Source organism: Methylobacterium sp. 22177, assembly GCF_052045615.1.
GTDB classification, from domain to species: Bacteria; Pseudomonadota; Alphaproteobacteria; order Rhizobiales; family Beijerinckiaceae; genus Methylobacterium; species Methylobacterium radiotolerans.
Genome location: NZ_JBQEPK010000033.1, coordinates 1 through 55,193, shown reverse-complemented (window position 1 = coordinate 55,193; position 55,193 = coordinate 1). Strand labels below are relative to the sequence as shown.

The window sequence follows — 55,193 nt, the reverse complement described above, 5'->3', positions numbered from 1 at the left end:
GAGCACCGGGTCCGTGTCCTGTCCGGTGTCGAACTCAACGCCCGCGCCGCCGCCCCCGACCACACGCAGATCGAGGCGGCGTCCCGCGAGGCGGCCGGCACCCTGCGGCTCGGCGGGCCGCTGGACAACGCGCCGTGGCTCGGCTCCCGCCCGTCGACGCCCGACGGGATGCCGGTGATCGGCCGCGCCCCGCGGCACGACGGCCTGCTCTTCGCCTTCGGCCACGGTCATATCGGCCTGTCCACCGGCCCGATCACCGGCGAGATCGTCGCCGACCTCGCCACCCGCCGGAACCCGGCGGTGCCGGTCGCGGCCTTCGCGCCGGAGCGGCTCCTGCGCTGGCCGCGGCTGCTCTGAGGGCGTCCGCGATCAGCGCCAGTCGTAGGGGTTGTAGGGCTCGAGCGCGGCCTCGACCTTCCGCAGGAAGTCCGGCTGGCGCTGCAGATCGGCCTCCCGGGCGAGCGCCCGGAGGAACGCCTGGGGCCCGTGCTCGAGGTCGCGCGTCAGACCGTCGTAGCGGTCGGCCGGCTCGACATGGGCGGGGTTGACCGCGACGCGGTAAGCGAGGCCGCAGGTCGGCGGATCGATCCCCAGGCGATAGCAGATCCGCACCCGGGCGAACGGCGCGTCCGGGCGATAATCGACCCGGTAGCCGCCGAGTCGGAAAGCGCCGCCGGTCGCGCGCTCGGCATAGGCCAGCGTGCGCGCCACGGTGGTGAAGCCGGCGGTGCGCCGGTCGCGCACGAGGTCGATCGCCGCCCGCTCCGTCGGCACGAAGGATTGGGCACAGGCGGGGCCGGACACCAGCGCGATCAGGAGTGCGGGGGCGGCGAATCTCATGGCTTCTTCATGCAGACCGCGACGGGCTGGGCATCCTTGGCGGCCTTGGCGGTCATGTCGAGGCAGCCGACCGTGGACACGCCGTCCGTGACGGTCACGGACGGCAGAACCGCCATGCCTCGGCAGTAGGCGCCAATCAATTCCTCGTCACGGCGGCAGGCCACGTCGAGACGCACCTGGTCGTTCAGGGACGGTCCGGGCGGACCGGCCGGCCCGGCCGGACCCGGGTCGCCCGCGGGACCGCGAGCCCCCGTCGCGCCGTTGACCCCGGCCGGCCCGGCCGGCCCCGGCGGTCCCCGATCACCCTTCGCACCGGGAGGCCCGGCCGGCCCCGGCTTGGGCGCGTCGCAGGCGGCGAGCGCGAGCGCCGTCCCGCCGACCACGAGCGCGATCAGAGGGGATCTCATGCGGTTCTCCGGCCACGCCTGCGCGCGTGGAAGTGGTGCGCACCGGCGGGGCGTCAACCGCGGATCGCCGACTACCGCGCTCGACACAACCAAAAGTAGCAGGAACTCGATAAGCCTGTTGTAGTCGATCGAATTAAGAGTTTTGCAAAATCTTGGCGTCACATCGAACGCGATGGCTATTTTCGACTGATCTGCTCGCTCATGAACCGTCGAGGACTTTCACACGCGCAGGTCAGAGTTACGTCGGGTTGTCTCCTGAGGCGCCTCGCGCGCGACAGCGGCGGCGCGGCCGCGGTGGAGTTCGCCCTCGTGGCCCTGCCGTTCCTGGCGCTGTGCGGCGCGATCCTCCAGATCATGTTTCAGATGTGGGCGACGCAAAATTTCGATCGCGCCCTCCAGAACGCGGTCCGGACGATCTTCACCGGCCAGTTCCAGCTCGACACCGCGGGTCAGACCAATCCCGCGACCGTGCTCGCGACCCTCAAGACACGGATGTGCGGACCGAGCAGCAGCCCCGTCCCCACCGTGTTCAACTGTCAGAACGTCAAGATCGACGTCTCGACCTCGAGCAGCTTCGCGAGCGCGACCGCGGCCAAGCCGATCGACACGGCCACAGGCACGTGGAGCACGAGTTTCGGCTCCAACTACAAATGCGCCTCGCCCGGGACGATCGTGATCGTCACGGCGGCGGTGCCGTTCCCGACCTTCTTCAACCTGATGGGCCTGAACACGAAGCAGTTCACCAGCGGGCCCGCGGAGGGATCGAGCCTGCTGACGTCCACCGCGGTGTTCCGCACCGAGCCCTATCAGATCGTCGGAGCGAGCCCGTGCCCGTCCTCGCCGTCCTGACCCGGCGGGCGGCCCGGCTCGGGCAGGATCGGCGGGGCGGCGCGGCGGTCGAGTTCGCCGTCATCCTGCCGATCCTGCTCGCGATCTGGGCCGGGATGACCGAGGTGGGGCACGCCATCGACGAGTGGCGCAAGCTGACCCAGCTCGGCCGGACCGTGGCGGACCTGACGGCGCAGGGCGACACGCAGAACCCGATCAGCCGCACCGTGATGAACGACATCCTCGCCTCCGCCACGGCGGTGATGCGCCCGTTCGACACGTCGAAGGTCAAGATCGTGGTCAGCGCCATGGGCATCGACGCGAAGAACCCGGTCGGTCCCCCGGTGGTCTGCTCCAGCGTCGCCAACGCGAACGGGACCGCGCGGAGCCTGGGATCCGCGGCCGGCCTGACCGTGCCGGACGGCTACCGGATGCCGGGCATGCGGTACGTCCTGGCGGAAGTCAGCATCAGCTACACCCCGATGATCGGGAGCGCCCTGGTGAAGCTCGCCAAGGGCGTGAGCAACACGATCACGTTCACCAGCAGCGCGCCGTGGCCGACCCGCGGCGGCCAGGCCTACGGCACCAGCACCTACACGGAAGTCGTCCTGCCGGACGACGAACACGCGAACTGCGATGGCACGAAGATCGACCGCTAGTCCTGACGACCGCCCCGAGCGGCGCCGCGGCCTCCTGCGCGACCGCGGCGGGAACGTCGCCCTGCTGTTCGCGTTCCTGAGCGTGCCGATGGTGATGATCGGCGGCGCGGCGATCGATTACGGCTTCGCTACGCGGCTGGAGACGAAGCTCCAGACCGCGACCGACGCCACGGCGCTGCTGCTCTGCCAGACGCCGCTGACGACGTCGGAGGCCGAACTCAACACCCTCGCCCAGACGACGATGACCGGCGCCATGGGTGCCGCGAACCTCGTGGTCGACCGGCTGGCGATCACCAGCAGCCCGCGCAAGATCACGCTGACCGCGCACAAGCAGTCCACGACCTTCTTCGGGGGGCTGACCGGCACCCAGCGCATCAACCCGGGCGCCGTCTCGCAATGCGCCACGCCGCTGCCCAAGACCTTCGAGATCGCGCTGGTCCTCGACAACACGGGCTCGATGGCCGCGTCGAGCGGGGGACAGTCGAAGCTTCGGGCCGTCCAGACGGCCGCGACCGATTTCGTCAACTACGTCTACACGAGCCCGGCCTTCTCCAGCGCGACCAAGGTCGCGATCGTTCCCTTCGCCGCCGCCGTGGCAGTCGACCCGTCCGCGTACCGCTACGCGAGTTGGATCGATCAGAACGGCCTCTCCAGCTACCACTGGACGAACATCGTCCAGTCGAATCCGGCACCGTTCAAGAACCGCTTCGAGGTCTTCGCGAAGCTGCAGGCGGCGAACCGGAACTGGGGCTGGGCCGGGTGCCTCGAGTCGCTTCCCTACCCGTTCAACGTCCAGGACGGCGCGCCCACGACCAAGGATTCCTTCTACGTGCCGCTGCTCGCGCCCGACGAGCCGGGCGACGGCACGTCGGGCGGCGCGTCCTTCCCGGTCGGCAACCAGAGGTCGACGGCCTACAGCTACAACAGCTATATCGACGACGAGACCGGCCCCGACTGCCGGAACAGCAACACCTACAACACCGCGCTCGGCCAAGCCTGCAAGTACGTGAATCCGAAGGATCCGGCGTCCGGCGCGCCCCTCGGGATCCCGAACGGTCCGAATTTCGGCTGCACCACCCAGCCGCTTCAGCGGCTGACCAACAACACGAACGCGCTGAAGACCCTGATCAACAACATGGCGCCTTCCGGATCGACCAACATCCACGAGGGATTCATGTGGGGCTGGCGCACCCTCTCACCGAACAGCGTCTTCGCGGACGGTCAACCCTACGCGTCCAGCGCGAACAGCTCGAACGCCACGAACATCAACAAGATCATCATCCTGATGACCGATGGCACGAACAGTTGGGGCACCAATTCGAGCGCGCCGACCGGCTCGCTCTACTTCGCGGCCGGCTATTTCCGGAACGCCAACGGCACGACGCCGAACCCGCGCCTGACGACGGCGTATCAGAACACCAACATCTCCGACGGCAACACCGCGCGGAAGGCGCTCGACGCGCTCACCGCCGAGGCGTGCGCCAACACGAAGGCGGTCAACATCTCGATCTACACGATCGGCTTCAGCGTCCCGACGGATCCGATCGATTCGGCGGGGCAGACGCTGCTGCGGAACTGCGCCTCGTCGCCCGACCAGTTCTACCTCGCCAACTCGTCCGACGACCTGATCAAGGCGTTCAAGTCGATCCAGGCGAGCATCGGCGCGCTGCGGCTCACGCAGTAGTCGCGCCGGGTCGGCCGCCGGATCCGGCACGCGGCCGGATCCGGATCAGTCGTCGCGGTAGACGCGCTCGCGGCGCTCGTGCCGCTCCTGGGCCTCGAGCGACAGGGTCGCGATCGGCCGCGCGTCGAGGCGGCGGAGGGAGATCGGCTCGCCGGTCTCCTCGCAGAACCCGTAGGACCCGTCCTCGATCCGGGCCAGCGCCGCGTCGATCTTGCCGGTCAGCTTGCGCTGGCGGTCCCGGGCCCGCAGCTCGATCGCCCGGTCCGTCTCTGACGACGCGCGGTCGGCGAGGTCGGGATGATTCTCGTTCTCGCTCTGCAGCGCCACCAGCGTATCCTGCGCCTCGCGCAGGATGTCGTTCTTCCAGCTCAGCAGCTTGCGCCGGAAATATTCGCGCTGCCGGTCATTCATGAAGGGCTCGTCGTCGGACGGGACGTAGCCGTCCTCCAGCTGCACCTTCGCCATGCGTCACCCTCGCTGGATGGTAAACCGCCCACCAGGGGATGGCCGGTGTGCGGCGATAACGTGAGGTGCCGTATAGTCGAGGTGCCTCAGCGCCACAACGCACACGGATGCAGGGGCTGTAACTGGCTGTCACTGCATCGCCGCGTGCGGCAAACAGGCCACGGTACAGATGTTTTACGCTGTCATCTGGTCCGCAACCGTACGATCGCCTCGGCGATCTCGGTTGTCAGACTTCGGGCGATCGGCAGCCTGTAGTGGGTCTGGTCGAAGAACTGGTCGGGATCGGCCGCCGCGGGACGGCCGTCGCGCCAGTCGACCACCGTGCTCAGGGCGTGAGTCGCCAGCACGGCGCGCACCTCGGCCCGGCAGGTCGCCTCGGCCCGCGCCCGGGGGCTGCCGGGCGGCGGCTCGCCGCGGGCGTAGACCGGCGGGAAGACCACCACGACCGGGGTCCCCGCCGGGATCCGGGTCAGCTCGGCGCGCAGGCGCGCCGCGATCGGGAACGGGCCGCCGTGACGCGCCTCCGGCTCGGGCCCGACCGGCTTCTCCAGGGCCGCCTTCTTGGCGGGATCGACGCCGAAGCCCTGGCTCAGGTAGTTGCGCTCGTAGTCCCACCAGCCGTCGGCCGCGGCGGTCTTGCGGCGCGGGTTCAGGAGCCAGCCGAGGCGGTTGACCGTCTCCTGGGCGGCCGAGAAGCGGATCAGCCCCCGCAGGTAGGCGGGCCAGTCCCCGACGAGCCAGTAGGGAAAGCCGTGCTCGCTCGGGAAGGCGGGGTCGTCGGCGCACCAGAACGCGTCGGCCGAGAGCACGATCGCGGCGGGGCGGGCATGGTGCTGCAGGTACCAGCCGAGCAGGGCGAACTGCTCGGAAGGGCCGGTGGCCGGCACGGAGAGCTGGAGGAAGGGGATGCCGGTGAGCCGCGTCAGGGCCGCCGGCTCGATGAGCTGGATGTGCGAGTTGCCGATCACCACGCCCGCGTAGGCCGGGTCGCGGCCGCGGACGGCCGAGGCGGTGCGGGGTCCCTGCGGCCGCACCGCGCCCCGGGACAGCAGCGTCGAGCGGCCGGTATCGTAGGGATCGATCAGCACGGCGAGCGCCACGTAGCCCGCGAACAGGGCGACCATCGACAGGAACAGGGTGCGGGCGAAGCCGCGCCAGTCCCGATCGGTCGTGGGGGGTGCGGGCGCCATCCTCAGAACTGGAAGTAGATGAACTCGTAGTTCGCATCGTCGCCGATCTTGAGCAGGACGAGCACGAACAGCAGCGCGAAGCCGAAGGCGAGGAGCCGCCGGGGCGGCAGGCGGTGCACCGCGTTCCACGCGGTGGGCCCGACCGTCGCGACCAGGGCGGCGATGGCGATGGTGCGCCACTTGAAGCCGGAGCCCCTGGGCGCCAGCCCGAACAGCCCCTTGAAGATCACGAGGGCCGCCTCGAAGCTCGTCGCCCGGAACAGCACCCAGGTCAGCACGACGAACAGGCTGGTCAGCGCCCAGCCGAGGGGCGCGGGCACCGCGATCCGGGCACGGCGCGCCAGGACCCCGGCGCCGAGGCCGATCCCGTGGAGCGCGCCCCAGGCGAGGAAGGTCAGGCCCGCCCCGTGCCAGAGGCCGCCGAGCGTCATCGTGGCGACGAGCGCCCCGACCTGCCGCGGCAGCCCGCGGCGGTTACCGCCCATCGGGACGTAGAGGTAGTCGCGCAGGAAGCGCGACAGGGTCATGTGCCAGCGCCGCCAGAAGTCGCGCAGGGAGGTGGCGCGGTACGGCACGTCGAAGTTCTGCGGCAGGACGAGACCGAACAGCAGCGCGATGCCCAGCGCCATGTCGGTGTAGCCGGAGAAGTCGAAGTAGATCTGGAAGGTGAAGCCGAGCGTCGCCTGCCACGCCTCCACCACCGTGACGGCCTTGCCGGCGGCGGCGGCCTGGAACACCGGGTTCACGTACTCGGCGAGCGGGTCGCCGAGGAACACCTTCTTGGCGAGGCCGACGGTGAGCAGCATCAGCCCGCGGGCGAAGCGCTCGGCGGCGTCGGGCCGCGCGTAGGGCGACTCGTCGAACTGGTGCATGATCTCGCTCCAGCGCACGAGCGGGCCGGCGAGAACCTGCGGGAAGAAGGCGATGTAGAGGGCGTATTTCACGAGCCCGAAGCCCGGCGCCCGGCCGGCCCGCAGGTCGGCGAGATACATGATGTGGTGGAAGGTGAAGAACGAGATGCCGAGCGGCAGGGCGAGGCCGAGGCGCTGCGCTTCCAGGCCGGGGATCAGGTTGGCGAGGTCGGCCGCGAAGTCGAGGTACTTGAACACGCCGAGCAGCGCGAGGTTGGCGGCGATCGCCGCCGGGATCAGCCAGCGGCCCGGCCAGAGGCGATAGGCCCGGGCCACGCACCAGTTCGCGAGGATCGACCCGGCCAGCAGCGGCACGAACCGGATGTCCCACCAGCCGTAGAACACGAAGGACAGGCCGACGAGGAGCGGCAACCGCCACGCGGGCGCTGCGCGCGCCACCAGCCCGTGCAGGATCAGCGCGGTCGGCAGGAAGGCGAGGAGGAAGACGAAGGAGTTGAACAGCATCGGGCGGGGCGGCGCGGAGGAGCCCGGATGGGCCGCCGTAGTCTCCGAGCGGGAGGGACGGCCTTGTCGGGGATCGGGGCCGGCCCGTCAATCGGCGCTCGGCGTGCGGGGCGCTTCCGCGGCGGCCCCGGAGGGCTCCGCGGCGCCCGCGACGAAGCGGGCGCGGGAACGCCCGACTGGCGGCGGGCTCAGGCCCCGCGCCGGACCGCCTCGATGGTCAGGCCCAGCCCGACCGAGCCGAACGTGTCGCCCTCCACCACCCGGGCGGCGGGCAGCGCGGCCGTCAGCGCGGCGCGCAGGTGCGGCAGGCCGGTAGAACCGCCGGTGAGGAACAGGGCGTCGACCCGGTCGGCCGTCAGTTCCGCCTGCGCGAGGCAGCGCGCGATCCGCGCCGCGACGGCGCGGGCGAGGTCGCCGGTCTGGGCGGACAGGGTCGCGCGATCCACCGGCACCGCGAGCCCCGGCTCCAGGAGGCCGAGATCGAGCACGGTCGCGTCCCGCTCGGAGGCCGCGATCTTGGCGCCCTCCACCGCCCCGGCCAGGGCGTGCCCGCGCTCGCCCTCCACGGCCTCGCGCAGCCGCGCGAGCAGGTCGGGCCGGGCGCCGTCGCGGATGACCTCGTCGATCTCGCGCAGGGTCTTCGGGTTGTAGAGGCGGTTGATCGCCGACCACGTAGCGAGATCGTGATAGTAGGCGTTCGGCACCGCGAGGTCGCCGCGACGCATCGGGCTTCCGAGGCCCAGGAGCGGCATCACCGTGCCGAGGCTGAGCTGGCGGTCGAAATCGGTGCCGCCGATCCGCACGCCGTCGTTGGCCAGGATGTCGCCGGCGCGGTCCGGCCGCCCCCGGCGCTCGGGCGCGAGGCGCACGATCGAGAAATCCGAGGTGCCGCCGCCGATATCGGCGACGAGGGCGATCTCCTCCGCGCGGACCTGCCGCTCGTAGTCGAGCGCCGCGGCGATCGGCTCGTACTGGAACGAGACCTCCCGGAAGCCGACGTCGCGGGCGATGTCGCGCAGCGTGTCCTCCGCGCGGCGGTCCGCCTCCGGGTCGCCGTCGACGAAGTGGACGGGGCGGCCGTGGACCACGCTGTCGAGGCTTTGCCCGCTGGCGGCCTCGGCCCGCGCCTTCACGGCGGTGAGGTAGCGGGCGATGACGTCGCGCAGGCGCAGCCGCTGGCGCCCGACCGGGGTCGCCTCCTCCATGAGCGGCGTGCCGAGGACCGACTTCAGCCCCCGCATCAGCCGGCCGGACCGGCCCTCGACGTAGGCCGCCGTGGCGGCCCGGCCGATGATCGGCTCCCGGCCGAGCTCGAAGAAGATCGCGCTCGGGATCGTCCGGTGCGCGCCCTCCAGGGGTAGCAGCGTCGGACCGTCCGGGCCGTCATGCCCGAGGGTGGTGTTCGACGTGCCGAAATCGAGGCCGCAGGCCGCCATCGTGTCGTGGGTCCGGGAGTTGGGGGAAGGGCCGTGGGCCTACAGGGCCGACAGGCCGGGGTCCAGGCCGGAGGAGCGGGGCCCGGGGAGCCCGGGCGGGGGTTGACGGCGCGACCGCGCAGCGGCGACGGCGCGGGGCGATGCGACAGTCCACCGCCCGGGCGTTCCCATGCGGGAAGCGTGGACAGCGCGCCGGCGGCACACCCGGACCCGCCGGGCCGTGCTATGAGGCGCCATGCGTTCCGACATCGATCTCGGCCTGACGGGCGAGCGCCCCGCGCTCCTCGACCTCACCGAACTGCTCGCCACGCGGCTCCTGGTCCAGGGCAATTCCGGGTCCGGCAAATCGCACCTGCTGCGGCGGCTGCTCGAGCAGAGCGCCGGCCTCGTGCAGCAGGCGATCATCGACCCGGAGGGCGACTTCGCCAGCCTCGCCGACCGCTACGGCCACGTCGTGGTCGAGGCCGACGGCGACGACGTCGCCCTGCAGCGCATCGCCGCAAGGGTGCGGACGCACCGGGTCTCGGTGGTGCTATCGCTGGAGAACCTCGACGCCGACGGCCAGATGCGGGCCGCCGCGGCCTTCCTGGGCGGGCTGTTCGACGCCGACCGCGACCACTGGTACCCGATGCTGGTGGCGGTGGACGAGGCGCAGCTCTTCGCGCCGGCTGCCGCCGGCGAGGTCTCGGACGAGGCCAGGCGCCTGTCGCTCGGCGCGATGACCAACCTCATGTGCCGCGGCCGCAAGCGCGGGCTCGCCGGCATCATCGCGACGCAGCGCCTCGCCAAGCTCGCCAAGAACGTCGCGGCCGAGGCCTCGAACTTCCTGATGGGCCGGACCTTCCTCGACATCGACATGGCGCGCGCCGCCGACCTCCTCGGGCTGGAGCGCCGGCAGGCCGAGACGTTCCGCGACCTGCCGCGCGGGCATTTCGTGGCCCTGGGGCCGGCCCTGTCCCGGCGCCCGCTCACCATCGCGGTCGGGCCGACCCAGACCGTGAGCCGGAGTTCCTCGCCGGTCCTCGTTCCGCTGCCCGACGCCCTGGAGGATGCCCGCGCGCTGATCCTCACGGCGAGCCCCGCGGAGACCGTCGCGCCGCTGGCGCCGCGGCCGAAGCCGCGCCCGACCCCGGCACCCGACGTGCTCGTCCAGCTCGCCAATTACCGCCCGCCGGCGCCGGCCGAGGAGCCGGAGGAGGAGCCGATGGACCCGGAGGCCCGCGAGGCGGCGCTCGCCGAGGTCCTGGCCTCCGTGCTGGCGGATGCCGACGCCGCCGCCTGCACCCCCGCGACGCTCTACCAGGACTTCACGGTCCGCTGCCGCATCCGGCGCCTGCGCGGCGACACGATGGGCCTGCCCGAGTTCAAGCGGCGGCTCGCGGTCGCGCGGGCCGAGGCCGGGGGCGCGGTCGCGGACAATTCCGGGTGGGAGCAGGCCCAGGCCATCGCGGCCGGCCTGCCGGACGACCTCGCCGGGCTCTTCCTCGTGGTCGCGCGGGCCGCCATCGAGGGCGCCCCCTGCCCGACCGACACCATGCTGGCCGAGGCCTACGGCACCAGCTCGGGCGGCCGGGCGCGGCGGATGCTGGCCTATCTCGAGGAGCGCGGCGCCATCGTCACCCGCAAGGACCTGCGCGGCGCGCCGATCATCGCGGTGCCGGATCTCGGCGTCGAGACCGGACCGGGCGAGCCGCAGATGCTGCCGACCGGGCCGAAGCGGCGGGTCGTGTAACCGGATCGGGCGCCGGTCCGTCCAGGCGCTGGGAATCGCCCAGGCTCGGTCGCGGCTGCCCGTCAGACGCGCCGGGCCATCTCCAGCTTGGCGAGCTCCACCGCGGCCCGCAGCTCGATCTCGGCCATCAGACCGTCGAGCCGCGGATCTCCCGAGAGGCCGGCGCGCTCGTTCAGGCGACCGGCGATGGCGCGCAGATCCTGCGGCGCGACGCGGCCGCCGAGCAGCGCCGCCTTCAGCCGGTCGAGGCCGTCGAGAAGGTCCTGGCCGCGCTGGGCGGAGCGCCGGCGCCGCTCCTGGGGCGTGTCGGCCTCGGCCTGGAGAAGCAGGACCGCGTCGAGCCCGGCGAGGGTCGCGGCGGCGGCCGGCGCGCCGGCCGACGTCGGCGACGACGGGGTCGCGCCGAGGCTGAAGGCTGCGCCGCCCTCGGGCTTCCGGGCGGACGCGACACCGCCGGCGCTCTGGATCGGCTGGCGAGTCTCGACACGCATGATCCGGTTCGCGTTGCTCCAAGCGCCCCCGCGCAGACCAAGAAATTCGGCCGCCAGGGTTAAGCGCGGGTAAACAAGCCGGCAGAAGCTGCCGGGTCGGCAGGTTCGGTGCCGGTGCCGCGGGACGCGGACGCGGAGTGGGCGGAAGAAAACCCCCTCTTTTTCAACGCCTTGCGCGAAGCCGGCGGCTGGCACGCCCCTGGCAGGATGGCGTCAGGTCCGTCACGGTCGAAAACACGGCATGCGCCCGCGTCACGCGTTCAGTCCTCTCCGGTCTCTCCTGGCGGCCCTCGCGGGCGCCCTGCTGCTCGCCGCCCTGTCCGTGCCGGCGCTCGCCCTGTCGCGCGTCAAGGATCTCGCTTCCATCGAGGGTGTCCGCCAGAACCAGCTCGTCGGCTACGGCATCGTGGTCGGCCTCAACGGCACCGGCGACACGCTGAACAACATCCCGTTCACCAAGCAGTCCCTCCAGGCCATGCTGGAGCGCCTCGGCGTCAACACCCGCGGCGCCACGATGCGCACGCAGAACCTCGCGGCCGTGATGGTGACCGCGAGCCTGCCGCCCTTCGCCGCGCAGGGCACCCGGATCGACGTCACGGTCTCGTCGCTGGGCGACGCCAAGTCCCTCCAGGGCGGCACCCTGCTGGTGACGCCGCTGCTGGGCGCCGACGGCGAGGTCTACGCCCTGGCACAGGGTTCGGTGGCGATCGCCGGCTTCGCCGCCGAGGGCGACGCCGCCAAGATCACCCGGGGCGTGCCGACCAACGGCCGGATCTCCAACGGCGCCAACATCGAGCGCGAGATCGCCTTCAAGCTGAACGACGCGCGCTCGCTCCGGCTGTCGCTGCGCAACCCGGACTTCACCACCTCGAAGCGGATCGCCGCCGCGATCAACGACTTCATGGGCGCCGACACCGCCGAGCCCACCGACCCGGCCACCGTCACGATCCAGATCCCGGCCCGCTACAACGGCAACATGATCCGCCTCATCACCGAGGTTGAGCAGCTGAAGGTGGAGCCCGACCAGACCGCCCGGGTCGTGGTCGACGAGCGCTCCGGCATCATCGTCATGGGCCGGGACGTGCGCGTGTCGACGGTGGCGATCGCGCAGGGCAACCTCACCGTGACCATCACCGAGCAGCCGCAGGTCAGCCAGCCGGCGCCGCTCTCCAACGGGCGCACCGTCGTGGTTCCGCGCACCGGGGTGAAGGTCGATACCGGCGACGGCAACAAGCTCGCCCTGGTGAAGGAGGGCGTCAGCCTGCGCGAGCTGGTCGACGGCCTCAACGCGCTGGGCGTCGGCCCGCGGGACCTCATCTCGATCCTCCAGGCGATCAAGGCCGCGGGCGCGCTCCAGGCCGATATCGAGCTGATGTGACCGAGCGGACGCGAAGGAACGATCCATGCTGCAACTCGCCAGTCTCGCGGCCAGCGCCGCCGCCAGCGTCGGGACCTCGGTGGCCGGGAGCGCCGTCGACGGGATCATCAAGACCGCCAACAAGGCCAAGGCCCTGAAGACGGCGACCGAGTTCGAATCGATGTTCCTGGAGAACAGCCTCGATCGGCTGACCCAGTCGGGGGGTACCGACGGACCGCTGGGCGAGAACGGCACCGGCGGCGGCGTCTACCGCTCGATGCTGACCAAGGAATACGCGAAGCAGATCGTGAAGAGCGGCGGCGTCGGCATCGCCGACTCGGTCTTCCGTGAGATCATGAAGATGCAGGGTGCGGCGAGCGATGGAGCGATCGATGCAAAGGGCTGAACCGCTGCGCGTCGGGGACCGGGTCACCGCCGAGGCGCTGGTGGCGGGCGTGCTCGGCAACATGGCCGCCCTGGAGGCCGTCCTCGCCGAGGAGGCGGCCTACGTCCGGGAAGGGCGGCTGCAGGAGGGCGTCGCCGCGGCCGAGCCGAAGGCCGCACTGGCGGCCGCCTACATGCAGGGGCTCGAGGTCGCGAAGGCGAACGCCGTCGCGCTGAAGCGCTTCCATCCCGAGGGAGTCGAGGCCCTGCGCACGGCGCACCGGCGGTTCACCGCGGCCGTGGAAGCGAACCAGACGGTGCTCGCCAGCGCCAGGACCGTCTCGGAGGGCTTGATCAAGACCCTGGCGGAGGAGATCGGCAAGGCGCAGCTCCCCTCCGGCTACGGGCGGCAGGCGCCGGCGCCCTCCCCGTACGGCCGCGGCGTGCGCAGCGGGCCGCTGGTCCTGTCGCGCAACCTCTAGGGCCCGCCCGGTCGGCGACCGGCGCCGATCCGGACGTAGGTGCGCACCTCGCCGAGATCGGTGTCGGCGCGGTTGTCGACCGCGATGCGTCCGGCGACGGCCGGCGCCGCCGCGACGCCGCGGCCCGCCGCGAGATCCGCCCCCGCGACGACGCGGCCCGAGACGCGGATGCAGCTGTCGCTCCCCGGCAGGCGCACGAAGCCCTGGCCCTTGGACGGGCACGGCACCGGCCCCGGGATCGCCGGCAGATCCCGCAGGTCGAGGGCCGCGACCGGTCCCGCGCAGGTCAGGATCGCCGCGAGGGCGGCGCAGCTCCGGAGCCGGCCGCGCATCTCAGGCGGCTCGGCGGGCGAGATCCCGGTGAAGGAGGTCGATGTAGAGCTCGACCTCGCCGATGAACCCGTCGAGATCGGGCTCGTGGATGCGCAGGCGGGCGAGGTCGCGCAGCAGGATGTCGAGGGCGATGGCCCGCTCGTCGGGATGCGCGTAGCCGGCGAGATAGGTGTCGACGGCCTGCTCCACCAGCACGATCGCGCCGATGCGCGGGGCAAGCCCCAGGCGGAGAACGAGTTCGATGGGTCCGGACAGCGCCATGCCGACCTCTCCTCAATCGAAGGACGGCGCGTGGGCGCGGCCGCAGGCTGCGCTTCATTCCCGGAAAGCGGCAAGACTATGGTGAACGAGACACGTCTCGTCATTTTTCGACCGTCAGGCGCTCGCTGGCCGGTCCCGGCGATCAACTCAGCTGATGTAGTTCACCAGGGAGAGCTTCGAGAGCGTCGCGGTGACCTGATAGCTGGCCTGGAGCCGGTTCTGCACGTCGAGGAGCTTGGTGATGACCTCCTCGGGGGAGATCTGCTCGATCCCGTCCAGGGTGTTCTGGACGGTGTTCTGCAGAGCCTTGTTGGTCGTGCCGGCATTCGAGAGCCGCGTCGACGCGATGGTCAGCTGCGTGACGGTGTCCTGGACGCTGGGTGTCTGGTTGGCGGAAGAGAGCAGGCTGCCGGCCTTCGTCGCCACCGTCTGGTAGGTGTTGTACGTGTTGGCGTCGTTCGTGGTGGGGAGGCCGAAGGCCATCGTCGCTAGGCCGGCGAGCACGTTCTGGACCGTGGGGTCGTTGGCGCGGGCGCCGGTACCGACGCTCCCGGTCGCGCTCACCTGGACGGACTGCGTGTCGATCGCCGGGGTCGGCTTCCCGGTCGCGGGATCGTAGCTGTTCTCGCCCTGGTACCACAGCACCGTGTTCTGGGCCGTTGCCGGCGTGTAGCCGATCGGGTTCTTGTTCCCGTCATACGCGATGCGCTGCGGCATCACGCCGGTCCCCGACGGACCACCATTCGCCGCGCCCGAGAAGAAGTTCGACGCGGTCGCCGCGGTGGCGTTCACCGCCAGCGTGCTGTTGGCCGCGCCGGTCAGCGCGTTGCTCAGCGTCGTCGACAGGTTCGCCATCGTCTGGGCGGGCGTCGAGCCGATGGCGAAGCTGGTGATCGATTTCGGGTCCGCGCTCGTCGCGGCCGTGAGGGTGATCGTCGTGGAGGTGCCGTCCGCCATCTTCAGCGCGAACGACACGGTGTCGCCGGCACTCGGCTGCGTCGTCATACTGAGGGTGAAGTTGCCCGGGCTCGTGGCCGTGCCCGCCGCGTAGGTCGCGCCGATCGCCGTGCCGGTCGTGGTCGGCGCGCCCGCCAGGGTGAAGCCGAACTTCCCGCGCGTCGCGTCGTTCGTCTCCTCGGTGATCTGCACGGACGTGGTCGGATTGGCCGGCGTCTGCGTCAGGCGGCCGTTGCCCCCTGCGCCCAGCTCGGCGGTCACCCGCTGCGAGATCAGGGTCGAGAGTCCGTCGAGCTTGTTGCCGCTCGCGTCGGTCGTGCCGTCGAGGATCTTGCTCGAGTCGACCACGGGCTGGGTCGTGGTGTTGCTGCCGCCGAACAGGTAGTTGCCCGCCGCCGATTCGTTGAGCGTGTCGAGCGCCGTCTGCAGGTTGGCCAGCGCCGTCGACCGGCCGGAGACCGAGTTCGCCGCCACGCTCTGCAGGCCGTTCTGCAGCATCGTCCCGGTGGAGGTCCCGAGGGTCGCCACCTGCGTCAGGCTCGTGACCGCGAGGTTGGTCCGGGTCTGCGCGGCGGTGATGCCGGCGGCGTAGCCGGTGAGCGCGCTCAGGGTGGCCTGCGCGGACAGGGCCGTCGACCGGCCGGAGCCGAGGCCGCCGTAGGTCTGCGAGACCTGACCGCTGGAGAGCTGGTTGGTCAGGTCGTTGAGCTGGCCCTTCAGCGCCTGGAGCTGCGAGGCGTTGCGGGTGGTCAGGTACGAGCCGGCCGCGAAGGGGGTGATCGTCGTCATGATCAGATCTGCAGCAGCTGGGTGAGCATGTCGCGGGCCGCGGTGAGCACCCGGGCGTTGGCGCCGTACGCGGTCTGCAGGGCGATCAGGTTCGACATCTCCTGGTCGATGTTGACGCCCGCCCCGGCGGAGAACCGGCTCTGCGCGGTGGAGAGCGCCGTCTGCTGCGTGGCGTCGAGCGCCGACGCGTTCGACGCGTTGGCGCCCTGCGTGGAGACGATGTCCTGCGCGAAGCCGATCACGGACGTGCTGTAGGGCGCCGAGACGCCGCCGATGCCGCTCGACGACGAGAAGGTCTGCGGGGTCGCGGTCAGCGCCGTGAACAGCTTCTGGGCGCGGGCGCCGGACGCGCTCGTGTCCGTGGCGCTCGTCGCCGTCAGCGCGGCGGTATTGCCCGACAGGGCGCCGTTGACCGTGATGCGCTGGGCGAAGCCGGTGAGCTGCGAGCCGCCGTCGAACGAGCCGGTGTAGAGCTTGTTGCCCGAGCCGTCGACGAACATCGCCAGCGACGGGTTGCCGGTGTTCAGGTCCGACGCCGAGACGGCCGAGACGCTGGCGCTCGCCGCGCCCGCGACCTTGCCGGCCGCACCCAGCGTCAGCGTCGCGCTGGTGCCGGTCGAGGAGACGGGGGTCGCCGACAGGGTCGGCAATTTGTAGGCGCTGCCGGACGCGTTGAACGTGTTGAACGCCGACTGGATCGCCGCCGCGTAGGTGCTGGGACCGCCGCTGGCGTTGAAGGTCAGGGTGAGGCCGCTCGAATCCGTGGTCTGCGCGGCGGGCACGATCGTGCCGCTGGAGGTCGCCGACGCCACGAGCGTCACGTTGCGCACCGCACCGGTGTTGTCGGTGACCGGGAAGGTGATGGTGTTGCCGGGCTTCATGGTCGACACGCTGATCTGCGTATCGGTCCCGCTATACGTCCCGGTGGTCGCGGTGTTCGTGAGCGCGGTCGAGAGGCCGGCCGCGAGGTCGTCGAGCTGGCGCTGCGCCTGCGGCAGGGTCTGGTCGCGCATCTCGATCTCGGCGGCCAGGCTGCCGGACCGCAGCACGCCGGGAGCTCCGAGGTCGATCTTGCCGCCGCCCGGCAGCGTCGCCGTGATGGTCCCGACCGTCCGCTGCGCCGGATCGGTCGAGTAGGTCGCGTTGGGGCCGAGCACGCCGCGGCCGTCGAAGCTCAGGGTCGCGGCGTTCCCGCGATCCACCAGCGTCACGCCCGACTGGGTCATGACCGAGACCGTCCCGTCGCGCTGCGGGACCGTCTGAACGTCCATGTAGCTCGACAGGCTGTTGATCGCCTGGTCGCGCTGGTCCTGAAGGTCGGTCAGCGCGGTGCTGTCGGTGGTGTTCTGGATCTTGCCGTTGAGCGTCGCGATGTTGGACAGGATCGTGCTGGCCGCGCTCGTGTCGGTGCCCAGCTGCGCCTCGAGGCCGGTGCGCAAGTTCTGAACCGTGCCGGCGGCGCTGTTGATGAGGCTCGCGACGGCCGAGGCATTGCCCAGCACCGTCGTGCGGGCGGCCGCCGAGGTCGGGTTGGCGGCGAGCTCCTGGAGAGATTCGGTGAAGGTGTTCAGCGTCCCGTCGAGGGACGTGGAACTTCCGGGCACGCCGTAGAGGGCGTCGAGCTGGGTGGCGATGCCGGACTTGGTGCTCGTGTAGGCGGCGCCCGAGGTCTCCAGCCGGAGCTGGTTCAGCGCCGCGGCGTCGAAGCTGCGGGTGATCTGCCCGATGGCGACACCGGAATTGTTCGGGCCGTTGGCGACCGTCGAGAGCGTGCGCTTGACGTAGCCGGCCGTGCCCGCATTGGCGACGTTCTGCGAGACGATGTTGATCGCCGCCTGCGTGGCGGCGAGGCCTGCGGCCGAGGTGGAGATCGCATTCAGCGACATGTCACGGCCTCCGCGGCTCGATTCGCACCCTCACTCAGCGGATCACGTTCAGCAGATCAGACATCATCGTCTGGGCCGTCGACATGACGCGCGTGTTCGCAGAGTAAGCCTGCTGGGTTACGATCATCTTAGAGAATTCCGACGCAATGTCGGTGTTCGATTGCTCGTTGCTGGCACCCGAGATCGTGCTGCCGTTGAGCCCCGAGAGCGGCGGCCCCGAATCGACGGTCTGAAGATAGTTCCCGTTCGTATCGGCCTTCAGCCCGTCCGCATTGGCGAACTGGACCACACCGACCGAGGCGAGTGCCACGACCGAACCGTTGGAGAAGGTGCCGTTGACCTTGCCGTCCGGACCGACGGCCACGCTCGTCAGCGTGCCGGAGCTGTTGCCGTTCTGCGTCAGCGCGTTGGTCGTCGCCGCGCCGGTGGTGTCGGCGTACTGCGTCAGGCCGGACGAGCCGAGATTCATGGTGAGGCTGGGGAACGTGTAGTCGCCCATGGTGACGGGCCCGAGCGCGATCGGGTTCGTCGAGGGCGAGGTGAGCTTGCCGGTCGAGTCGAAGGTGAAGGCCGTGCCCACGTTGTTCCAGTCGGACGTGCTGAGCGCGCTCGGATTGGTGGAGTAGTACAGGTTCCACACGGCCGGCTGAGCCGGCGTCGTCGTCGCGTCCTGGACCTTGGCCCAGCGGGTCGTCAGCGTGAGCGGCGCGCCGGTCGACGTATAGACCGGCAGCGACGGGCCGGCGATGCTGTTGCTCATGAAGGTCGAGACGGCGCCGGTCTGGGTCGAGTCGACCTTGACGCCGGTCTTCCCCGATCCGGAGGTCACGACGGCCGCGGTGTTCTGATTGTAGAGATCGGAGCCCGACGTCGCCGACGCCGACGTGCTCGGCGTCGAGGGCAGGTTGGCGGCGTACGTGATCGTCGTGGTGGCCTGCGCCGGCAGCGTCGCGTTGCCGATCTTGATCGGACCGATGCTGGTCGTCTGTCCGGTGATGGGATCGAGGTTGGAGCCGGTCAGGTATCCGCCTGCGCCGTTGACGAGGTAGCCGTCCTTGTCCTGGGCAAAATCGCCCCGGCGCGTGTACAGGTCCGTGCCGCCGAAGGTCGTGGCGCCGTTCGCGTCGCCGGTCTTCTGCACGACGGTGAAGAAACCCTGGCCGTTGATCGCCATGTTGGTGGGCACGCTCGACGAGACGATGTTGCCGGCCAGCGTGTTGGTGAGCTGCGACTTGGCCAACACCGAACCCGCGATTTCCCGGTCGGGCGTCTTCTCGGACATCAGGTCGACGAAGCTGGTGTCGATGCGCTTGTAGCCGGTCGTCTGCGAGTTCGCGATGTTCCCGGAGATGTTGCTGATGGCGTAGGACTGCGACTGGAGTCCGGAGACCGAGGTCTGCAGCGCGGAGAAAAGATCCATGGCGAACGATCCCGATGCGCGCCGCTTCGGCCCGCAGGCCGGGGCTGCCGCAACCGGCGTGCCAGGGCTAAGCCTTTGATAGATCGAGCGTGCGCTGCCGCCGGCCCGGCAGGGTTCGCCGGTCTCGACGGCGCGCCCGGCAGATCCTGCCGGGTCGCGTCCACACCCCGTGCGGTCCCGCCCGGCGGATCCGCCTGTCGCGTTTACGCGGCGTTATTCGACGCGCGCGATGATGCCGCCGGGCCGGGGCCACGCGCGGTGAGTCCTGTCCGGAAGCGCTGAACGGGTACGGATTTCGGATCTCGGGATCATGCGGGCGAAACGGACGAGCCTCGTCCACATCATCTACTTCTCGCGCCTGAACCTGTCGTCGGACGCGGCGAAGCGGTCCGAGCAGATCAGCGAGATCGGACGCACCGCCCAGAAGAAGAACGAGTTCGCGGTGATCACGAGCTTCCTGGTCATCGAGGGCAACTTCGCCTGCCAAGTGATCGAGGGCGAGCGCACGTCGGTGCACGAGACCTTCGATCGCGTGAGCGCCGACAGCCGCCACCGCGACGTCCAGATCAGCGAGTGGCGGGAGATCGCCAAGCGCGAGTTCGTCCACTCGTTCAAGAGCGCGCAGCGCACGGTCGGGAACGACACGCTGTTCGCCAAGGCCAACCTTCTCCCGATGCTCCAGCGCGGAACGCCGAAGGCGTCCGCGATCCACGGGCTGTGCCTGTCGCTCCAATCCGACGCGATGTCCCGTCAGGGCATCGACCACCTCTTCATCTGAGCCGCCGATGTCCGAGAGCGATACGCCCCCGATTCTCATCGTCGACGATCAGGAGAAGCTCCTGCGGCTGATCGTGATGCTGATGACCCGCATCGGCTTCCCGGATGTCGAGGGCGTCACCAGCGCCCCCGAGGCGCTGGAGCGGATGCGGCAGCGCCGCTACGCCCTGGTGATCTCCGATCTGGACATGGAGCCGATGGACGGGATCAGCCTGCTGCGCGAGATCCGCGCCGACGACACGCTGATGAACACGCCCTTCATGCTCACCGAGTCGTCCTTCGACTTCGAGGACATCAACCTCGCCCACCAGGCGGGCGCGGACGCCTTCATTCTCAAGCCGTTCGACATGGCGGTGCTGAAGACCAAGCTGAAGCAGGTGCTCAACCGCAAGCCGCGCAAGCGCGAGGCGCCGATCGCGTCCGAATCGACCCTGAGCGTCGAATTCCCGATGCTCGGGAAGTTCTGACGCCGCGCCGTCTCCGCGAGGGCCGCGAAGAGACCCAGGGCGGCGGGACGTCACCGAAGGTCGGGATCCCCGGATCGCTACGCGGCGCCCGCGAAGGCGAGCCGACGCCGCCGCAACGCGTCACCCCGCCCGCTTCTGGTAATCCTTCACGTCGGTGAAGCGCACGGCCGGGTAGCGCTCCTCCTCGTAGCGGAGCGAGAAGGCCGTGGTCGCCATGAAGACCGGGGCGCCGTCGAGGTCCTTGGCCATGGCCGAGCCGTGCGAGTCGATGAACTTGTCGAGCTCGGCCTCCGAATCGGACGACACCCAGCGGCAGACCGAGAAGCGCGAGGTCTCGTAATCGACCGGCAGGCCGTACTCGGCCTGGAGACGCTCCTTCAGCACGTCGAGCTGCAGAGCGCCGACAACGCCGACGATCGCCTGGCTGCCGTCCTGCGGCACGAAGACCTGGACGACGCCCTCCTCGCCCATCTGCTGGAGCGCCTCGCGCAGCTTCTTCGCCTTCATGGCGTCGGTGAGCTTGATCCGGCGCAGGATCTCCGGCGCGAAGCTCGGCACGCCGCGGAACACGATGTCCTCGCCCTCGGTGAGCGTGTCGCCGATGCGCAAGGTACCGTGGTTCGGGATGCCGACCACGTCGCCGGCATAGGCCTCGTCGGCGATGGCCCTGTCCTGCGCGAAGAAGAACTGCGGCGCCGAGAGCGAGATCGGCTTGCCGGTGCGCACCAGCCGGGCCTTCATGCCCCGGTTGAGCTTGCCCGAGCAGACCCGCATGAAGGCGATGCGGTCCCGGTGGTTCGGGTCCATGTTCGCCTGGATCTTGAACACGAAGCCGGTCATGCGCGGCTCGGTCGGCTCGACGAGCCGCTTGTCCGCGTCCTGGCCGCGGGGCGGCGGCGCAACCTTGGCGAGACCGTCGATCAGGTCGCGCACGCCGAAATTGCGCAGCGCCGAGCCGAAGAAGACCGGCGTCAGGTGGCCCTCGCGGAACGCGTCGAGGTCGAACGGCTTCAGCCCGCCCTCGGCGAGTTCCACCTCCCCGCGCCACGCGTCGGCCGCGCCGTCCTCGGTGAGCAGCTCGTCGAACAGCGTGTCGCCGGGGCCCGAGACCGGGACCATCCCGGCATCCTCGGCCGCGTCGAGCCGGCGCACGCGGTTGCCGCCGAGCTCGTAGGTCCCGGAGAAGTTGCGACCGGTACCGATCGGCCACGTGACCGGGGCGACGTCGAGCGCCAGCGTCTTCTCGATCTCGTCGAGCAGCTCGAACGGGTCGCGGGCCTCGCGGTCGAGCTTGTTGATGAAGGTGACGATCGGGATGTCGCGCAGGCGGCAGACCTCGAACAGTTTCCGCGTGCGCGCCTCGATGCCCTTCGCGGCGTCGATGACCATGACGGCCGAATCGACCGCCGTCAGCGTCCGGTAGGTGTCCTCCGAGAAGTCCTCGTGGCCGGGCGTGTCGAGCAGGTTGAAGACGCAGTCGCCGTACTCGAAGGTCATCACCGAGGTGACCACCGAGATGCCGCGCTCCTTCTCGATGCCCATCCAGTCGGAGCGGGTCGAGACTCGGTTGCGCTTGGCCTTCACCTCGCCGGCGAGCTGGATCGCGCCCCCGAACAGCAGCAGCTTCTCGGTGAGCGTGGTCTTTCCCGCGTCGGGGTGGGAGATGATCGCGAAGGTGCGCCGCCGCGACACCGGATCGGCCGGCCTCGCCTCGGTCTTGGTCTGCATCAGCATGGAGCGAACGCTCTGGGTCGGCGGAACGTGGTGGTGCGCGGCGCGGCACTCGCGCGGTCTCGGGATCGTGTAGCGGCAAGCCCCGATATTGGCAAAGACGCCGGCAGAATCGGGCGGCCTTTCAGGCACCGTACAGGGGGGCGGCACCACGCTTCCCCGGCCGATCCCCGCTCCGCGAGGCCCCGATGTCGCGCGCCGCACCACGCTGCTGTCTGGTCACCGCCCTGCTGCTCGCCTCCGCGGGCCCCGGGCTCCGCGCGGCCGAGGCGCCGCAGCGCGCCGCGGCCGACGCCGCCTTCCTGGATGCCCTGACCTGGGGCGCCACGCCGTCGGCCTTCGCGCGGCTCACCGCGGAGGGGCGGGCCCGCTGGCTCAACGCGCAGCTCCACCCGCCGGCCGAATCGCGCCTGCCGCCCGCCGCCCAGGCGCAGGTCGACGCGCTGACCCCGCCGGGGAGCCTGTTCGAGCGGGCCCAGGCCCTAAACGCGCAGGCCAAGGCCGCCAAGGACATCGCCGATCCCGAGGCCAGGAAGGCCGCGCAGCAGGCTTTCCAGGCGGCGCTCAACACGGCCGCGCGGAACGCCGCCTCCGTCTGGGTGCTGCGGGCGCTCTACAGCCCCGACCAGTTGCGCGAGCGGCTGACGTGGTTCTGGTTCAACCGGTTCAACGTTCACCAGGGGAAGTCGACCCTGCGTGCCGCCGTGGGCGACTACCTCGACACGGCGATCCGCCCGCACGTGCTCGGGCACTTCCGCGACCTGCTGATGGCGAGCCTGCGCCACCCGGCGATGCTCCGCTACCTCGACAACGACGCCAACGCGGCGGGCCGCCCGAACGAGAACTACGCCCGGGAGATCATGGAGCTGCACACGATGGGCGTGGGCTCCGGCTACGCGCAGGGCGACGTCGAGGCGCTGGCCCGGATCCTGAGCGGGGTCGGCATCGACATGAAGCCCGAGACCCCGAAGCTCCGCCCCGAGCACGCCGCCGATTTCCGCCGGGACGGCCTGTTCGCGTTCAACCCGGACCGGCACGATTACGGCGACAAGGTCTTCCTCGGAACGCGCATCCGGGGCCGCGGCTGGGCCGAGGTCGAGGAGGCGGTCGACCTGATCGCCCGCAACCCCGCCACCGCGACCAACGTCTCCCGGGCGCTGGCGACCTACTTCCTCGGTCAGCCGCCCGACGACGCGCTCGTCGCCCGGCTCGCCGCCGTCTTCACGCGGACCGACGGCGACATCGCCGCCGTGATGGAGGCGCTGGTGCGCGAGCCGGCCCTCGCGGCCGGGCGCGCCGGCGCCTTCAAGGACCCGGTCCGCTACGTCTTCTCGGCCCTGCGCATGGCCTACGACGAGCGCGTCATCCGCAACGCCGGCCCGGTGCTCGGCTGGCTGAACCGCCTCGGCGAGGGCCTGTTCAACCGCTCAACGCCGGACGGCTACCCCCTCGATGCGGCCGCCTGGACCGGGCCGGGACAGCTCGCGACGCGGTTCGAGGTCGCCCGGCAGATCGGGTCCGGCTCGGCCGGCCTGTTCAAGCCGGCGCTGCCCGATCAGCCCGAGGAGCCGGCCTTCCCGGTGCTCGCGAACGGGCTCTACTTCGCGGCGTTGTCCGGCACCCTGTCGGCGGCGACGCGGGCGGCCCTCGCACAGGCCGTCTCGCCGCAGGACTGGAACACCCTCTACCTCGCCTCGCCGGAGTTCATGCGATGACCCGTCGCGACCTGATCCGCGCCGCCGCGGCCCTCGGCCTGTCGACGGTGGCCGGCCGCGTCTGGGCCGCCCCGAAGGCCGACGCGCGCCTCCTCGTGGTGTTCCTGCGCGGCGCCTACGACGCCGCCAACGTGGTGATCCCGACCGGCAGCGACTTCTACTACCGGTCGCGGCCGAACCTCGCGATCGCCAAGCCCGATACCACTGACCCGAGGGCGGCGCTGGCGCTCGACGCCGACTGGAGCCTGCACCCGGCGCTGCGCGAGACGCTCCTGCCGCTCTACGCCAGGGGCCAGGCCGCCTTCGTGCCGTTCGCCGGCACCGACGACCTGACCCGGAGCCATTTCGAGACGCAGGACACGATCGAGATGGGCCAGACGGTCGGGGCCGCCCGCGACTACAATTCCGGCTTCATGGCCCGGCTCGCCGCGGAGCTGACGCGGGTCCGGCCGATCGCCTTCACCGACCAGATGCCGCTGATCTTCCGGGGCGGCGAGACGGTGCCCAACATCGCCATCAACGGCGTCGGCAAGCCCGGCATCGACGACCGGCAGGCCCGCCTGATCGCCGCCATGTACAGCGACACCAAGCTGGCCGCCGCCGTGACCGAGGGGTTCCGGGTGCGCGACGCGGTCTACCACACGATCTCGGACCATGCCGGCCAGGCCGACCGCGGGGCGGTCTCGCCCAAGGGCTTCGAGCTGTCGGCCCGGCGGATCGGCCGCCTGATGCGCGAGAATTTCAACCTCGGCTTCGTGGATGTCGGCGGCTGGGACACGCACGTGAACCAGGGCGCCGGCACCGGCTACCTCGCCGACCGGCTCGGCGAGCTGGGGCGCGGCCTCGCGGGCTTCGCCGAGGAGATCGGGCCGGGCTGGTCCGACACGGTGGTGGTCGTGCTGTCGGAGTTCGGGCGCACCTTCCGGGAGAACGGCAGCCGCGGCACCGACCACGGGCACGGCAGCGTCTACTGGATCCTCGGCGGCGGGGTGCGCGGCGGCCGGATCGCGGGGCCGCAGGTGCGGACCGACGAGGCGCACCTGTTCCAGAACCGGGACTATCCCGTACTCACCGACTATCGCGGGCTGCTGGGCGGCCTGATCCGGCGGCTCTACGGGCTCGACCCGGCGAGCCTGAGGCGGGTCTTCCCGAGCGCGGACCCGGCGGATCTGGCGCTGCTGTAGGGGGCGAACCGCGGCCTCGCGCGGTTCCATTCCTCTCGAGCCCGGGTTTCCGATCCCTCCGTCATCGCGAGCGCACGTCGCGCCAGCGTACTCACACCGCTGAGGGAAACCCGGCACCGGCGCGCGAAACACCTCCGGTGCGGCTCCGAACCGCTGTGTCCAGCGGCTCAGGCCGCCGCGGCCGCCAGCGCGCGCAGGTCGCCGACAAGCTCGTCGACCCGCTCGGGCCGGGCATCCCAGGCGAACATGAAGCGCGCGCCGCCGCCGATGAAGGTGTAGAATCGCCAGCCCCGGGCGCGCAGGCCCTCCATCGTGGCCGCGGGCATCGTCAGGAAGACCGCGTTCGCCTCGACGGGAAACAGCGCCCGCACGCCCGGCAGACCGGCGACCGCCTCGGCGAAGCGCCGGGCGCAGGCATTGCCGTGGGCCGCGTTCCTGAGCCACGCGCCGCTCTCCAGCATGCCGACCCAGGGCGCCGCGAGGAAGCGCATCTTCGACGCCAGCTGTCCGGCCTGCTTGCAGCGGTAGCCGAAATCCTCGGCGAGGGCGGCGTCGAAGAACACCACCGCCTCGCCGGCATGCATGCCGTTCTTGGTCCCGCCGAAGCACAGCACGTCGATGCCCGACCGCCACGTCATGTCGGCCGGGCTGCAGCCGAGACTCGCGCAGGCGTTGGCGAAGCGCGACCCGTCCATGTGCAGGGCGAGGCCCAGCTCCCGGCAGGTCGCCGACAGGGCCCGCAGCTCGGCGAGGCTGTAGACCTGCCCGGTCTCGGTGGGCTGCGTGATCGTCACCACGCGCGGCCGCGGGAAGTGGATGTCGCTGCGGTTCTGGGCGAGCCCGCGGATCGCCTCCGGCGTGAGCTTGCCGCCCTCCGTCCGGACGGTCAGCAGCTTCGAGCCGTTCGAGAAGAATTCCGGCGCGCCGCACTCGTCGGTCTCGACATGGGCCGAGTCGGCGCAGATCACGCTGTGGTAGGACTGGCACAACGCCGCCAGGGCCAGCGCGTTGGCGGCCGTGCCGTTGAAGGCGAAGAACACCTCGCACGGGGTCTCGAACAGGTCCCGGAACGCGTCGGCCGCCCGGGCAGTCCAGGCGTCCTCGCCGTAGGCCGGGGCGTGGCCGCGATTGGCCGCCTCCATCGCCGTCCAGGCCTCCGGGCAGATGCCGGAATAGTTGTCGCTGGCGAATTGCTGCGAGTCGTCGTGTCTCATCCGCGCAACCTAGCACGGCGCAGGCGCAGATGGATCGCGCGGACAGGTTGGAACTGGTGCGCGCTTGGTGTAATAGCCCCGTCAAGGCGTGAGCTCCACGCCGATTCGGAAACCGACGTTCCCGTCCCTCCCGGGTTCTCACCGGGCGAGGGACGTTGCCGGTTTCCAGATCGGCGGCGGGCCACGTGAACCCAGATATCCAGGTCCAGAGGATCAAGTCCGTTGCAGGTACTCGTTCGCGACAACAACGTCGATCAAGCGCTCCGCGTCCTCAAGAAGAAGATGCAGCGCGAGGGCATCTTCCGCGAGATGAAGCAGCGCAAGGCTTATGAGAAGCCGTCCGTGCGCAAGGCTCGCGAGAAGGCCGAGGCCGTCCGCCGCGCCCGCAAGCAGGCCCGCAAGACCGCGATCCGCGAGGGCCTGATCGCCGCGCCGAAGCCGAAGCCCCGCTTCCCCGCCGGCGGCCGCCGTCCCGGCTTCCCGTCGCCGTCCGCCGCGCAGGGCCAGGGTGGCAACGCCGCCGGCCAGACCCCGGTCAGCCCGGCCCCCGCCGCCTGAGCGACATCGCTCCGGTCACGAGAAAGCCCGGCCTGCGCGCGCAGGCCGGGCTTTTTCTTTGGGTTGCGTCTTCTTTGGGTTGCGTCGCGGCCGGATGGAGGCGCCCGGTCACGCGAGCCGCGTGTGGCGCGGGGTCCCCTCTCCCGCACGGGAGAGGGGGCATGGCGCGGCTGTCTCGAACCGGGTCACCCTTCCGACCCGCGGCGACACGAGCCGGAACAGCTCGAGGTCCCGGCGCCGCAGCCGAGCGGCGATCGGGTCGCAGCGCTCGCGATGACGTGAAGGGGGTCGGCCGGCACGCGCTCGGGCCGCCAGCTCAGGCCGCCTTGGCCGCCAGCTCAGGCCGCCTTGGCCGCCATGGTGGCGTGCTCGGCCTGGACCAGCACGTCGAGGGCCCGCCAGGGCTTCTGCATGTAGACCGCCTGGTCCGGGAGCCGCGCGTCCCGGCTCGCGCCGGAGGTGACGACCACGCGCACGTCCGGCCAGCGCCGCTTCACCGCCTGGGCGAGCGACACTCCGTCCATGGCACCGGGCAGGCGCACGTCGGCGAAGAGAAGCGCCACCGTCACGTCCGCGCGCTCCAGCACCGAGAGCGCCGCCTCCGCGCTCTCGCAGGCGATCACGCCGAGGTCGGTCTCCTCGAGCACCGCCGTCGCGAGATCGCGCACAGCCGCGTCGTCCTCCACGACGAGCGCCACGGGGGCGGAACTATCGGGCGTTGCGCGATCCATTAAAGTCTCCTGATGCCGGTGCCTTGCCCCGCGTCGGGCGGTCGCCTGTAGGGCGAACTTCTGATTCCCCGATTCGGCCATGCTGATCCTTCATGAGGCGGCTCACAAGAGTCGCCTCGCTCGGACGGCGAATGCCTGCCCTGCGGACAGACGGCCCCAATTTCATGCGGAACGCACGAAAATGGCGCAGTTTCCGGGCGGTTAAGAAACTGTTCACCGGAGTGGACCGACTGTTAACGTCCTGCGACCGAACGTCCCCACCCGCGCGGGGGCGTCTCGCCGGACCGAACGCGGCCCAGAGCTGAAGGATCATCGTCCGACATGTGCCGTTTCCTCGCCTACAGCGGTGAGCCGGTCTTCCTCTCCGACCTCGTCTGCGCGCCGACCCACTCGCTGGTGCACCAGTCGCTGCACGCCGACGAAGGGAAGACCGAGACCAACGGCGACGGCTTCGGCATCGGATGGTACGCGGAGCGGCCCGAGCCGGGTGTCTATCGCGATATCTCCCCGGCCTGGTCCGACGAGAACTTGGTGAACCTCTGCGGGCAGGTGCGGGCGCGGACCTTCTTCGCCCACGTGCGCGCCTCGACCGGGACGGCCACCGCCCGGGCCAACTGCCATCCCTTCGTGTACGGACGCCACCTGTTCATGCACAACGGCCAGATCGGCGGCTACCACCGGATCAAGCGGCGCCTCGAGGCGCTGATCCCGGATTCCTACTACGACCATCGCCGCGGCAGCACCGACTCGGAGGCGATCTTCCTCCTGGCCCTCGCCAACGGCCTGGAGGCGGATCCCGTCGGCGCGATGGCGCGGACGCTGAAGACCGTCCGTGAGCTGATGGAGGCGGCGAATGTCTGCGAGCCGCTGCGCTTCACTGCGCTGCTCACGGACGGCGAGACGCTGACCGCCTATCGCTGGGCCTGCGACGGCCGTCCGCCGAGCCTGTACTACCGCGAGGGGCCGGGCGGCATCGTGGTGGTCTCGGAGCCGATCGACGGCTGCCGCGAGGGCTGGCGGGTGGTCCCCAAGGGCGCGACCCTGCGCGCCCGCCACGGCACCGCGACCCTCGTCGAGGCGCCGGAGCCCGCCCGCGCCGCCGCCTGAATACAGTCGGCGCCAGCCATGCCGCCGCGGGGATTGCCGGGGCGCGCCACATCGCCACATTCCGCCTGCGGCCGATGGTGCGGCCGAGCGGGAATCGACCGATGTATCCGGATACCGAGCTTCACATCGCCGGGCGCTGGCGCGCGGGTGCCGACCGGGACACCCTGGGGGTCCTGAACCCCGCCACAGGCGAGACGATCGGCCAGTGCGCGGTCGCCACCACGGCGGATCTCGACGAGGCCCTGGCGGCGGCCGCACGCGCCTTCCCGGCCTGGCGCAAAGTCGCCCCCTTCGAGCGCGCCAAGGTGATGCGCAAGGCGGCCGACCTGCTGCGCGCCCGCGTCGACGAGATCGCCCGGATCATGACCCTGGAACAGGGCAAGCCCCTGGCCGAGTCGCGGATCGAGACCCTGGCCGCGGCCGACATCATCGACTGGTTCGCCGAGGAGGGTAAGCGCGCCTACGGCCGCGTCATCCCGGGCCGCGCCGACGGCGTGCTGCAGGCCGTGGTGCGCGAGGCGGTCGGCCCCGTGGCCTGCTTCACGCCCTGGAACTTCCCGATCAATCAGGCGGTCCGCAAGATCTCGGCGGCGCTCTGCACCGGGTGCACGGTGATCCTGAAGGGTCCCGAGGACACGCCGGCGAGCTGCGCTGCCCTGATCCGCGCCTTCCTGGATGCCGGCATTCCGGGCGACGCGCTCTCGCTGGTCTACGGGGATCCCGAGGCCATCTCGACCTACCTGATCCCGCACCCGGTGATCCGGAAGATCTCGTTCACCGGCTCGACGGTCGTCGGCAAGAAGCTCGCGGCGCTCGCGGGCGAGCACATGAAGCGCGCCACGATGGAGCTCGGCGGCCACGCCCCCGCGATCGTGTTCGGCGACGCCGATGTGGAGAAGGCGGTGGCCGTCCTGGCCCCCTCGAAGTTCCGCAATGCCGGCCAGGTCTGCGTCTCGCCGACCCGGTTCCTCGTGCACGACTCGGTCTTCGACCGCTTCGTCGAGGGCTTCACCACCTTCGCCAAGTCGGTGAAGGTCGGCGACGGGCTCGATCCCGAGACCAAGATGGGCCCGCTGGTCCACGGTCGGCGCCTCGACGCGGTCACGGCGCTGGCGGCGGACGCCGAGTCGAGCGGCGCGACGCTGCGCGCCGGCGGCAAGCGCATCGGCAACCAGGGCAACTTCTTCGAGCCGACGGTCTTCACCGAGGTGCCGCTGACCGCCCGGATCATGAACGAGGAGCCCTTCGGTCCCGTGGCGATGATCAACCGGTTCTCCGACGACGAGGAGGCGCTCACCGAGGCGAACCGCCTGCCCTACGGGCTCGCGGCCTACGCCTACACCCGGTCCGCCGAGCGGGCGGCGCGGGTGTCGAACGCGGTCGAGAGCGGCATGATCTCGATCAACCACCACGGCCTCGCCCTGCCGGAGACCCCGTTCGGCGGCGTCAAGGATTCGGGCTACGGCAGCGAGGGCGGCCCGGAGGCCCTCGACGCCTACCTGGTCACCAAGTTCGTCACGCAGGCGAACTTCTGACGTCTCGGCCGGTGCGCCGCGGCGCACCGGCCCCTCCCCTCAGTAGTGCGGCGGCGGCGGCTCCGGCCCCCGCGGCGCCGCCCGGGCAGCCGCCTCCTCCACCTGCTCCCGCAGCAGGTCCAGCTGCCGGACGAGCCGGTCGATCACGCGCCACTGCTCGGTCACGGTCCGGTTCAGATCCTCGATCGTCGCGTCCTGCTCGGTGAGGCGCATCTCCAGACGATCGATCCGTGTGGCCTCGTCCATGTCGGGTCTCCCGTCAGTGCCGTGCCGCGAATCGGCCTCGATCGCGTCGTGCCGCCGGCTCTCGGCCCCCTCCTAGCGCAGGCCGCGAGCCGGGCAACCGGGGCGGCAGCGCCCAGGCATGACCGGCCGCACAATCCCGGCCACGCGACAGAGAGCTGCAATATCCCGCGATCGACCGGGCACGATATATACGTCGACACGGATCGACGCCCGCGAAAATACATTTCTCTACAATCGATATAGGCTAGACAGACTTCCACGGTCGCGCGACCGCTCGCACCCCGGCGAGAACATGCCATTGACGGATTTTTAAGCGCGTCCCCCTATGATCGTCACCACTCTACAGATCAGGCGGGCACAGGCTCCGATGGCGATGTTTGGTTCACGCGACGACGCCCTGCTCGCGGCGATCGACCGGACGATGGCGCGGGTCGAGTTCGACCTCGACGGCACCGTCACCGACGCGAACGCGCTGTTCCTCGACCTTCTGGGCTACACGCTCGACGAGGTGCGCGGCCAGCACCACCGGGTGTTCGTTCCGGAGGACGACCGCGCGGGCCAGGACTACGCCGCGTTCTGGGACCGGCTGCGCGCCGGCCAGCACGAGGCCCGCGCCTTCCGCCGCGTCGCGAAGTCCGGCGAGGTCGTCTGGATCCAGGGCTCGTACAACCCGATCCTCGACCGGCGCGGCCGGCCGACCAAGGTCGTCAAGCTCGCCACCGACATCACCGAGGAGCGCGCCCGCAACGCCCGCCACGCCGGTCAGATCGCGGCGCTCGACCGCTCACAGGCGGTGATCACCTTCGCCCTCGACGGGACGATCACGGACGCCAACGCCAACTTCCTGTCCACCATGGGTTACACCCTCGAGGAGATCCGCGGGCGGCATCACCGGATGTTCCTGCCGCAGGCCGAGGCGGCGAGCGCCGGCTACGCGGCGTTCTGGGCCGCCCTCGGCAACGGCGAGTATCAGGCCGGCGAGTTCCGGCGGATCGGGAAGGGCGGCCGCACCGTCTGGATCTTCGGCGCCTACAACCCGATCCTCGACGCCGACGGCAGGCCCTGCGCCGTCGTCAAGTTCGCCACCGACGTCACCCGTCAGGTCGAGGATCGGCAGCGCCGGGCCGAGGGCCAGCGCGCCATCGACGCCGACATCGCGGCGATCCGCGACTCGATGAGCCGGGTTGTCAGGCAGGCCGACGACACCGCCGAGTCTTCGAGCCAGACCGCGCGGAACGTCGAGGCGGTCGCCGCCGGCTCCGAGGAATTCGCCGCCTCCATCGAGGAGCTGAGCCGCCACGCCCTGCAGGCGAAATCCTCGGTGGACCTCGTCGTCACCCGCGCCGAGGAGGCGGGGGCGATCGTCGTGGGCCTGACCGGTGCCGCCGACCGGATCGGGGCGGCGGTGAGCCTGATCCGCTCCATCGCCGACCAGACGAATCTCCTCGCGCTGAACGCCACCATCGAGGCGGCCCGCGCCGGGGTCGCCGGCAAGGGCTTCGCCGTCGTCGCCGCCGAGGTGAAGGCGCTCGCCGAGCAGACCGCCAAGGCGACCGGCGAGATCGGCACCCAGATCGCCGCCGTGCAGGCCGAGACCTCCCGGGCCGTGGCGGCGATCGACGGGATCGGCGCCACGATCGAGCAGCTCAGCGCGATCTCCCTGAGCGTGTCGTCCGCCGTCACCGAGCAGGCCGCGGTGACCCGCGACATGACCGAGAACATGCAGTCCGCCGCGCAGAGCGTCGCCGCCGTCCACGCCGCCATGGCGGAGATCGCGGCCTCGGCGGGCGTGGTCGACGCCTCGGTCCGCAAGGTCTCGGAAGCCGCCCGCGCCCTCGCGTGAGCGGCCCGCGCCCGCCTCAGGCGGCGCGGGTCGCGGCGGGCTCCGCCACGGCGACCCGGTCGCGCCCGCCGTTCTTGGCGACGTAGAGGGCGGTGTCGGCCCGCCGCATCAGCGCGTCGAACGCGATGCCGGCGCGGGCCTGCGCGATCCCGATGCTGACGCTGACGCGCAGAGCCGGAAGCTCGGGGATGCTGAGCTGCGCGAAGGTCTGGCGCAGCTCCTCGGCCCGGGCCAGGGCCTCGGCGGGCGACACGTCCGGCAGCAGGCAGGCGAATTCCTCCCCGCCCAGGCGGCCCAGCAGAGCCTCGCGGGGCAGCAGGGTCATCGCCATGGTGCAGAAGCCGACGAGGACCGCGTCGCCGACCCCGTGACCGAAGCGGTCGTTGACGGCCTTGAACCGGTCGAGATCGAACAGCAGCAGGGCGGCGTCGCCGTGCCGCGCGATCGCGGCCTCGGCGGCCTGCGCGAAGGCCCGGCGGTTGCGCACGCCCGTGAGCGCGTCCGTGGAGGCGGCGATGCGCTGCTCGCGCTCGGCCCGCTCCTTGACCAGCGCCATGAAGGTGAAGGCCGAGGCGATCGAGAACATCAGGGTGACGAAGCACAGGATCGCCACCCAGGGCGACGCGAGCGGGCTGAGACCCGGCTGCGGCGGCGCCAGCAGCGTCGCGGGGATCCGCACGACGTAGAAGGTGCCGTGCAGCCCCAGGATGGCGGCGGCGGCGAACCGGGAGGCGAGCCGCTCGGCGCGACCGCGCCAGATCTCCGCGGTCGCCGCGCAGCAGTAGAGCGCCGCCACAGCCGAGGCGTAGATGATGCGGGCCTCGATCGACGCGTAGAAGGTCGGGATCAGGCACAGGACGCACCAGCCCAGGGCGCCGGCCGTCGCGATGCCCAGCCGCGGTTCGCGGTGCTCGAACGAGCGGACGCCGCTCCAGATGAGACCGTAGGCGGCGAGCACCACGGCGTTGGCCAAGCCCACGGAGATCAGGTCGGGGATCTGATTGCGCAGCGCGAGGCCGGCCGATCCGGCCGCGCCCACGAGATGCGCCGCACCCCAGTAGGCGAGCACGCGCGACTCGGGCGCCTGCCGCCACGAGGCCATGAACAGCGTGCCGACCAGGAAGGTCGTCGCCGCGCTGACGACCAGCAGGGTGGCGGGATCAAGCTGCACGGACGACTGTCAATCCTCGACCCGGACGTCGGCGCCGTCCCCGCCCCGCATCGCAGTCTGGCCGAGCAACGATCCGGGCCTCGGCACGATAACACTCTATCTAAGAGGAAGCCACAATAAGCTAGATTAGAATTCCAACACGGGACAAAGGTGCTAGTACACCGGCATATTCGTCCCAGAGTCTAGCGGGGCTCTTGCGCAGATTTCGGCGACGCCGCCCGGCTCTGACCTTGGCCTGCCCCCTCCCCGCACGGTCCTGAGACGCCGGGGTCGGACAGGCCATCACCGTGCCGGCGTCTCCCGCAGATCGAGCCGCGGCGCTCCGACACGCCGCCAGCGAGCCGGAACCTTAGACGTGTTCCGTCGGTCAGGCGCGGTGGACCACCGGGACCGCGGGCGCGCCCTCCCACTCGGTGTTGGCGGGGATCGACTCGCCCTTCATGACGATGGTGAGCGGCCGCAGGCGGGCGTAATCCCCGACCTTCGTGTCGTACAGCACGGTCGAGAACGCGCCGACCGAGACGCCGCGCCCGACGACGACGCGGCCGATCTTCATGATCCGGTCCTCGTAGAGGTGGGTCTGCAGCGCGGAGACGCGGTTGATCGTGGCGTAGTCGCCGATGGTGACGCAGTCGAACTCGGTGATGTCGGTCGTGAGCATGCACACGCCCTTGCCGACCTTCACGCCGAACAGCCGCAGCACCCAGGGAAGGAAGGGCGTGCCCTGGAGGTGTTCGAGCAGCACCTTGCCGGCGAGGCCCCAGTAGGCCACCGCGATCGCCTCGGTGCGCATCGCCCACCACGACCACATCGGCTGCATGCCGGGCTTGTAGACGCCCATCAGCAGCCACTTCATGGCGATGACCGCCGAGGACTGGATCAGCGCGATGGCGACGCTCGCCCCGACGAAGCTGTAGGCCAGCCCCCACCAGTCCTGCTCCAGGATGGCCGGGTAGAAATACCAGTCGATCGCCGTGATCGCGAGGGTGATGTAGAGCATCGGCGAGAACGAGGTCGCGAAGGCCTCGAAGACGCCGCGCCGGATCTTCGGCCACGCGCCGGGCTCGTAGGTCTGGGCAGTCGAGCCGAGATCGACCTTCTGGCGGGCCGGCAGCCGGATCGGCGGCGAGCCGAACCACGTCTCGCCCGGGCTCATCGCGGCGTTCTCGGGCGGCTTCGACTTGATCCCGATGAGCACGTCGTCGGGGATGACGGCGCCCGGCGGCACCACCGCGTCGTTGCCGACGAAGACCCGCGCCCCGGTACGGGTCGGCTCCAGGTGCATCCAGCCGCGCCGGATCTCCTCCTCGCCGTACACCACCTCGTCGGCGACGAAGTTCTTCGCGCCGACCTCGGCGAGGTCGTAGCGGCCCGCGAGGTTGGTCGAGATCTCGGCACCGTGGCCCATATTGGCGCCCATCAGCCGGTACCACGCCCGCATGTAGACGGTCGCGAACAGCGACGAGAGCGTCTCCAGCGTCACCTCGACCGCGAGGGCCAGCGACCATTTCCGCAGGTAGAACAGCGAGTGGACCGAGTAGGTGCCGGACCGCGTCCGCGGCAGCACGATCCAGCGGATGCCGGCGATCAGCAGCACCGTGCCGGCGGTCATCAGCATGGCGGTGGGCCACGTGAGGATCGGCAGGTACCAGTGGTAGTCGACGTCGGTGATGTCGGAGAGCGAGTCCGAGATCTGGTCGAAGATGAAGAAGGCCGGGAAGATCGGCAGCAGGCCGACCGCCGGGATGGCGCCGAGCAGCACGACGTAGGCCGCCAGGAAGGCCGCGCGGCGCGCGAAAGACGCCTCGGCGGGCGCGGGCAGGTCCGACGGCTCGGCCATGCCGACCTTGCGGCCGGGCGAGCCGTCCCAGCGCTCGGCCGCGCCGACCCGCGAGCCCGCCGGGATCGTGGTCAGGTCGGCGATCTCCGCCTGCGGGCCGATCACCGTGTCGTGGCTGATCACGCAGGAGGTCCCGACCGCCGCGTCCGCGCCGATCTCGGCCGTGCCGATGACCAGCTCGTTGCCGACGATCTCGGCGTTGGCGATGACGAGGCGGCCGCCCAGGGACGCGCCGTCGCCGATGGTCAGGAGGTCGGGCGCGCCGATCTCGATGTCGGAGATCAGGGTGTCGCGGCCGACCTTGGCGCCCATGAGCCGCAGGTAGATCGCGATGGCCGGCGAGCCCTGCAGCCACTTCACGTGGACGAGGGGCGCCAGCCGCTGCGCGAGCCACCAGCGGTAGTAGTAGGTGCCCCAGAGCGGGTAACGGCCCGGCTTGGTCCGGCCGAGGATCAGCCACTTGCCGGCCACCGCCGCCACCGCTGTCACGCCGTTGATCGCCACGTAGACGAGGAGGAGCACCCCGAGCTCGGCGAAGAAGCTCAATCCCCCGCCGGTGAGCAGCAGGTAGGTCACGAACATGCCGAGCCACTGCGCGGTGGCCAGCGCGATCACGAAGGGCAGCGCGACGAGCTGCGCGAGGCCGCAGAGCGCCCGGCGCAGCAGCGGCGGCGGCTCGAAACTCAGGTCGCGCGTCGCGGCCCCGGCCCCCATCCCGCCCGTGCGGGCGATGAGCGCGTCGGCCATCGCCCGCACGGTGCGCAGGGCGTAGACGTCGGGCAGGGTGATGCCGGCGAGCGGCGGGTTCTCGCGCACCGCCGAGACGAAGCGGGCGGCCAGGAGCGAGTGGCCGCCGAGATCGGAGAAGAAGTCGCCCTCGAGAGCGATCGGCTGGTTGCCGAAGATCTGCTTGGCGGCCGCGACGAGGGCCACCTCGGTCTCGTTGGCGGGCGGCTCCTGCTCGCCGTCGGCGGCGACCACGGTGAGCGGGGCGATCTTCAGCGCCTTGCGGTCGACCTTGCCGGAGGTCAGGCGCGGGAGCGTCTCGGCCACCTCGAAATGGCCGGGCACCATGTAGGGCGGCATCTGCCCGGCGAGCGTCCGGCGCAGGGCGGCGGCGTCGATGGACCGGCCCCGCTCCGGGATCAGGAAGGCCACGAGGCGGTCGACGCCGTCGTCCTGCCGGAGCACGACGGCGGCCTGGTTGATGTCGGGCACCGCGCGGATCCGGGACTCGATCTCGCCCAGCTCCACGCGGAAGCCGCGGATCTTCACCTGGTCGTCGATCCGGCCGTGGAACACGATCCGGCCCGCGGCATCGAGGGAGACCGCGTCGCCCGAACGGTACAGGACGGGGTCGGTCCCGTCCGACGCGAAGGGGTTGGCGATGAACTTCTCCGCCGTCAGCTCGGGACGGGCGAGGTAGCCCCGCGCGACGCCGGGACCGCCGATCAGCAGCTCGCCCTGCTGGTCGCGGCCGAGCAGGGAAAGGTCCTCGCCGGCGACGTAGACGGAGTAGTTCGGGATCGGGCCGCCGATCGTCACCGGCTCGCCGGGGCGCATCTCGGCCGCGGTCGCCACCACGGTGGCCTCCGTGGGCCCGTAGGTGTTGAACAGCTGGCGCCCGCCCGTCGCCCAGCGGGCGATCAGCGGCTCGGGCAGCGCCTCGCCGCCGAGCAGGACGAGGCGGACCCGCGGCAGGTCGCCGGAGATCATCGCCAGCAGCGTCGGGACGGTGTCGAGCACCGTGATGCCCTCGGCCTCCAGGATGCCGGGGAGCGACTCCAGGTCGCCCATCATGGCGGGGCTCGCGACGAACAGGGTCGCGCCCACGAGGTACGGGACCCAGATCTCCTCCATCGAGAGGTCGAACGCCACCGAGGCGCCCTGGAAGACCACGTCGTCCGCGCGCATCCCGTAGAGGGCGTTCCCCGACCTCAGGAAGTGGCAGATGTTGGCGTGGCTGATGACGATGCCCTTGGGCACGCCGGTCGAGCCGGAGGTGTAGATCAGGTAGGCGGGGTGCTCGGGCGTCAGCCCGGCCGCGCGCGGGTCCGGCACCGGCGCGTCGGCGGGCGTTCCGGCGTCGAGGTCGGCGGGCGTCAACGCGGGCGCGGCGTCCGGCGCCGCGGCGGCGAGCGCCGGGGAGACGAGCAGCGCCTTCGCGCCCGCGTCGGTGAGGCAAACGCCCACCCGGTCGGCCGGCGCCTCGGCATCGAAGGGCAGCCACGCCGCCCCCGACATCGTGATGCCGATCTGCGCCACGAGGAGGTCCGGGCCGCGGGCCATCCACAGGCCGACGACGTCGCCGGGACCGATGCCGCGATGGGCGAGGCCGGCGGCGGTCCGGCCGGCCCGGGCGGCGACGTCCGCGTAGGTCAGGTGCGGGTGGACGCCCCCAGCCTCGACCCGGGCGCCGTCGACGAGGCAGGGATGGCCGGGCCGGGTCGCGGCCGAGTGCAGGAAGATCTCGGCCAGGACTTCGTCGCGGATCAGGTCGGGCCGGTGGTCGCCGCGCAGGATCGCCGCCGCGTTCCCGAGAGGCGCGGGCTCCCCGGCCGCCGGGCCGGGCCGGGTCTTCTCGGCGACGTCGCTCATCCGCTGCTCCGCTGGCCGGCCGCTCGAGCCGGCGCCTGTCCTGGCCGCCGCCCTATAGCCTGCCGATCATGCCGTTATCGAGGCGGCTTTGCACTGCGCCGGCGCACAGGATCAAGCCCAGCGCCAGCCACCGGGCTCGAGGACAAGGACCTCGCCCTGGCGGATGCCGAGGCGGGGCGCGGCGTAGATGTCGAGGTGGCCGAGGGCCACCAGGGCGGCCCGCGCGACGCCGCCATGGGCGACGATCACCGTGTCCCGCTCCAGGGCCGCGATCATCGGGCCGACGCGCTCGACGAGGCCGGCGTAGCTCTCGGCGCCGAGGCCGGGCGGGCGGTAGTGCCAGCGGTCGCGGTCGCGGCCGGCCGCCCCGGCCGGGTCGCGGCGCCGGATCTCCGCCCAGGTTGAGCCCTCCCAGCTGCCGAAGCCGATCTCCCGCAAGCGCGGATCGGTGCGGTACGCCTCCGGCGCCAGGCCGAGGGTCGCCCTGAGGATCTCCATGGTGCGCCGGGTGCGCTTGAGCGGGCTCGCGACGAACTCGGCCGCCGCCAGCGCCGGACCCGCCGCGGCGGCGAGGCGCTCCGCCACGGCGGCGGCCTGCGCCTCGCCCTGGGCGTTGAGGTCGGTGTCGCGCCCACCCTGGAGGCGTCCCTCGGCGTTCCAGGCGGTCTGGCCGTGCCGGATGAAGTAGATCGTACCCAACCTCGCAACCCCGTCCTGCACAGGCGTTCGGAACAGCCTGGATTACCGGCCGTTCTCGCCGTCGGTCGGCAATATCCGGAAACAGGTCCTGCCCCATGTCCAAGAAGCACGGCAAGCATCATCGCGGCCACAAACGCGATGACGGCATGACAGGTGAGGCCGATCTGCATGGCCCCACCGTGGATCACCGCCCGTCGACGGCCCGCTGGGCCGGCAGCGTCGACGCCGTGGCCGAGTCCGTCCCGGCGGCGCTCGGCCAGCACGGGCCGGTGCCGATCCGCCCCGCGCCGGGCATCGTGGCGGTGGAGCCGGGCGCGCCCGTCGATCTCGGCACGGTCGATCCCGACGATGTCGGCGGCCTCGACAAGGACTGGGCCAAGGACGCCCTCGCCACGGAGCGCGAGCGCATCGTCGCCCTCCAGGAACGCCTCTACGCCGAGCGCGCCCGGAGCCTGCTGCTGGTTTTCCAGGCGATCGACACCGGCGGCAAGGACGGCACGATCCGGTCGGTGCTCAAGGGGGTGAACCCGCAGGGCTGCGCCGTGGCCTCGTTCAAGGTGCCCTCGAGCGAGGAACTCGATCACGATTTCCTGTGGCGCTACCACGCCCGCGTGCCGGGGCGCGGCATGATCGGGGTGTTCAACCGCAGCCACTACGAGGACGTGCTCGTGGTGCGGGTGAAGGGCCTCGTGCCGGACGCCGTCTGGCAGAGCCGCTACGGCCGGATCAACGATTTCGAGCGCCTGCTCGTCGAATCGGGGACGACGGTCCTCAAGTTCTTCCTGCACATCTCCAAGGCGGAGCAGAAGAAGCGCCTGGAGGCCCGGATCGCCGACCCCGAGAAGCACTGGAAGTTCGACCCAGCCGACCTGGTCGAGCGGAAGTCCTGGGACGCCTACCAGCAGGCCTTCGCGGACGCCCTCGGCCGCTGCTCGACGGCCCGGGCGCCGTGGCTGGTGGTGCCGGCCAACCACAAGTGGTTCCGCAACTACGTGATTGCCCGGACCGTGGCGGATACGCTGGAGGCCATGGACCCGCGATTCCCCGAGGCCGCCAAGGGCATCGCGGATCTGACGGTTCCGGACTGAGGCGGGAGAGCCCGGGATGCTGGTGGTTCGGGAGGTCGCGGTCTCGGGCTACCGCTCGCTGCGGCGGATCAGCGTCCCGGTCGACGCGCTGTCGGTCTTCGTCGGGGGCAACGGCACCGGCAAGACCAACCTCTACCGGGCCCTGGAGCTTCTGCAGGCCGCCGCCCGGGGAACCCTGACCCGCGACCTCGCCGCCGAGGGCGGCATGGATTCGGCCCTCTGGGCCGGCCGCCGGCGGCAGGGCGAGGCCGCGCGGATCTGCCTGTCGGCGACCCTCCGCCACGACACGATCGCGCAGGATTTCGTCTACGCGGTCGAGATCGGGCTGGTGCAGCAGGTCGGCGGAACCACCTTCGGCGCCGCCTTCCGGAAGGAGCCGCAGGTCAAGACCGAGCGCCTGACGGTCCGCACCCGCGGCCGCACGGCCGTGATCCTCGATCGCGACGGGCGAAGCGGGTTCGTCCGCGACGCGGAGGGCCGGAAGCGCGCCCTCGGCGGGGACCTGCTGCCCACCGAGACCGCCCTCGGGAGCCTCCTAGACGCCACCGGCCATCCGGAGATCGCCGCGGTCCGCCTCACCCTGACGGGGTGGCGCTTCCACCACGATTTCCGGACGGATGCCGAGTCGCCCCTGCGTCGCCCCTGCCTCGCGGTGACGACGCCGACGCTCGCGTCCGACGGCGCGGACCTCGCCGCCGTCTTCGCCACCCTGGCGCATATCCGGCAGGACACGACCGAGATCGACGCGGCCGTCGACGGAGCCTTCCCGGGCGCGGCGCTCGTCCTCCCGGAGCCCGGCCGTCACGCGAGCTTCGGCCTGCGCTTCCCCGACTTCCCCGCCCGGACCTTCGATCCGCCGGAACTGTCGGACGGCACCCTGCGCTACCTCGCCCTGACCGGAGCGCTGCTCGGCTACCGGCTGCCGCCGTTCATCGCGCTGAACGAGCCCGAGACCAGCCTGCATCCCGATCTCATGGATCCCCTGGCGCGGCTGATCGCGCGGGCCGCGGAGCGGACGCAGGTCTGGCTCGTGACGCATTCGCAGCGGCTGGCGGCGGGGATCGCGCAGCACGGCAACGTCCGGCCGCGCACCGTCATCAAGCGCGACGGCGAGACCTGGATCGACGGCCTCAAGCTCTCGGGGGAGTTCGACGAGGCGGACGAGGCGTGACGATGGTCAGCCTGGTTGCGCCGCCTTCCCCACGGGCGCGGCCGAGAGACCCGGGCGGAGGCGCCACGCAGGCCGTCGCGCCGTCGCAGATCACGGCGCCCCGGACGACCGAGGCCTCAATCCTTGTCGAGGGTGAGGTCCGGCGCCTCGGGGTTCTTCATGCCGACCACGTGGTAGCCGGCATCCACGTGGAGGATCTCGCCGGTCATCCCGGCCGCCATGTCGGAGACGAGGTAGGACGCGGTCTCGCCGACCTCGCCGATCGTCACGGTCCGGCGCAGGGGCGCGTTGTACTCGTTCCACTTCAGGATGTAGCGGAAATCGCCGATGCCCGAGGCGGCGAGGGTCTTGATCGGGCCGGCCGAGATCGCGTTGACCCGGATGTTCTTCGGTCCGAGATCGGCCGCGAGGTAGCGCACCGACGCCTCCAGCGCCGCCTTGGCGACGCCCATGACGTTGTAGTGCGGCATCCACTTCTCGGCGCCGTAATAGGTCAGCGTCACCAGTGAGCCGCCCGGGCGCATGATCTTCTCGGCGCGCTGGGCCACCGCGGTGAACGAGTAGCACGAGACCAGGAGCGACTTGGTAAAGTTGTCCTCGGAGGTCTCGATGTAGCGGCCCGTCAGCTCGTCCTTGTCGGAGAAGGCGACGCAGTGAACGACGAAGTCGATGCCGTCGGGGAAGACCTTCGCGGCCTCCGCGAAGACCGCGTCGATCGTGGCCGACTCGGTGACGTCGCAGTGCCCGATCACGTGGGCGTCGAGTTCCTTGGCGAGGGGCTCCACGCGCCTGCGCAGGGCGTCGCCCTGGTAGGTGAAGGCCAGTTCGGCCCCGTGGGCGCGGGCGCTGCGGGCGATGCCCCAGGCGATCGAGCGGTTGTTGGCGACCCCGAGGACGATGCCCCGCTTGCCCGCCAGAAGGCCCTGCCCGTGTTCCGCCATGATCGATCCCGAAGCCGCGCGACCCCTCTCGGGGCCGGGGGGCCTCCTTAGCGGAGGCGGCCCGGCGACGGAAGTCCGGGACGCCACCGAGCGCGGTCAGGCGCGCCCCGAAGACTGTTCCCGCCCGTCAGGCCGCGTTGGTGGCCCGGCGGCCGCGGGCGAATTCGGTCAGGGCCGCGTCCTCGCCCTCCGGCAGGACGATCGCCGTGGTGGCGAACAGGTCCCCGCGGGTGCCGTCCTTCTTCGGCAGCCCCTTGCCGCGGAGGCGGAAGGTCCGGCCGGAACTCGTCATTGCCGGAATCTTCATCTCGACGGCGCCGGTGAGCGTCGGCACGCGGATCGTGCCGCCGAGCACGGCATCCTCCAGCGGGACGTCGACGCCGGTGCGCAGGTCGGCCCCCTCGACGGTGAATCGCGGGTGCGGCCGGATCCGGATGGTCAGCAGGGCGTCGCCCGGTTCGGCCCGGGGCCCGCCGCTCTGGCCGAGGCCGCGCAGCCGGATGGTCTGGCCGTCGACCACGCCGCGGGGAATGACGACGTCGACCTCACGGCCCGTGGGCAGAGCGAGACGCAGCTTCTCCTCGCTGGCGACCTGCTCCAGCGTCACCAGCAGCTCCGCGGCGACGTCCTCGCCCTTGGCCGCCTGGCGCTGGCCGCCCGGACCGGCGCCGCCGGCGCGGAACGCCTCGCCGAAGATGTGCGAGAAGATGTCCTCGCCCATGCCGCCGCCCATGCCGCCGCCGCGCTGGGCGCGCGCCATGTTCTCGAAGTCGAAATTGCCCCCGCGCCCGCCGCCGAAGCCTCCGAATCCCTCGAAGCCGGTCGCGCGCGGCTTACCCTCGGCGTCGATCTCGCCGCGGTCGAACTGCTTGCGCTTCTCGGCGTCGCCCAGGATCTCGTAGGCCGAGTTCGCCTCGGCGAACCGGTCCTTGGCCTTCGCGTCGTTCTTGTTGCGGTCGGGGTGGAAGTCCTTGGCGAGCTTGCGATAGGCCTTCTTGATCTCGGCCTCGCTCGCCCCCTTGGCCACGCCCAGCACGTCGTAGGGATTGCGCATGGATCTCTTGGCTGTGCGGTTGGCTGTGCGATGTGGGTTCGCCACCGGGATGTGGGATGGATGTTGCATCCCTGCAACGGTCCTGGCGGCGAAAGTCTGCGGGTTCGTGCCGAACGTCAAGCGGCCGGTCTCGCCGCGGCTCCGCGCCGGCCCTATCGTCGGACCCGGCGCGCAGCGGCGCCTCCGGCGCGACGGCACCGGGGGCCGCACCCGCCCATGTCATCCGGGGCCGGAGAGCCGATGCACTACGCCTGCGACCACCTCCACCTGCGCAGCCGCGATGCCGTCGCGGCCGCTTCCTTCTACGTCGAGACGTTCGGGGCCCGGGAGGTGAAGCGCGTCGGCGCGGACCCCGTGCAGCGGGTCGTGCTCGACCTCGGCGGCCTCGCCGTCTTCATCGAGCAGGCCCCGGATGAGATCGCGCCGGCGACCGCCACGCCCTGTCTCGGGATCGAGCATGTCGGGCTGCGCGTCGCCGACATCGAGGCCGCGATGGCCGATCTCATCGCCCGGGGCGTGACGGTGCGGACCGGCATCACGGCGCGCGGTCCCGACCTGCGGATCGCTTTCGTGGAGGGACCCGACGGCGCGCTGATCGAGATCCTGGAGCGGAAGCCCGCCTGATGGCGCCGAGAGCCGGCCGCCGCCGCGCCCTGGCCGCGGCGCTGATCGCGTTGCTGGCGGCGTCCGGCGGGGCGGCGGCGCGCCCGTTCACGGACGCGGCCGGCCGCACGGTCGAGCTCCCCGAGCGGGTCGGGCGGGTGCTCGCCGCGGGACCGCCCGCCGCGGTGCTGCTCTACACCCTGGCGCCCGACCTGATGGCCGGATGGGTGAGCGCCCCGCATCCCGCGGCGATGCCCTTCCTCGAGCCCCGGACCCGCGCGCTCCCCGCCTACGGCCGCCTCACCGGGCGCGGCGGGACCGCGAATGTCGAGGCGGTGCTCGCCGCCAAGCCCGACCTGATCGTGGATTCGGGCAGCCTCGGGCCGACCTACGCGTCGCTCGCCGACCGGGTCCAGGCCCAGACCGGGATCCCCTACATCCTGCTGGACGGCAGCCTCGCGAAGACCCCGGAAGCCTATCGGCAGCTCGGCGCGGCCCTGGGCCGTCAGTCCGACGCGGACGCCCTGGCGGCGGAGGCCCAGCGTCTCGCCGACACGGTGGAGCGCGCCGTCGCGGCGGTCCCGGAGGAGAAGCGGCCCCGGGTCTACTACGCGCGCGGGCCGCGCGGGCTGGAGACGGGGTTCGCCGGATCGATCAACACCGAGCTGGTCGAGGTCGCCGGCGGCCGCAACGTCGCGCAGGACGGTGGCGGCCGCCTCGGCAACGTCTCGCCCGAGCAGGTTCTCGCCTGGAATCCGGACGTGATCGTCACCCTCGATCCGGCCTTCGCGGCCGGGCTGAGCGCCGACCCGCTGTGGCGGGACGTCCGGGCCGTACGGAGCGGGCGGGTCTACGTGGCGCCGCTCCAGCCGTTCCCGTGGTTCGACGCGCCGCCGGGGGTCAACCGGCTGATCGGCCTGCGCTGGCTCGCGGCCCGGCTCCGTCCGGACCTGTTCCCGCAGCCGATGCCCGACGTGGCGCGCGCCTTCTACAGTCGCTTCTACCACGTCGACCTTGATGCCGGTCAGGTCGCCGCTCTCCTCGCCCCGACGCCGGGCGCTCGGCCGAGCTCGACACCGGGCTCGTCCCCGGGCCCGGCCCGGTGAGCCGCGTCCCGGCCGCCGCCGTGATGATCCGGGCGCTCGCCCGACGCCGCCTGCCCGCTGCGCTGTTGTCCGGGCTCGCCCTGCTGGCGCTGACCGCCCTCGCGCTGGCTGTCGGCAAGTACCCGGTCGCGCCCGCGGACCTCGCCGCCATCCTCGGGAACCGGCTGCTCGGGCTGCCGGCCCGGGCCCCGGCGACGGCGGAGACGGTCGTGATGCAGGTGCGCCTGCCGCGGGTGATCGCCGCGCTGGTCGTGGGCGCGGCCCTCTCGGCGGCGGGGGCGACCTACCAGGGCCTGTTCCGCAACCCGCTGGTCTCGCCCGACATCCTCGGCGTCTCGGCCGGCGCCGGGCTCGGGGCCGTGCTCGGGATCTATCTCGGCCTGCCGGTGGCCCCGATCCAGGCCCTGGCCTTCCTGGGCGGGCTCGGCGCCGTCGCGGCGGTCTACGGCGTCGGCCTCGCCGTGCGGCGGCACGATCCGGTCCTGACCCTGGTCCTGGCCGGGGTCGCGGTGGGGGCGGTGCTCGGAGCTGGCATCTCGCTCCTCAAGGTCCTGGCCGATCCCTACAACCAGCTGCCGGCGATCACGTTCTGGCTCCTCGGCAGCCTGTCCTCGGTCACCCTCGGCGACGTCGCCGCCACCCTGCCGATGATGCTGCTCGGCCTCGTGCCCCTGGTGCTCCTGCGCTGGCGCATGAACCTGATGAGTCTCGGCGACGCGGAGGCGCGGGCCCTCGGTGTGGAAACTCGGTTGCTCCGTCCCGTCCTGATCGCCGGCGCGACCCTGATCACGGCGGCGGCCGTGGCGATGACCGGGGTCATCGGCTGGATCGGGCTGATCGTGCCGCACGTCGCTCGGCTCCTGGTCGGGCCGGATTACCGCCGCCTGCTGCCGGCCTCGCTGGTGCTCGGCGCGGGCTACCTGGTGCTGGTCGACCTGATCGCGCGGAATCTGGGCACCGTCGAGGTGCCCCTCGGCATCCTGACGGCGCTCGTGGGGGCGCCGTTCTTCCTCTGGCTGCTGGCGTCCGGGCGCCGGGGCTTCAGCTGATGCTGCTCCAGGTCCGGGACCTCGCCGTCGGGTACGGCGGCCGCACGGCCGGCCGCACCGTCGCCCAGGGCGTGTCTTTCGACCTCACCGCGGGCGAGGTGATGTGCCTCGTCGGGCCGAACGGCGGCGGCAAGACCACGCTGTTCCAGACGCTGCTCGGCCTGCTGCCGGCCCGCGCCGGGCGGGTGATCCTCGACGGCGCCGATCTGTCGCGGCTGTCGCGGGTCGCCGTGGCCCGCGCGATCGCCGCCGTGCCCCAGGCGCACGCGGCGTTCTTCCCGTTCACGGTGCGCGAGGTCGTCGTGATGGGCCGGGCGAGCCGGCTCGGCCCGTTCGCCGCCCCCGGTCGCGCCGACGTCGCGGCCGCCGAGCGGGCTCTGGCCGCCCTGGGAATCGGGCACCTCGCCGATCAGGTCTACACCGAGATCAGCGGTGGCGAGCGGCAGCTCGCGCTGATCGCGCGGGCTCTCAGCGGCGAGCCGCGGCTCCTCGTCATGGACGAGCCGACCGCCAGCCTCGATTTCGGCAATCAGGCCCGCGTCCTCGGGCAGATCCGCCGCCTCGCCGAGGCCGGCATCGCCGTGCTGTTCTCGACGCACGATCCCGGCCACGCCCTGCTCTGCGCCGATCGACTCATCGCCCTGCACGCGGGCCGCCTAGTCGCCGACGGGCCCGCCGCCGCGACGGTCACGCCGGACCTGCTGCGCCTGATCTACGGGATCGACGTGGTGGTGGCGCCGGTGCCGGGTCTCGCGGCGCCGGTCTGCGTGCCGGTCGTCGACTGACCGCGCGCCGGTCCCTCACCGGAGTCGCGAGAGCGTCTCGGCCGGCTCGGTCCGGCGGTTCGTGTCGGCCCCGTAGGCCGCGCCGAGCACCGCCTCGCACTGGATCCGCACGCGGGCGTGGCACTCGCAGGCGGCGTACGAGACCGCCCGGCGGTCGAGGATCGTGATGCGCCCGCGGCCGACCCGGACGAGGCCCTGCTCCTGCAGCACCCGCAGGATCCGGGTGAGGTAGGTGCGCTGGACCCCGAGCATGGAGGCCAGCAACTCGTGGGTGATCGGGAGGGTGTCGCCGCCGGTCCGGTCCTGCAGCGACAGCAGCCAGCGGAGGCAGCGCTGCTCGATCGGGTGCAGGGCGTTGCAGGCCGCGATCTGGAACAGCTGGGCCAGGAAGCAGTCGGCGTAGCGCGCGAACAGGTCGCGGAGCGTCTCGGATCCGAGCGCAGCCTGCCGGAGACGCTCCGCGTCGAGGCGCAGCGCAGCCCCGCCGACCTGCACCAACCCGCTGACCGCGGCCGGCAGCCGGCCCTCTCCGATGATCCCGCCGATCGCACCCTCGTGCCCGACGCTCGCGATCTCGGCCGTCCTGCCGTCCCGCGTGGCGACGATCAGCGCCACGACAGTCTGGACGTGGGGGAAGATCACGTGGCTCGCCGCGACGCCCGCCGAGAGCGCCGTGTCGCCCTTGGCGAAGGTCACCGGCTCCAGATGGGGCGCGATCAGAGCCCGGTCCGAACCAGACAGCGCGTCGAGGAGCAGGTTGCCGGTGGAGGCGGCAGAGTCGATCGGCATGGGGGACGGAGAGGTGCGGGAGGAGAGTTTCCCGTCAGGATCCTCTCGAGGCTCGCCCGCCGGTGCGCGGGCCCGTCAGCCATACCCCGCGCTCTGCGCCCCTGAACTAACCTAGGTTTTGCCGAAGGCTTTCATCTACTTATCCGTGCAGAGACCCTGCTCCGAGAGCCGCTTGTGCTCGCGCGGGTCGCAGTCGGTGGCCAGGAACGAGGCCCACTCGGACGGCGTGCCGTAGAAGGCGTTGCGGTCGACGTCGCCGCGCACGCCCGGGACCCGGCCCGTGGAGGTGAACTGCCACAGCATCCACTTGCGGTTGACGAAGCGCTGCTCGGGCTCGGCCGCGGTGGAGCGCAGCCAGTGCGGGTAGTCGGGGAGCTCGCCCTCCAGGACGTCCTTGTGGAAGGTGATGTCGGTGTAGATGATCGGGCGCTTGCCGGTGTAGCGCTCCATCTCCTCGAGCATCTCGGTGACCATCGCCAGGGCCTGGGCCTTGGGCAGCTTCTTCGGGCAGGTCTGCGAGTGGCCGTTCCACTCGACGTCGAGGACCGGCGGGAGCGCGGTGGGGTCGTTCGGGACGTTCTTCTTGAACCAGTCCATCTGCTCCCTGGCGGAGCGGCACCAGAACACGAAGTGGTAGGCCCCGCGCGGCACGCCGGCCCGGGCGGCGGCGTCCCAGTTGGTCCGGAAGCGCTCGTCGACGTGGTCGCCGCCCTCGGTGGCCTTGATGAAGGCGAACTGGGTGCCGGCGGCCCGGACCGAGGCCCAGTCGACGTTGCCCTGCCACTTCGAGATGTCGATGCCCTGGATCGGGTGAAGCTTGGCCTTGGCCACGCCCGGATGGGGCTTCACGTCGCCCTTGGTCGGGTAGAAGTCGTTGTTCGACGCGCAGGCCGCGAGCCCGGCCAGGATGGCGGCGGCGGCGAACCGGCCGGCGAGGCGACGGGCCGGCCTCAGGCGTTCGCTCAAGTTCCGAGCGACTTCCCCGAACGGCGACCGCGAAAGCTCTAAAATCCGCGACATCAGTGTTTAGCCCGCCACCGAAGAAGCGCCACAGACAGGCGTATTCGATGGCCCCGGCGCGGTTAACGGAGCTTTGCGATCATTGCGGCGGAATTCCGGGACGCGTTGCATCCCCGCGACATACGGCGCCGATCCCCGGCTGGTTCACAGGCCCGCATCTGGCTAAGTCGCGGTTCCGCAACGCGAGTCCGGACGGGACACCGTGAGTAAGCAACTCTTTACCATAGGCTACGAAGGCCTCGACCCGGAGCGCCTCGTCGGCGTCCTGCGCTCGGCCGGCGTCGCGGTGCTGGCGGATGTCCGGGCAGTGGCGAATTCGCGCAAGCGCGGCTTCTCGAAGGGCGCGCTCGGCACGTCCCTGCACGAGGCCGGGCTCGGCTACGCGCATCTGCGCAGCCTCGGCACCCCGAAGTCCGGCCGGCAGGCGGCGCGGGCCGGGGACGCGGGGCTGATGCGCCGGATCTACTGCGAGGAGGTGCTGGATACCGCCGCCGGGATCGCGGCGCTGGACGAGCTCGCCGCGCTCGCCGAGGCGTCGCCGATCTGCCTGCTCTGCTTCGAGCGCGATCCGGCCGGCTGCCACCGGCGCTTGCTGGCCGAGCGCCTCGCGCCGCGCGGCTTCGTGGTCGGCGATCTCTACGGCTGAGCGGGCCTCACCGCCCGGACAGGGGCTGCTGCGCGCGCATGCCGAGCGCGCCGGCGAGGCGCCGGACGGGCCCGAGGGCGGCGGTCAGTCCCCGCGGCGCGGCCCTGCGCGGCGCGCGCGGCCGGCGCCGGTCGGCGTCCGGGACCGGCTCGACCGGCAGGTAGAGCGTGTCGAAGAAGGACATCTCTAGGAGAACGGCGCCGTCGTCGTCGGTGATCACCATCGCGGCCTCCATGAGGCGCGGGTCGCCGCCGTGCTGACGCATCAGCCCCTGCACGATCGTGCGCGCGGTCGACCGGGCGGCCTCGGCATCCTCGACCCACTGGGCCGCCGAGGCCGGGAGCGAGGCGTTGCCGAGGCGGATGGTGAAATGGGCGCGGACCATGGAGCGCTCCTCGGAGGGGCCGGCGGGACACCGCCGGCAACGGGTGTCAGGCGGCCTGAGCGTCGTCCAGCGGATCGCCGGCGGTATCGGCGGCGGGCTCGGACCTGTCGGCCGCGGATTTCGGATCGAAGGCGTCCGCGAGCAGGCCGAGGCGCCGCGCCATGTCCCGCACCTCGTTGAGGGCGATCGACTTCTGGCCTTCCTTCACCGCCCGCGTGATGTCGCTGACCTGTGTGGTGGCGATCCGCTTCAGTTCGTCGGCGAGCTGCTGGCTGGTCATCATCGCATCCGGACTCGGCTTGTCGGGCTGAGCTGGGACCGTGAGGCGGCGGGGCTTACCAAGGCGTTTCCCCGAGCACCCGGGCCTGTGGACAAGCTTGGGGATCCGCGGCCACCGCAACCCTGCCGACCGGTTCGCGAGCGGGCTCAATCCTGCAGGTGCCGCGCCGCGATGATCGAGGCGGCCGTGCGGTTCTCCACACCGAGCTTCGCGTAGATGCCCTCGAGGTGCTTCGTCACGGTCCGGTGGCTGAGCCCGAGGATCTCGCCGATGTCGCGGCTCGACTTGCCCCGGGACAGCCAGAGGAGAACCTCCGCCTCGCGCCCGGTGACCGGCAGGCGCGCCCGCAGCCGCTCGACCCCCGCCGACAGCGCGTCGCGTGACAGGCGGAGCAGGATCTCGTCCGGGGTGCGGCCGATGAAGCTCAGGGCGTAGGCGACGCCGTCGCGATCGGTCAGCGCGAGCGGCTGGGCGGCGCCGGCGAGGCAGCCACGCAGCCAGTCGCGGGCGCCGGCGGGCAGCGCGCGGGCGCCGGACGGATCCGCGCCGAGTCCGGCGAGCAGACGCCCGGCCTGCGGCGTCGACCACAGGACCGTGCCGTCCTCGGCGACCGCGAACAGCGTCCTCCCGGCGGTGTCGAGGGCGGCCCGGGCGCTCTGCGCGGCGCGGGCGCTCGCCAGATGCACGCGGATCCGGGCCAGGATCTCGTCCGGGGCGATGGGCTTCGTGACGTAGTCGACCCCGCCGGCGGAGAGTCCCTTCACGATGTGCTCGGTCTCGCTCAGCCCGGTCATGAAGATCACCGGCACGCCGGCGAGCTGCGGCTTGGCCTTGAGCCGCCGGCAGGTCTCGAATCCGTCGAGGCCCGGCATCACCGCGTCGAGCAGGATCACGTCCGGCGTGATCTCGTCCACCAGGGTCAGGGCGAGATCGCCGCCGACCGCGACCAGCACGGTGGCGCCGGACCGCTCGATCGCCTCGGTGAGGAAGCTCAGCGTGTCGGGCGAATCGTCGATCACAAGGACGATGTCCCGGTGCGGCTGAACCGTCGGCGCCTCAGCCATGGCGGGCGAGCTCCTGCAGGACCGAGAGGTAGCGGCGCAGGTCGTACCCCTCGACCAGTCCGCGCATGCGGGCGACGAAGGCGGGCGGCACGGTCGCATCCGCCTCCATCTGAGTCAGCTTGGCCTCGATGGCGCGGATGTGCCCGATCCGGCCGAGGCGCAGGAGTTCGCCGACATGTTCGGGCCCCGGTCCCGGGAGGTCCGCGGCGGCCGGGACGGGCTCGGGCCGCGCCGGCGCGGCGCCCTCGGTCCACTCGAGGTGCAGGAGCTTGCCGATCCGCTCCATCACGTCGCGCAGGTCGAAGGGCTTCGCGAAGATCGCGTCGTGGGGGGCGTCGTCGCCGCGGGTCGGGCTGATCTCGTGGACGTTGGCGGACATCATGGCGATCGGGCCGGTATGACCGGCCTGCCGCAACGCCGCCGCCGCCGCCCAGCCGCTCATCCCGGGCATCGCGATATCGAGGAGGACGAGGTCGACGCCACCCTGCGCGACCATCGCGAGGCACTCGGCTCCCGACCCGGCCTCCCGCACGGCGATGCCCTGCGGCTCGAGAATCGCGCGCATCAGCGCGCGGTGGGCGCTGTCGTCGTCGGCGACCAGGACGGTCCGGCGCGCCCCCGCGTAGGCCCGCTCCGGGGACGCCGTCGGCGCGGGCGGGGCGATCGGCGCGGGCTGGGCCACGGAGGCCAGCATCAGGCGCAGCCGCGCCTGCGTGCCGCCGCCCGGGGCGGCCGTCACGGTGATCTCGCCGCCCAGCAGCTGCGCCAGCAGGTTGGCGATGGTCAGCCCGAGCCCGGTCCCCGGCGTGCTCCGGGCGGCCGGGGTCGAGCCGCGCTCGAAGGGCTCGAAGATCCGCGCGAGATCGGCCTCCGGGATGCCCGGGCCGGTGTCGCGGATCGTGAAGACGGCGATCTGGCTCCGGTAGCTCAGGTCCAGCGAGACGGTGCCGGCTTCGGTGAACTTGATGGCGTTCGACAGGAGGTTGAGCAGCACCTGCCGCAGGCGCTTCTCGTCGGTGGCGACCACCGCCGGCAGGATCTCGGGCCTCGAGAACCGGAACTCCAGTCCGGCCTCCCGCGCCTGGAGACGGACCATGTCGACGAGCTGGTCGAGGAAGTCGGTCAGCCGGACCTCGTCCCGGTGGATCTGGAGGCGTCCCGCCTCCATGCGCGAGATGTCGAGGAGGCCGTCGATCAGGCCGGAGAGGTGCTGGGCGCTGCGCCGGATCACCCGCAGGCCGTTGACGCGGTGCGCCGGGATCGCCGGGTCGGACTCGAGCAGCTGGGCGTAGCCGAGGACGGTGGAGAGCGGCGTGCGCAGCTCGTGGCTGATCCCGACCACGTAGCGGCTCTTGGCCTGGTTGGCGGCCTCGGCCCGCTCCTTGGCCTCCTGCAGCTTGGCGTCGGTGACCTTGTGGGCAGCGATCTCGGCTTGGTAGAGCGCGGTCTGGCGCATCGTCTCGGCCTGGGCGACGCGCCGGCTCTCCTGGGCGAGCACGAACAGCCACGCCACGACGCCGAGGATCACCACCAGCGTGAAGAACACGCTGGTCAGCGCCGTGCGCAGGAACTCGCGATTCTCCGGGTGGGCGATCGTCGCGCCCGCGTGCACGATCCCGAGGATCAGCCCGATCACCGCGCAGAGCGTCAGCATCACCGCGAGGTAGCGGCCGAGCGGCGCGCCGATCCAGGCGGCGGTTCGGCCCGGCAGGATCCGGGCGACGGCGGCCTGCGCCTGCGCTTCCAGGCGTCCATGGGGCTTGCACAGGTCGCCGCAGCGGGCGTCGAGCGAGCAGCAGAGGGAGCAGATCGGCGCGTCGTAGGCCGGGCAATGGGCCATGTCCTCGCCCTCGAAGGGCAGCTCGCAGACCCGGCAGACCACCTCGGCCGCGCCCCAATCCTGCTTCGGCGTCCGGGCGAGATACCAGCGCCCGGCCGTGGCCCAGGCGATCGCCGGGGCCGCACAGAATGCGATGGCGAGAGTCAGCAGCGGCGCGAAGGGCTGCAGGGTCGCGCCGAGCCAGCCGACATAGGCCGCGCCGCCGGCCGCGAGGGCCAGCGCCATGGCGCCGGTGCCGACCGGGTTCACCGCGTAGAGATGGGCGCGCTTGAACTCGATGCCCGGCGGCGAGAGGCCGAGCGGCTTGTTGACCGCGAGGTCGGCGGCGAGGGCCCCGACCCAGGCCGAGACCACGGAGGCGTAGAGCGGCAGCGTGCTCTCGATGGTCTTGTCGATGCCGAGCTCCATCAGGAGCACCGCGATGGCGACGTTGAACACGAGCCAGACCACTCGCCCGGGATGGCTGTGGGTCAGGCGCGAGAAGAAGTTCGACCACGCGATCGAGCCGGCATAGGCGTTGGTCAGGTTGATCTTGAGCTGCGACACGAGGACGAACAGCCCGGTGAGGAGCAGGGCCGCCCGGCTCCCCTCGCCCGTCAGGTAGCCGAAGGCCACCGCGTACATGCGGGTCGGCTCGGCAGCGTGCTCGGCCGGGACGCCGTGGCCCAGCGCCAGGACCGCCAGCGCGGCGCCGAGCAGGATCTTCAGCATCCCGGGCAGGATCCAGCCCGCGCCCCCCGACAGGACGGCCAGCCACCAGCGGCGGTCGCGCGGGCCCTGTGGCTCCGGCACGAAGCGCAGGAAGTCGACCTGCTCGCCGACCTGGGCGAGCAGCGCCAGCAGGACGCCGGTGGCGAGCCCGAACCGGGCGAGATCGAAGTTGGCCCCGCCGCCGTCGAGGCCCGGGAAGCCGGCGAGCGCCCGCAGCGGCCCCGCGCCCTGCGCCGCCACGAAGATCAGCGGCAGCAGGCTCAGGCCGAGCCAGATCGGCTGGCTCCAGATCTGGAACCGGCTGATCAGCCGGATCCCGTAGACGACGAGGGGAATCACCGCCCCCGCGCAGAGCAGGTAGCCGATGCCGAGCGGCAGCCCGAAGCAGAGCTGCAGCGCCAGCGCCATGATCGCCGCCTCGATGGCGAAGAACAGGAAGGTGAAGCTCGCGTAGATCAGCGACGTGACGGTCGAGCCGAGATAGCCGAACCCCGCGCCCCGGGTGAGCAGGTCCATGTCGACGCCGTGCCGGGCGGCGTAGACCGTGATCGGCGCCGCGGTGGCGAAGATGATCAGGCCGACGACCAGCACGGCCGCGACCGTGTTGGGGAAGCCAGCCGTCAGCGCCAGCGTCCCGCCGATCGCCTCCAGCGCCAGGAACGAGATCGAGCCGAGGGCGGTCTGCGCGACCTCGAGGCTCGACCAGCGCCGCGCCTTCTTGGCGGTGAAGCGGAGGGCGTAATCCTCCAGCGTCTCGTCGGCGACGAAGCGGTTGTAGTCCCGGCGGATGGGGATGATGCGCTGCGGACCGCTCATGGGGTCCCGGCCGGGCCGATCCGACCGCCGGTCCCGGGCGGCAGGGCGCGTGGGCGGTCACGCGCGCGCGAAACATCGCGCACCGGCGCGGTGCCCACACTATTCGCGCTCTCAGCCACCCCGACCTCAAAGTATTCCGCCGCGATGGTGCGACGCATGCAAGAGCACGGCCATACGCAAAATCGCGTATAGGCCGCACCGCAACCCAGGACCTAGCCTGCGCTCGTCGATCCGGACCGCCTCTCAAGGCCCGGACGCGAACAGGGGCAGGCACATGGCAGACGACACCGAGACCGGCGCCGATCACGGCTTGCGCTCCCCGCTGCGGCGCAAACTGCTCATGGGGCTGGCCGGCGCCCCGGCACTGGCGCTGATGCCGCGGTCGGCCTGGGCGGCCCCGCCGACCTCGGCGGTCAACACCACGGGCCTCGCGGTGACCGACAGCGAGGTGACCGTCGGCATCCTGCACTCGATCACCGGCACCATGGCGATCTCCGAGACGGGCGCGCAGGAAGCCGAGAAGCTGGCGATCCAGCAGATCAACGACGCTGGCGGCGTGCTCGGCCGCAAGATCAAGATCATCCAGGAGGACGGCGCCTCCGACTGGCCGACCTTCGCCGAGAAGGCCAAGAAGCTCCTCGTCAACGACCACTGCGCCGCCGTGATGGGCTGCTGGACCTCGGCGTCGCGCAAGGCGGTGCTGCCGGTCTTCGAGCAGTACAACGGCCTCCTCTACTACCCGACCTTCTACGAGGGCCTGGAGCAGTCGAAGAACGTCTTCTACACGGGCCAGGAGGCCACCCAGCAGATCCTCGCCGGCCTCGACTGGGTCCACAAGGAGAAGGGCGGCGACAGCTTCTACTTCATCGGTTCCGACTACATCTGGCCGCGCACCTCCAACAAGATCGCCCGCAGGCACATCGAGACCGTGCTCAAGGGCAAGGTCGTCGGCGAGGAGTACTTCCCCCTCGGCCACACGCAGTTCAACTCGGTCATCAACAAGATCAAGCTGACCAAGCCGAAGGTGATCTTCGCCGACGTGGTCGGCGGCTCGAACGTGGCGTTCTACAAGCAGCTGAAGGCGGCCGGCATCGACCTGTCGAAGCAGGTGCTGATGACGATCTCGGTCACCGAGGACGAGATCGACGGCATCGGCGGCGAGAACATCGCCGGGGCCTACGCCTGCATGAAGTACTTCGAGTCGATCCAGAACGAGAACAACAAGGCGTTCGTCGCCGCCTTCAAGAAGATGTGGGGCGAGAAGACGGTCATCGGCGACGTGACGCAGGCGGCCTATCTCGGCCCGTTCCTGTGGAAGATGGCCTGCGAGAAGGCCGGCTCGTTCGACGTCGACAAGGTGGTGGCGGCCTCGCCCGGGATCGAGTTCAAGGGCGCGCCCGAAGGCTACGTGAAGATCGACGAGAACCATCACCTCTGGTCGAAGACCCGGGT

At 71.4% G+C, this 55,193-nt stretch carries 51 protein-coding genes (1 of these 51 running past the window's edge); 24 read left to right on the top strand and 27 right to left on the bottom strand.

Annotation, left to right across the window (positions count from 1 at the left end):
- A protein-coding gene (locus ACTJK8_RS23970; RefSeq protein WP_012322450.1) for an NAD(P)/FAD-dependent oxidoreductase crosses the window boundary here: on the top strand, positions 1-357 show its final stretch. The gene continues 921 nt to the left of window position 1, outside the view; 357 of the gene's 1,278 nt are visible here — the last part of the coding sequence; the start codon falls outside the window, past its left edge; it ends in the stop codon at positions 355-357.
- A 12-nt stretch (positions 358-369) separates the two neighbouring features.
- Here the strand turns inward: ACTJK8_RS23970 and ACTJK8_RS23965 are convergent, their stop codons facing one another.
- Both ACTJK8_RS23965 and ACTJK8_RS23960 read right to left on the bottom strand, forming a co-directional pair.
- Complete coding sequence (locus ACTJK8_RS23965; RefSeq protein WP_012322449.1) at positions 370-840, bottom strand: hypothetical protein; 471 nt, start codon at positions 838-840, stop codon at positions 370-372.
- The gene (locus ACTJK8_RS23960) at positions 837-1,247 is read right to left on the bottom strand and encodes a hypothetical protein (protein WP_440762613.1); all 411 of its coding nucleotides are present in this window, start codon (positions 1,245-1,247) and stop codon (positions 837-839) included. The genes ACTJK8_RS23965 and ACTJK8_RS23960 overlap by 4 nt, the downstream gene beginning before the upstream one ends.
- A gap of 294 nt (positions 1,248-1,541) precedes the next feature.
- On the opposite strand from ACTJK8_RS23960, the gene ACTJK8_RS23955 reads away from it, so the two are divergent.
- The 3 genes from ACTJK8_RS23955 to ACTJK8_RS23945 are packed head-to-tail and all read left to right on the top strand — an operon-like array spanning position 1,542 to position 4,418.
- Positions 1,542-2,096: a TadE/TadG family type IV pilus assembly protein gene (locus tag ACTJK8_RS23955; RefSeq protein ID WP_024828026.1), complete on the top strand. Its 555-nt coding sequence runs from the start codon at positions 1,542-1,544 to the stop codon at positions 2,094-2,096.
- Positions 2,075-2,734 (top strand): TadE/TadG family type IV pilus assembly protein, encoded by a 660-nt coding sequence (locus ACTJK8_RS23950; protein ID WP_024828027.1) that lies wholly within the window; start codon positions 2,075-2,077, stop codon positions 2,732-2,734. Before ACTJK8_RS23955 ends, ACTJK8_RS23950 begins: the two co-directional genes overlap by 22 nt.
- On the top strand, positions 2,712-4,418 hold the full coding sequence (locus ACTJK8_RS23945; protein WP_053621317.1) for a TadE/TadG family type IV pilus assembly protein: 1,707 nt from the start codon (positions 2,712-2,714) through the stop codon (positions 4,416-4,418). The genes ACTJK8_RS23950 and ACTJK8_RS23945 overlap by 23 nt, the downstream gene beginning before the upstream one ends.
- A gap of 45 nt (positions 4,419-4,463) precedes the next feature.
- Here the strand turns inward: ACTJK8_RS23945 and dksA are convergent, their stop codons facing one another.
- From dksA to ACTJK8_RS23925, 4 genes are all read right to left on the bottom strand, one after another.
- Positions 4,464-4,883, bottom strand: a complete 420-nt coding sequence (gene dksA / locus ACTJK8_RS23940) for an RNA polymerase-binding protein DksA (RefSeq protein ID WP_012322444.1) — start codon at positions 4,881-4,883, stop codon at positions 4,464-4,466.
- A gap of 182 nt (positions 4,884-5,065) precedes the next feature.
- A complete protein-coding gene (locus ACTJK8_RS23935; RefSeq protein ID WP_063111762.1) occupies positions 5,066-6,073 on the bottom strand; it encodes a hypothetical protein in 1,008 nt (335 codons plus the stop codon).
- A gap of 2 nt (positions 6,074-6,075) precedes the next feature.
- Positions 6,076-7,449 carry an MBOAT family O-acyltransferase gene (locus tag ACTJK8_RS23930; protein ID WP_440762612.1) on the bottom strand — a complete coding sequence of 458 codons (1,374 nt, stop codon included), beginning with the start codon at positions 7,447-7,449 and terminating at the stop codon, positions 6,076-6,078.
- A 188-nt stretch (positions 7,450-7,637) separates the two neighbouring features.
- Positions 7,638-8,885 (bottom strand): Hsp70 family protein, encoded by a 1,248-nt coding sequence (locus tag ACTJK8_RS23925; RefSeq protein ID WP_012322441.1) that lies wholly within the window; start codon positions 8,883-8,885, stop codon positions 7,638-7,640.
- Between the two features lie 235 nt (positions 8,886-9,120).
- Between ACTJK8_RS23925 and ACTJK8_RS23920 the strand changes: the two genes are divergently transcribed.
- On the top strand, positions 9,121-10,617 hold the full coding sequence (locus tag ACTJK8_RS23920) for an ATP-binding protein (RefSeq protein ID WP_012322440.1): 1,497 nt from the start codon (positions 9,121-9,123) through the stop codon (positions 10,615-10,617).
- A gap of 62 nt (positions 10,618-10,679) precedes the next feature.
- Here ACTJK8_RS23920 and ACTJK8_RS23915 read toward each other — a convergent pair whose 3' ends face one another.
- A complete protein-coding gene (locus ACTJK8_RS23915; protein ID WP_012322439.1) occupies positions 10,680-11,108 on the bottom strand; it encodes a flagellar assembly protein FliX in 429 nt (142 codons plus the stop codon).
- Positions 11,109-11,349: 241 nt separating this feature from the next.
- On the opposite strand from ACTJK8_RS23915, the gene ACTJK8_RS23910 reads away from it, so the two are divergent.
- Genes ACTJK8_RS23910 through ACTJK8_RS23900 form a run of 3 tightly spaced genes read left to right on the top strand, consistent with a single transcriptional unit; the run spans position 11,350 to position 13,331 of the window.
- Positions 11,350-12,486: a flagellar basal body P-ring protein FlgI gene (locus tag ACTJK8_RS23910; protein WP_012322438.1), complete on the top strand. Its 1,137-nt coding sequence runs from the start codon at positions 11,350-11,352 to the stop codon at positions 12,484-12,486.
- A 25-nt stretch (positions 12,487-12,511) separates the two neighbouring features.
- A complete protein-coding gene (locus ACTJK8_RS23905; RefSeq protein WP_440762611.1) occupies positions 12,512-12,871 on the top strand; it encodes a rod-binding protein in 360 nt (119 codons plus the stop codon).
- Positions 12,858-13,331, top strand: a complete 474-nt coding sequence (locus ACTJK8_RS23900) for a hypothetical protein (RefSeq protein WP_024828031.1) — start codon at positions 12,858-12,860, stop codon at positions 13,329-13,331. The genes ACTJK8_RS23905 and ACTJK8_RS23900 overlap by 14 nt, the downstream gene beginning before the upstream one ends.
- On the opposite strand, the gene ACTJK8_RS23895 is transcribed toward ACTJK8_RS23900, so the two are convergent.
- The 5 genes from ACTJK8_RS23895 to ACTJK8_RS23875 form a co-directional block, all read right to left on the bottom strand.
- Complete coding sequence (locus ACTJK8_RS23895) at positions 13,328-13,663, bottom strand: porin (protein WP_012322435.1); 336 nt, start codon at positions 13,661-13,663, stop codon at positions 13,328-13,330. The genes ACTJK8_RS23900 and ACTJK8_RS23895 overlap by 4 nt on opposite strands.
- Position 13,664: 1 nt before the next feature.
- Positions 13,665-13,925, bottom strand: a complete 261-nt coding sequence (locus tag ACTJK8_RS23890; protein ID WP_063111760.1) for a hypothetical protein — start codon at positions 13,923-13,925, stop codon at positions 13,665-13,667.
- A 147-nt stretch (positions 13,926-14,072) separates the two neighbouring features.
- The gene (locus ACTJK8_RS23885; RefSeq protein ID WP_058607455.1) at positions 14,073-15,671 is read right to left on the bottom strand and encodes a flagellin; all 1,599 of its coding nucleotides are present in this window, start codon (positions 15,669-15,671) and stop codon (positions 14,073-14,075) included.
- Positions 15,672-15,673: 2 nt separating this feature from the next.
- Positions 15,674-17,557: a flagellar hook-associated protein FlgK gene (gene flgK, locus ACTJK8_RS23880; protein ID WP_012322432.1), complete on the bottom strand. Its 1,884-nt coding sequence runs from the start codon at positions 17,555-17,557 to the stop codon at positions 15,674-15,676.
- A 34-nt stretch (positions 17,558-17,591) separates the two neighbouring features.
- On the bottom strand, positions 17,592-18,977 hold the full coding sequence (locus ACTJK8_RS23875; protein ID WP_012322431.1) for a flagellar hook protein FlgE: 1,386 nt from the start codon (positions 18,975-18,977) through the stop codon (positions 17,592-17,594).
- 310 nt (positions 18,978-19,287) lie between these two features.
- Between ACTJK8_RS23875 and ACTJK8_RS23870 the strand changes: the two genes are divergently transcribed.
- Both ACTJK8_RS23870 and ACTJK8_RS23865 read left to right on the top strand, forming a co-directional pair.
- A complete protein-coding gene (locus ACTJK8_RS23870) occupies positions 19,288-19,755 on the top strand; it encodes a BLUF domain-containing protein (protein WP_012322430.1) in 468 nt (155 codons plus the stop codon).
- 7 nt (positions 19,756-19,762) lie between these two features.
- Positions 19,763-20,221, top strand: coding sequence for a response regulator (locus ACTJK8_RS23865; protein ID WP_012322429.1), 459 nt, complete (start codon positions 19,763-19,765; stop codon positions 20,219-20,221).
- A gap of 120 nt (positions 20,222-20,341) precedes the next feature.
- Here the strand turns inward: ACTJK8_RS23865 and ACTJK8_RS23860 are convergent, their stop codons facing one another.
- On the bottom strand, positions 20,342-21,955 hold the full coding sequence (locus ACTJK8_RS23860; RefSeq protein WP_024828034.1) for a peptide chain release factor 3: 1,614 nt from the start codon (positions 21,953-21,955) through the stop codon (positions 20,342-20,344).
- Positions 21,956-22,140: 185 nt separating this feature from the next.
- Between ACTJK8_RS23860 and ACTJK8_RS23855 the strand changes: the two genes are divergently transcribed.
- Both ACTJK8_RS23855 and ACTJK8_RS23850 read left to right on the top strand, forming a co-directional pair.
- Positions 22,141-23,667 carry a DUF1800 domain-containing protein gene (locus tag ACTJK8_RS23855; protein WP_440762610.1) on the top strand — a complete coding sequence of 509 codons (1,527 nt, stop codon included), beginning with the start codon at positions 22,141-22,143 and terminating at the stop codon, positions 23,665-23,667.
- Positions 23,664-24,851: a DUF1501 domain-containing protein gene (locus ACTJK8_RS23850; RefSeq protein ID WP_012322426.1), complete on the top strand. Its 1,188-nt coding sequence runs from the start codon at positions 23,664-23,666 to the stop codon at positions 24,849-24,851. Before ACTJK8_RS23855 ends, ACTJK8_RS23850 begins: the two co-directional genes overlap by 4 nt.
- A gap of 167 nt (positions 24,852-25,018) precedes the next feature.
- Here the strand turns inward: ACTJK8_RS23850 and ACTJK8_RS23845 are convergent, their stop codons facing one another.
- Positions 25,019-26,065 carry a threonine aldolase family protein gene (locus ACTJK8_RS23845; RefSeq protein WP_012322425.1) on the bottom strand — a complete coding sequence of 349 codons (1,047 nt, stop codon included), beginning with the start codon at positions 26,063-26,065 and terminating at the stop codon, positions 25,019-25,021.
- A 222-nt stretch (positions 26,066-26,287) separates the two neighbouring features.
- On the opposite strand from ACTJK8_RS23845, the gene rpsU reads away from it, so the two are divergent.
- A complete protein-coding gene (rpsU, locus tag ACTJK8_RS23840; RefSeq protein WP_012322424.1) occupies positions 26,288-26,623 on the top strand; it encodes a 30S ribosomal protein S21 in 336 nt (111 codons plus the stop codon).
- Between the two features lie 338 nt (positions 26,624-26,961).
- Here the strand turns inward: rpsU and ACTJK8_RS23835 are convergent, their stop codons facing one another.
- A complete protein-coding gene (locus ACTJK8_RS23835) occupies positions 26,962-27,354 on the bottom strand; it encodes a response regulator (RefSeq protein ID WP_012322423.1) in 393 nt (130 codons plus the stop codon).
- Positions 27,355-27,675: 321 nt separating this feature from the next.
- Here ACTJK8_RS23835 and ACTJK8_RS23830 point away from each other — a divergent pair, with 321 nt between their 5' ends.
- Positions 27,676-28,461 carry a class II glutamine amidotransferase gene (locus ACTJK8_RS23830; protein ID WP_012322422.1) on the top strand — a complete coding sequence of 262 codons (786 nt, stop codon included), beginning with the start codon at positions 27,676-27,678 and terminating at the stop codon, positions 28,459-28,461.
- Positions 28,462-28,562: 101 nt separating this feature from the next.
- Complete coding sequence (locus tag ACTJK8_RS23825; protein WP_440762609.1) at positions 28,563-29,996, top strand: NAD-dependent succinate-semialdehyde dehydrogenase; 1,434 nt, start codon at positions 28,563-28,565, stop codon at positions 29,994-29,996.
- 39 nt (positions 29,997-30,035) lie between these two features.
- Here ACTJK8_RS23825 and ACTJK8_RS23820 read toward each other — a convergent pair whose 3' ends face one another.
- The gene (locus tag ACTJK8_RS23820) at positions 30,036-30,242 is read right to left on the bottom strand and encodes a SlyX family protein (protein ID WP_012322420.1); all 207 of its coding nucleotides are present in this window, start codon (positions 30,240-30,242) and stop codon (positions 30,036-30,038) included.
- Positions 30,243-30,609: 367 nt separating this feature from the next.
- Between ACTJK8_RS23820 and ACTJK8_RS23815 the strand changes: the two genes are divergently transcribed.
- A complete protein-coding gene (locus ACTJK8_RS23815) occupies positions 30,610-32,085 on the top strand; it encodes a methyl-accepting chemotaxis protein (RefSeq protein WP_012322419.1) in 1,476 nt (491 codons plus the stop codon).
- 16 nt (positions 32,086-32,101) lie between these two features.
- Here ACTJK8_RS23815 and ACTJK8_RS23810 read toward each other — a convergent pair whose 3' ends face one another.
- From ACTJK8_RS23810 to ACTJK8_RS23800, 3 genes are all read right to left on the bottom strand, one after another.
- Positions 32,102-33,256: a diguanylate cyclase domain-containing protein gene (locus ACTJK8_RS23810; RefSeq protein WP_440762608.1), complete on the bottom strand. Its 1,155-nt coding sequence runs from the start codon at positions 33,254-33,256 to the stop codon at positions 32,102-32,104.
- Between the two features lie 367 nt (positions 33,257-33,623).
- On the bottom strand, positions 33,624-37,694 hold the full coding sequence (locus ACTJK8_RS23805) for a Pls/PosA family non-ribosomal peptide synthetase (protein WP_440762607.1): 4,071 nt from the start codon (positions 37,692-37,694) through the stop codon (positions 33,624-33,626).
- A gap of 111 nt (positions 37,695-37,805) precedes the next feature.
- A complete protein-coding gene (locus ACTJK8_RS23800) occupies positions 37,806-38,393 on the bottom strand; it encodes a histidine phosphatase family protein (protein WP_024828039.1) in 588 nt (195 codons plus the stop codon).
- 95 nt (positions 38,394-38,488) lie between these two features.
- Here ACTJK8_RS23800 and ACTJK8_RS23795 point away from each other — a divergent pair, with 95 nt between their 5' ends.
- Entirely contained in the window at positions 38,489-39,481 is a 993-nt protein-coding gene (locus ACTJK8_RS23795) for a polyphosphate kinase 2 family protein (protein WP_024828040.1), read from the top strand.
- Between the two features lie 16 nt (positions 39,482-39,497).
- Positions 39,498-40,652: an AAA family ATPase gene (locus ACTJK8_RS23790; RefSeq protein WP_440762606.1), complete on the top strand. Its 1,155-nt coding sequence runs from the start codon at positions 39,498-39,500 to the stop codon at positions 40,650-40,652.
- 116 nt (positions 40,653-40,768) lie between these two features.
- Here ACTJK8_RS23790 and fabI read toward each other — a convergent pair whose 3' ends face one another.
- Both fabI and ACTJK8_RS23780 read right to left on the bottom strand, forming a co-directional pair.
- Positions 40,769-41,593 (bottom strand): enoyl-ACP reductase FabI, encoded by an 825-nt coding sequence (gene fabI / locus ACTJK8_RS23785; RefSeq protein WP_440762605.1) that lies wholly within the window; start codon positions 41,591-41,593, stop codon positions 40,769-40,771.
- Positions 41,594-41,720: 127 nt separating this feature from the next.
- Positions 41,721-42,647 (bottom strand): DnaJ C-terminal domain-containing protein, encoded by a 927-nt coding sequence (locus tag ACTJK8_RS23780; RefSeq protein WP_012322412.1) that lies wholly within the window; start codon positions 42,645-42,647, stop codon positions 41,721-41,723.
- A gap of 240 nt (positions 42,648-42,887) precedes the next feature.
- Between ACTJK8_RS23780 and ACTJK8_RS23775 the strand changes: the two genes are divergently transcribed.
- The 4 genes from ACTJK8_RS23775 to ACTJK8_RS23760 are packed head-to-tail and all read left to right on the top strand — an operon-like array spanning position 42,888 to position 46,190.
- Positions 42,888-43,271, top strand: a complete 384-nt coding sequence (locus tag ACTJK8_RS23775) for a VOC family protein (RefSeq protein ID WP_012322411.1) — start codon at positions 42,888-42,890, stop codon at positions 43,269-43,271.
- Entirely contained in the window at positions 43,271-44,356 is a 1,086-nt protein-coding gene (locus ACTJK8_RS23770; RefSeq protein ID WP_440762604.1) for an iron ABC transporter substrate-binding protein, read from the top strand. Before ACTJK8_RS23775 ends, ACTJK8_RS23770 begins: the two co-directional genes overlap by 1 nt.
- A gap of 23 nt (positions 44,357-44,379) precedes the next feature.
- Complete coding sequence (locus tag ACTJK8_RS23765; RefSeq protein WP_440762618.1) at positions 44,380-45,405, top strand: FecCD family ABC transporter permease; 1,026 nt, start codon at positions 44,380-44,382, stop codon at positions 45,403-45,405.
- Positions 45,405-46,190, top strand: a complete 786-nt coding sequence (locus ACTJK8_RS23760; protein ID WP_024828044.1) for an ABC transporter ATP-binding protein — start codon at positions 45,405-45,407, stop codon at positions 46,188-46,190. The genes ACTJK8_RS23765 and ACTJK8_RS23760 overlap by 1 nt, the downstream gene beginning before the upstream one ends.
- A gap of 15 nt (positions 46,191-46,205) precedes the next feature.
- Here ACTJK8_RS23760 and ACTJK8_RS23755 read toward each other — a convergent pair whose 3' ends face one another.
- Both ACTJK8_RS23755 and ACTJK8_RS23750 read right to left on the bottom strand, forming a co-directional pair.
- On the bottom strand, positions 46,206-46,979 hold the full coding sequence (locus ACTJK8_RS23755) for a Crp/Fnr family transcriptional regulator (protein ID WP_440762603.1): 774 nt from the start codon (positions 46,977-46,979) through the stop codon (positions 46,206-46,208).
- Between the two features lie 135 nt (positions 46,980-47,114).
- Complete coding sequence (locus ACTJK8_RS23750; RefSeq protein ID WP_012322406.1) at positions 47,115-47,999, bottom strand: glycoside hydrolase family 25 protein; 885 nt, start codon at positions 47,997-47,999, stop codon at positions 47,115-47,117.
- Between the two features lie 202 nt (positions 48,000-48,201).
- Here ACTJK8_RS23750 and ACTJK8_RS23745 point away from each other — a divergent pair, with 202 nt between their 5' ends.
- Entirely contained in the window at positions 48,202-48,645 is a 444-nt protein-coding gene (locus ACTJK8_RS23745) for a DUF488 domain-containing protein (RefSeq protein ID WP_024828045.1), read from the top strand.
- Positions 48,646-48,652: 7 nt separating this feature from the next.
- Here ACTJK8_RS23745 and ACTJK8_RS23740 read toward each other — a convergent pair whose 3' ends face one another.
- The 4 genes from ACTJK8_RS23740 to ACTJK8_RS23725 form a co-directional block, all read right to left on the bottom strand.
- Positions 48,653-49,030 carry a DUF6894 family protein gene (locus ACTJK8_RS23740; protein WP_012322404.1) on the bottom strand — a complete coding sequence of 126 codons (378 nt, stop codon included), beginning with the start codon at positions 49,028-49,030 and terminating at the stop codon, positions 48,653-48,655.
- 46 nt (positions 49,031-49,076) lie between these two features.
- Positions 49,077-49,310, bottom strand: coding sequence for a hypothetical protein (locus ACTJK8_RS23735; protein WP_024828046.1), 234 nt, complete (start codon positions 49,308-49,310; stop codon positions 49,077-49,079).
- Between the two features lie 146 nt (positions 49,311-49,456).
- Positions 49,457-50,374, bottom strand: a complete 918-nt coding sequence (locus tag ACTJK8_RS23730; RefSeq protein ID WP_029361375.1) for a response regulator transcription factor — start codon at positions 50,372-50,374, stop codon at positions 49,457-49,459.
- Complete coding sequence (locus ACTJK8_RS23725; RefSeq protein ID WP_012322401.1) at positions 50,367-53,741, bottom strand: hybrid sensor histidine kinase/response regulator; 3,375 nt, start codon at positions 53,739-53,741, stop codon at positions 50,367-50,369. The genes ACTJK8_RS23730 and ACTJK8_RS23725 overlap by 8 nt, the downstream gene beginning before the upstream one ends.
- A gap of 274 nt (positions 53,742-54,015) precedes the next feature.
- Here ACTJK8_RS23725 and urtA point away from each other — a divergent pair.
- Positions 54,016-55,193 (top strand): urea ABC transporter substrate-binding protein (gene urtA, locus ACTJK8_RS23720; protein ID WP_440762602.1); only part of this gene is annotated, 1,178 nt, incomplete at its 3' end.

Excerpts from the sequence above, each read along its gene's own strand:
- ACTJK8_RS23965 (WP_012322449.1), bottom strand. The coding sequence starts at position 840 with ATGAGATTCGCCGCCCCCGCACTCCTGATCGCGCTGGTGTCCGGCCCC.
- ACTJK8_RS23960 (WP_440762613.1), bottom strand. The coding sequence starts at position 1,247 with ATGAGATCCCCTCTGATCGCGCTCGTGGTCGGCGGGACGGCGCTCGCG.
- ACTJK8_RS23945 (WP_053621317.1), top strand. The coding sequence starts at position 2,712 with ATGGCACGAAGATCGACCGCTAGTCCTGACGACCGCCCCGAGCGGCGC.
- dksA (WP_012322444.1), bottom strand. The coding sequence starts at position 4,883 with ATGGCGAAGGTGCAGCTGGAGGACGGCTACGTCCCGTCCGACGACGAG.
- ACTJK8_RS23935 (WP_063111762.1), bottom strand. The coding sequence starts at position 6,073 with ATGGCGCCCGCACCCCCCACGACCGATCGGGACTGGCGCGGCTTCGCC.
- ACTJK8_RS23930 (WP_440762612.1), bottom strand. The coding sequence starts at position 7,449 with ATGCTGTTCAACTCCTTCGTCTTCCTCCTCGCCTTCCTGCCGACCGCG.
- ACTJK8_RS23925 (WP_012322441.1), bottom strand. The coding sequence starts at position 8,885 with ATGGCGGCCTGCGGCCTCGATTTCGGCACGTCGAACACCACCCTCGGG.
- ACTJK8_RS23920 (WP_012322440.1), top strand. The coding sequence starts at position 9,121 with ATGCGTTCCGACATCGATCTCGGCCTGACGGGCGAGCGCCCCGCGCTC.
- ACTJK8_RS23915 (WP_012322439.1), bottom strand. The coding sequence starts at position 11,108 with ATGCGTGTCGAGACTCGCCAGCCGATCCAGAGCGCCGGCGGTGTCGCG.
- ACTJK8_RS23910 (WP_012322438.1), top strand. The coding sequence starts at position 11,350 with ATGCGCCCGCGTCACGCGTTCAGTCCTCTCCGGTCTCTCCTGGCGGCC.
- ACTJK8_RS23905 (WP_440762611.1), top strand. The coding sequence starts at position 12,512 with ATGCTGCAACTCGCCAGTCTCGCGGCCAGCGCCGCCGCCAGCGTCGGG.
- ACTJK8_RS23900 (WP_024828031.1), top strand. The coding sequence starts at position 12,858 with ATGCAAAGGGCTGAACCGCTGCGCGTCGGGGACCGGGTCACCGCCGAG.
- ACTJK8_RS23895 (WP_012322435.1), bottom strand. The coding sequence starts at position 13,663 with ATGCGCGGCCGGCTCCGGAGCTGCGCCGCCCTCGCGGCGATCCTGACC.
- ACTJK8_RS23890 (WP_063111760.1), bottom strand. The coding sequence starts at position 13,925 with ATGGCGCTGTCCGGACCCATCGAACTCGTTCTCCGCCTGGGGCTTGCC.
- ACTJK8_RS23885 (WP_058607455.1), bottom strand. The coding sequence starts at position 15,671 with ATGACGACGATCACCCCCTTCGCGGCCGGCTCGTACCTGACCACCCGC.
- flgK (WP_012322432.1), bottom strand. The coding sequence starts at position 17,557 with ATGTCGCTGAATGCGATCTCCACCTCGGCCGCAGGCCTCGCCGCCACG.
- ACTJK8_RS23875 (WP_012322431.1), bottom strand. The coding sequence starts at position 18,977 with ATGGATCTTTTCTCCGCGCTGCAGACCTCGGTCTCCGGACTCCAGTCG.
- ACTJK8_RS23870 (WP_012322430.1), top strand. The coding sequence starts at position 19,288 with ATGCGGGCGAAACGGACGAGCCTCGTCCACATCATCTACTTCTCGCGC.
- ACTJK8_RS23865 (WP_012322429.1), top strand. The coding sequence starts at position 19,763 with ATGTCCGAGAGCGATACGCCCCCGATTCTCATCGTCGACGATCAGGAG.
- ACTJK8_RS23860 (WP_024828034.1), bottom strand. The coding sequence starts at position 21,955 with ATGCTGATGCAGACCAAGACCGAGGCGAGGCCGGCCGATCCGGTGTCG.
- ACTJK8_RS23855 (WP_440762610.1), top strand. The coding sequence starts at position 22,141 with ATGTCGCGCGCCGCACCACGCTGCTGTCTGGTCACCGCCCTGCTGCTC.
- ACTJK8_RS23850 (WP_012322426.1), top strand. The coding sequence starts at position 23,664 with ATGACCCGTCGCGACCTGATCCGCGCCGCCGCGGCCCTCGGCCTGTCG.
- ACTJK8_RS23845 (WP_012322425.1), bottom strand. The coding sequence starts at position 26,065 with ATGAGACACGACGACTCGCAGCAATTCGCCAGCGACAACTATTCCGGC.
- ACTJK8_RS23835 (WP_012322423.1), bottom strand. The coding sequence starts at position 27,354 with ATGGATCGCGCAACGCCCGATAGTTCCGCCCCCGTGGCGCTCGTCGTG.
- ACTJK8_RS23830 (WP_012322422.1), top strand. The coding sequence starts at position 27,676 with ATGTGCCGTTTCCTCGCCTACAGCGGTGAGCCGGTCTTCCTCTCCGAC.
- ACTJK8_RS23825 (WP_440762609.1), top strand. The coding sequence starts at position 28,563 with ATGTATCCGGATACCGAGCTTCACATCGCCGGGCGCTGGCGCGCGGGT.
- ACTJK8_RS23820 (WP_012322420.1), bottom strand. The coding sequence starts at position 30,242 with ATGGACGAGGCCACACGGATCGATCGTCTGGAGATGCGCCTCACCGAG.
- ACTJK8_RS23815 (WP_012322419.1), top strand. The coding sequence starts at position 30,610 with ATGGCGATGTTTGGTTCACGCGACGACGCCCTGCTCGCGGCGATCGAC.
- ACTJK8_RS23805 (WP_440762607.1), bottom strand. The coding sequence starts at position 37,694 with ATGAGCGACGTCGCCGAGAAGACCCGGCCCGGCCCGGCGGCCGGGGAG.
- ACTJK8_RS23795 (WP_024828040.1), top strand. The coding sequence starts at position 38,489 with ATGTCCAAGAAGCACGGCAAGCATCATCGCGGCCACAAACGCGATGAC.
- ACTJK8_RS23790 (WP_440762606.1), top strand. The coding sequence starts at position 39,498 with ATGCTGGTGGTTCGGGAGGTCGCGGTCTCGGGCTACCGCTCGCTGCGG.
- fabI (WP_440762605.1), bottom strand. The coding sequence starts at position 41,593 with ATGGCGGAACACGGGCAGGGCCTTCTGGCGGGCAAGCGGGGCATCGTC.
- ACTJK8_RS23780 (WP_012322412.1), bottom strand. The coding sequence starts at position 42,647 with ATGCGCAATCCCTACGACGTGCTGGGCGTGGCCAAGGGGGCGAGCGAG.
- ACTJK8_RS23775 (WP_012322411.1), top strand. The coding sequence starts at position 42,888 with ATGCACTACGCCTGCGACCACCTCCACCTGCGCAGCCGCGATGCCGTC.
- ACTJK8_RS23770 (WP_440762604.1), top strand. The coding sequence starts at position 43,271 with ATGGCGCCGAGAGCCGGCCGCCGCCGCGCCCTGGCCGCGGCGCTGATC.
- ACTJK8_RS23765 (WP_440762618.1), top strand. The coding sequence starts at position 44,380 with ATGATCCGGGCGCTCGCCCGACGCCGCCTGCCCGCTGCGCTGTTGTCC.
- ACTJK8_RS23760 (WP_024828044.1), top strand. The coding sequence starts at position 45,405 with ATGCTGCTCCAGGTCCGGGACCTCGCCGTCGGGTACGGCGGCCGCACG.
- ACTJK8_RS23755 (WP_440762603.1), bottom strand. The coding sequence starts at position 46,979 with ATGCCGATCGACTCTGCCGCCTCCACCGGCAACCTGCTCCTCGACGCG.
- ACTJK8_RS23750 (WP_012322406.1), bottom strand. The coding sequence starts at position 47,999 with ATGTCGCGGATTTTAGAGCTTTCGCGGTCGCCGTTCGGGGAAGTCGCT.
- ACTJK8_RS23740 (WP_012322404.1), bottom strand. The coding sequence starts at position 49,030 with ATGGTCCGCGCCCATTTCACCATCCGCCTCGGCAACGCCTCGCTCCCG.
- ACTJK8_RS23735 (WP_024828046.1), bottom strand. The coding sequence starts at position 49,310 with ATGACCAGCCAGCAGCTCGCCGACGAACTGAAGCGGATCGCCACCACA.
- ACTJK8_RS23730 (WP_029361375.1), bottom strand. The coding sequence starts at position 50,374 with ATGGCTGAGGCGCCGACGGTTCAGCCGCACCGGGACATCGTCCTTGTG.
- ACTJK8_RS23725 (WP_012322401.1), bottom strand. The coding sequence starts at position 53,741 with ATGAGCGGTCCGCAGCGCATCATCCCCATCCGCCGGGACTACAACCGC.